This is a genomic window from Variovorax sp. J22G73 (assembly GCF_030317035.1).
Classification (GTDB): domain Bacteria; phylum Pseudomonadota; class Gammaproteobacteria; order Burkholderiales; family Burkholderiaceae_C; genus Variovorax.
The window spans coordinates 337,420-394,341 of the sequence record NZ_JASZYK010000005.1 but is presented as its reverse complement, the minus strand read 5'-3'; the positions used below and the strand labels follow the sequence as shown (position 1 = coordinate 394,341).

Below are 56,922 nucleotides of genomic sequence, written 5' to 3'. Positions count from 1 at the left end.
ACCAGGACCCGCGACAGCGCCAGCTCTTCAAGAACATCGTGTACGTGGGGGCGCTGGCCATCCTGCTGGGCATCGAGCCGGAGGTGGTCGAGAAGCTGTTCGGCGAGCAATACAAGGGCAAGGAAAAGCTGTTGGCCTCCAACGTGCGCGCGCTGCACCTGGGCTGCGACTTCGCGCGCGAGAACCTGCGAGAGCCGGTGGGGCTGCGGGTGCGCCGCGCCGACCGCGTGGGCGAGCGCATCTTCGTGGACGGCAACAGCGCCGCGGCGCTGGGCTGCGTGTATGGCGGCGCCACGGTGGCGGCGTGGTACCCGATCACGCCGTCGTCTTCTGTGGCCGAGGCCTTCCAGAAGTACTGCACGCAATTTCGCGTGGACCCGGCCACGGGCCAGCACCGCTTTGCCATCGTGCAGGCCGAAGACGAGCTCGCCTCCATCGGCATGGTGGTGGGCGCGGGCTGGAACGGCGCGCGCGCGTTCACCGCCACGTCGGGGCCGGGCATTTCGCTGATGGCGGAGTTCATCGGGCTGGCCTACTTCGCGGAGATTCCCATCACGCTGATCAACGTGCAGCGCGGCGGGCCCTCCACCGGCATGCCGACGCGCACGCAGCAGGCCGACATCCTGGCGTGCGCGTATGCGTCGCATGGCGACACCAAGCACGTGCTGCTGTTTCCGCAGGACCCGCACGAATGCTTCGAGCACGCGGCCGCGTCGCTGGACCTGGCCGACCGGCTGCAGACGCCCGTCTTCCTGATGACCGACCTGGACATCGGCATGAACCAGCGCCTGTGCGAGCCCTTCGCGTGGGACGACAGCCAGGCCTACGACCGCGGCAAGGTCATGAGCGCCGACGAGCTGGAGGCGGGCCGCGACTTCGGCCGCTACAAGGACGTTGACGGCGACGGCGTTCCGTGGCGCACGCTGCCGGGCACGCACCCGAGCAAGGGCAGCTACTTCACGCGCGGCACCACGCGCGACGCCTATGCCCGGTATTCGGAGCGCGGGCCCGACTACATCTACAACATGGAGCGGCTGCTGAAAAAGTTCGAGACCGCCGCCACGCTGGTGCCGCAACCGGTGCTGCGGCCCGCACCCGGGAAAACCACGCTGGGCGTGATCTATTTCGGCTCGACCAGCCCGTCGATGCACGAGGCGCTGCAGGCGCTGGAAGCACGCGGCATCCACCTCGACGCGCTGCGGCTGCGTGCCTTTCCGTTCCCCAAGAGCGTGGCGCAGTTCCTGGCGGCGCACGAGAAGGTGTTTGTGGTCGAGCAGAACCGCGACGCGCAGATGCGCAGCCTGCTGGTCAACGAGCTGGACGTGGACCCGGCGCGGCTGGTGCGGGTGCTGCACTTCGACGGCACGCCCATCACGGCGCGCTTCATCGTGCAGGCGATCAGCGCGAACCTGCAGTCCAGCCCCCAGGCGCATGCCGATGCGAAGGAGCCCGCATGACCTACCTCGCCAAGCCGCGCCTGCGCCACCCGACGCTGAGCACCAACAAGGTCGGCTACACGCGGCGCGACTACGAAGGCAAGATTTCCACGCTGTGCGCCGGCTGCGGGCACGACTCCATTTCCGCGGCCATCATCGAGGCCTGCTGGGAGCTGGACATCGAGCCGCACCGCGTGGCCAAGCTGTCGGGCATCGGCTGCAGCTCGAAGACGCCCGACTACTTCCTGGGCGCGTCGCACGGCTTCAACACCGTGCACGGCCGCATGCCCAGCGTGCTCACGGGCGCCAACCTGGCCAACCGCGACCTGCTGTACCTGGGCGTCTCGGGCGACGGCGACTCGGCCTCCATCGGCCTGGGCCAGTTCGCCCACGCCATGCGCCGCGGCGTGCGCATGGCCTACATCGTGGAGAACAACGGGGTGTACGGCCTCACCAAGGGCCAGTTCTCGGCCACGGCCGACCAGGGCTCCAAGAGCAAGAAGGGCGTGGTCAACACCGACAGCCCGGTCGACCTGGTGGCCATGGCGCTGCAGCTGGGCGCGAGCTACGTGGGCCGGGGCTTTTCGGGCAACAAGGCGCAGCTGGTGCCGCTCATCAAGGGCGCCATCAGCCACGGCGGGGCGGCCTTCATCGACGTGATCAGCCCTTGCGTGGCCTTCAACAACCACCCCGGCAGCACCAAGAGCTACGACTACATCCGCGAGCACAACGAGGCGGTGAGCCGCATCGACTTCATCGGCGGGCGCGACGAGATCGCGGTGGACATCGAGCCGGGCGAGGTGATGGACGTGCGCCAGCACGACGGCACGCTGCTGCGCCTGCGCAGCCTGCACCCCGACTACAACCCCGGCGACCGCTATGCCGCCATGGCCTACATGCAGCGGCACCACGAAATGGGCGAGGTGGTGACGGGCCTGCTCTACGTCGACCCGCTGGCCACCGACCTGCACACCGCGCTGAACACCTGCGACAAGCCGCTCAACGCGCTCGACGCCGCCCAGCTCTGCCCGGGCGCGAAGGCGCTCGAACGGCTCAACACCGCCTTGCGCTGAACGCCGGGCGGCGGCACCATTCACGCTACTTTCCGGAGGGCGCACCATGGCCGAGCGCACCGTATTCCAGTCCGTCTCGCGGGCCCACGTGGTCAGCCTGGGCCCGCAGGCCAGCGTGCGCGACGCCGCCTGCGTGATGACGCGCGCCAACTGCGGCAGCGTGCTCGTCATGGAACTGCCCGACACGCTGCTGGGCATCCTGACCGAGCGCGACCTCATGACCCGCGTGCTGGCGCGGGGCCTGGACCCCGACCGCACGCCGGTGAGCGAGGTGATGACGCCCAACCCGATCTGCGTGCCGCCCGAAACGCTGGTGTCCGACGCGGTGGCGCTGATGCTGGAGCGGGGCTTCAGGCATTTGCCGCTCACGGCGGGAACGAAGATATTGGGCGTGTTCTCGGTGCGCGACGCGCTGCCGCGCGAGATCGGCGCGGCGGTGAGCCTGAGCGAGTTTCGCGAGCAGGTGAACGACGCGCTGGGGTAGGGCGGCAAGGCGATTCTTCAGGCGCTGGAAGCAGGCACTGCGGTGGCGTCGGGCCATCTATGCCTGTTCTCCTACTCGGCGATCCTGCGCGGCGGCGCACGATCGTTTCATTGCAACGATTTCAGTGCGGAAAAGAACATGCTGACTTTGGAAGCCGAGCGGGTTCTCGCCTATTTCCGGCAGGAGTACTGGCCCAACGAAGAGCGGTCGGCCAACGCGCTGCAACTCCACAGGAGCGTGGTGGCCTGCCGCGACGGCATCCAGGAGCTGATGGCGGCCGGCATGCTGACCGAGTCGCTGGACAAGTCGTTCTTCCGGCTCACGGACAAGGGCGTGGACGCATTGGCGCTGTCCGATGCGAAGCTCTGAACGAGCCTGAAACCTTCAAGGGCGGAGCGACCCGATGGCGTCGTGCAGCGCGCGGTAGGCGCTTGCCAATTCGTCGAGCGAGAACGAGCGATTGAGCCCGCTCGGGTTGGGCAGGATCCACGTCTCGATGCCCGCGAAGCGTTCCTGCTGCAGGCCCCACGCGACCTGCTTGTAGCCCATCATGCCTGCGTAGGCCGCTTTGCCGAGAAACGCGAGGCGGCGCGGTTTGAACGCCATCATCTTTTGAATGAACTCGCTGGCTGCGGCGGCGAATTCGTGCGGTGCCACTTGGCTTGCGCGCGCGGTGCCACGAGCGACCACGGTCGTCAGTCCGCATCCCTGGGCCAGCAGAAGACTGCCCTGCTCGGGTGTCATCGGTTGCGAAGTGAAGCCAGCGAGGTGCAGCACGCGCCAGAAACGATTGCCCCGCCCATCGAAATGGTGGCCTGAAGCGGCCGCGCGCTGGCCGGGGTTGATGCCGCAGAACACGACCTCCAGGCCGGGCGCGAGAAGGTCGGGCAAGCCACCCGGGGTGGCGTTGGAAAGGGTGGCGTCGTGCGGCATGCGAATGGAGTGTGCAGCGGGTGCGCTGCACGGCCGCGCAAGTTTCGGCCTGCGCGACGCTGCGCGCGCAGCCGGGATGGTGCGTTCGCGGCCAGGTTGCAGCGGTTTCAGGCCACCGCGGCGTGTGCAGGCAACAGGTCACGGGCGACGAAAACGGCCAGTCCTAGAATGTCCGGCCGCTCCGATCAATCCTCAAGCACGGTCTTCGCCGCAACGAAAAAAGCTGGAAACATGAAGCTCGTGATCGTCGTGTTCGACGGGGTGCAGGCACTGGACATCGCCGGCCCGATGGACGTGTTCGCCGAGGCCAACAACTACCTGGCGCCGCACCAGCAGTACGAGATCACGCTCGTCGGCCTGCACGCCGGCAACGTGCGCTGTGCCAACGGCATGGAGCTCAAGGTCGACACCGACTACCTGCACTACGAAGAACAGCCCGACCTGTTGCTGGTGGCAGGTGGCCCCAGGCTGCCGGAGGTGCAGGCCTACGCGCCGCGCTTTCTGGAATGGCTGGGCGCGAAGGCGATGCTCTCGCAGCGCTTCGGCTCCGTGTGCAACGGCGCGTTCACCCTCGGCCACGCGGGCTTGCTGAACGGCAAGGAGGTGACGGCGCATTGGCACGATGTGGACCGGCTGGTTGCGCAGTTTCCGCGGGCGCGTGTGCGGCCCGACAAGATCTTCGTGCGCGACGGCAAGCTGTTCACCTCGGCCGGTGTCGCCGCCGGCATGGACCTGTGCCTGGCGCTGGTGACCGAAGACTGGGGCCACGAGATGGCGCTGCGCATCGCGAAGCGGTTGATCGTGTACATCCGCCGCGACGGCGGGCAGTCGCAATACAGCCCCTACCTGGCGGTGGGCCCGAAGGAAGAGACCATCGTGGCCAAGGTGCTGCGCCACGTGACGGACCACATCGACGAGCAGCTCTCCATCGACCAGCTGGCCGACGCCGTGGGCGTGAGCCGTCGCACCTTTTCGCGCGTGTTCGCCAAGCACGCGAACATGACGCCTTCGGCCTTCGTGGACCAGGTGCGGCTGGAGTTCTGCCGCAAGCTGCTGGAAGAAACCGACCTGCCGTTGAAGACGGTGGCGTTTCGCTGCGGGTTTCACAGTGCGAGCCACATGCGGACCATCTTCGCGAAACGGCTCGACACGAGTCCGCGGGAGTACCGGGCGCGTTTCAAGGGAGCGCAGCCCGTGGCGCAGGCACATGATGCGGCGCTGGAACTGGCCTGAAAGCGGTGGTGATTGGCGCAAACGCCGCCGCTTTGCAAGCGGCTGAACGCGCCCCCGAACCTAGACTTTGAACGTCGCTCCCGCTAACGAAAAGAGCGGCGCAACGACGGAATTTCTCCAATGACGCGAGCGCTGCATTCGCAGCGCGTTGGCGGAGCTTTTCCTCCAACCAGGAGCACGTATCAACACCACGCAAACGCTGAGCCCGGCGGGTCACCCGCGGCAGGCATCCATCCAGTACCTTCCCGTCAACCTGTTCGCTTCGGTCATGGGCATCTCGGGCCTGGCCACGGCGTGGCGACAAGCCAGCCACCAGTTCGGCGCGAGCCCGCTCATCGACGCCGCGATCGGCTGCGTTGCGGTAGCGCTCTTCGCGTTGCTCTGCGTGGCCTATGCCGCGAAGGCGGTGCGCTACCCGCAGGCCGTGCGCAACGAGTTCATGCACCCCATTGCAGGCAACTTCTTCGGCACCGCGACCATCGCGACGCTGCTGGTGTCGTCAGTGGTGGCGCCGGTGAGCGCGCGGGCGTCGGAGCTGCTCTGGAGCGTGGGCGCGGCGGCGACGATTGCGCTGGCCTTCACGATCGTCAGCCGCCTGTTGCGCGGCAAGGTCGATGCGGGCCATGCGGTGCCGGCCTGGCTCATTCCGGGCGTGGCCACGCTGGACATCACGGTGGCCGGCAGCACGATGCCGATGGCCTGGGCCAGGGAACTCAACCTGTTCTCGATGGCGGTCGGCACGATGGTGGCGCTGGTGTTCTTCACGATGATCGTGTCGCGCCTCATCCATCACCACGAAAAGCTCGCGAACGAGATGGTGCCGTCGCTGATGATCTTGATGGCGCCGTTCGAAGTCGGCTTTCTCGCGTACACGAGCTTCTTCCAGCGCGTCGACGCCTTCGCGGCGATGCTTTTCTACTTCGGGCTCTTCGTTTTCCTGGCGCTGGTCTTCAAGGTGTTCAAGCGCAGCGTGCCCTTCGCGGCCGGGTGGTGGGCGCTGAGCTTTCCGATTGCGGCGCTCGCCAATGCCGCATTGCGCTATTCGGAGCACGCTGGCAGCGCGGTGGTGACTGCGCTGGCGGTGGCGTTGCTGGCGTTCCTGAGCGGGCTGATCGCGGTGCTGCTGTTTCGCACGTTGCGGCTTTTTGCGAGCGGCAAGCTGCTTGCGCCGCGGTGAGTTCGCTTCGCTTTTTTACACGCGATAAGTTGATGAACATGTCTGAAGAACTGTCCGCGAATTCCGCTGAGGCCGACGCACTCGCCCAGGAACACGCTGCCGCGTTGATCGCGCAATGGGAACAGGTCGGCAACTGCAGTTGCCTGGACCAGGTCGAAGCCGCCGGGGCGAGTCGCCCAGTGGAGGCCGTTGCCGAATGAAAGGGCCTGCGAAGTTGATGGCCTTTCATTAACAAATGAGAAGCAATCTCATTTGATGTAAGATTCGCTCATCGAAAGGCGCAGCGGTTTTCCTTGCTCCTTTCATCGATTTCATCGTGGGGCGACCCGAGACCTTCAAACGTCTCCAAGGTCGTTTTTTGCTAGCCATCGGTTCTCCGGCCAGCCATGCATTTTTTCCACGAGCCTCCCCCGGCTTTCTCTCGTCCCTCTTTTTTCTTCTGCCTCCCCGACGCATGGAGCACGCCGACAAACTCAAGCACACGGGCCTGAAGGCCACGCTTCCGCGGATGAAGGTGCTGGAGCTGTTCGAGCACAGCGACCGGCGCCACCTCTCGGCCGAAGACGTGTACCGGCAGTTGCTGACGCTGGACCTCGACATGGGGCTGGCCACCGTCTACCGCGTGCTGGCGCAGTTCGAGCAAGCGGGGCTGCTGAAGAAGAGCCAGCTCGGCGCGGGCAGGGCGGTGTACGAGCTTAACGACGGAGAACAGCACCACGGCCACCTGGTCTCGCTGGTCGACGGTGCGGTGCACGAGTTCTTCGATCCGCGCATCGAGGAGCGCCTTGCGGCCATCGCGATAGAGAAGGGCTTCGACCTCGACGACTACGTGGTGACGGTGTTCGGCCGGCCACGGCGCTGAAGAGCGCGCGACCCTCTCGTCTTTCAGCGCTTCAGCGCTTCATCCGGGCAATGACCCGGCGTGGATGCGCGGCGGCAACTGCACCACCAGGTAGTCGATCAGGCTGCGCACCGCCGGCAGCATGCCCCTGGGCGGCGGATACACCAGGTGCAGCATGTGCCCCTCGGCGGCCCACTCGGGCAGCACCTGCTCGAGCCGCCCGTCTTGCAGCGCAGCCGCGACGACGGGTTCGGGCAAGAAGGCAACGCCAATGCCGTGCACCGCGGCCTCGAACAGCACGCTGAAATCGCTGGTCACCAAACGAGGGTGCACCTTGGCGGTGTCCGCCTGCCCCGCGCGGCGCTTCAGATGCCAGTGCGCGCTGCCGTCCTGCCGGTCATGCATGTCGTGCACGTGGCTGATCACGTCGATGTCGCCCAGCGCTGCCAGTTGCTGCGGCCGGCCGTGCGCGGCCACGAAGGCGGGGCTCGCGACCAGGATGAGCCGCGCCGTGCCCAGCGACTGCGCGACCATGCCCGGCTCGGGATCGTTGCGCGGGCGGCCCCGCAGCGCGAGGTCGAAGCGCTCCTCGATCAGGTTGACCGTGCGGTCGGTCGCTTCCACCAGCACCTTCACCTTGGGGTGGCGCGCCAGGTAGCCCGGCAGCACGGGCGCGAGGTAGCTCTGCGCCATCACCACGGGGCACGACAGGCGCACGGTGCCCGAGGGCTCCTTCTGCAGTTCGGCGACGCTGTCGTAGGCGGCCTCCGCGCTTTCGACCGCCGCGAGGCAGCGCGCGTAGAAGCGCTCGCCCGCCTCGGTCAGCGCGATGGACCGGGTGGAGCGCTGCAGCAGCCGCAGCCCCACGCGCTGCTCCAACTCGGCCACGCGCCGGCTCAGCCGGGTCTTCTCGACGCCGGTGGCGCGCGCCGCCGCGGTGAAGCCGTTGTTCTGGACCACGGAGGCGAAGAAGTAGAGATCGTTGAGGTCGTGCATTGCGGGTGATTGGTGCTCTACAGCACCAGTCCTTGGCGATTCGGCCATCTTATCAATCAATTGGTGCGGCTATAGAGTCCTGCTACAGCACGGAGACCGCCATGAACTCGCCCCATTCGCCACCCGCAAAACCTGCATCGCCCGACCCGGCGCTGCTGCTCATCATCTTCCTGCTGACCTTCCTGGAGTTCCTGCAGACCGGAATGATCGCTTTCGGCGCGGGCCCGATCATGGGAGAAATCGGCGCCTCGCCCGAGGAGTTCAGCCTCGCCACGGTGGTCTATGCGTGCGTGGCGGTGTCGACCATTTCCAAGCAGCGCTGGCTGGTGGAGCGCCTGGGCTGGCGCAACTTCGTGCTCCTGTCTTTGGGGCTGTTCGTGCTGGGCGGCGCCATCTGCGGCACCAGCGGCTCGTACCCGCAGTTCCTGGCCGGCCGCGCCGTGATGGGGCTGGGCGGTGCTGCCTTCATGACGACGGGCCGCGTACTGGTGAACCTGATTGCGCCGGGCCCGAAGCGCTTCACTGGCATCCGCTACTTCGCGACGGGGCTTGCCGCGGGCATTGCGTTTGCGCCGGCGCTGGCGTCGTTCGCGGTGTCGCACGGCCATTGGCACGGCATCTTCGCGATGTTGATCGTCGCGGCCCTGGTCGCGGCGGTGCTGGCGGCGCTGTGCCTGCCCACCGAACTGGTGCCGGCGCAGTTGCGCAGCCAGAGCCATCCCTTGGTCTTCATGGGCCTGGCCAGCGGCAGCTTCCTGCTGCTCTATGTGCTGCAGCGCAGCCAGTACGACTTTTTCAGCGACGCGACGATGCTCACCGCCGGGCTCGGCTGCGGCGCGCTCGCGCTGTATTACTTCTTCAGATCGCTGCGCCGGCATGAGCGGCCGCTACTCGCGCTGAAGGCGCTTCGGCATCCGCGCTACATCGGCGGCGTGGCGGTGTTCACGCTGTGCTACGTGCTGTTGGGCGCCAACAACTTCATGCTGCCGGTGCTGATGCAACGCACGCTCGGCTATTCATGGGAAACGGTGGGGCAGGTCCAGTCGCTCGGCCTGTCCTCGGCGCTCGCGGCGTGGATGCTGATGTCGTGGGCGATGCCGCGCTGGCCGGGCGCGAAGAAGTTCCTGGTGTCGGGTTTCGTGGCGCTGGCGATGTTCGGCGTGCAGCTCTCGCGCATCGACGCGGACGTGTCGCTGTGGGCCAGCGTGCTGCCCGCGCTGGCCTGCAACGGCGTCTTCCTGATCTTCGTGATGGCGACCACGGCGATGCATGCCTTTCGCGATGTGCAGCAGGACGAGTCGGTGCTCTCGCACGCGCAGCAACTGAAGAACATGACCGCGCAGTTCGGCACGGCGCTGGGCACCGCGGCCGCCACCTTGCTGCTGCAGTGGCGCAGCACGGCGCACTACAGCGTGCTCAACAACCGCTTCGCGACGGGGGATTCGGTGTACACGCAGACGCTGCACGACCTGAGCCAGTTGCTGGCATCGCGCGGCGCAGGTCCGCAGTCGGACGCGATGGCCGCGGCGTCGCTGGCGCAGGTGCTGGGGCAGAACGCGACGCTGCTTGCGTGCCTGGATTACTTCGCGGTCATTGCCGTGGTGGGGGTGCTGGGTGCGCTGGCGATGGGTTCGCAGCGGTTGATGAAGTAGGGCCAGAAAAAGGGCGGAAGCAAGGACGTGTCGAAGGGGCATTGGCACGACACAGTTAGGCAACAATTATGATGAGAATGCTTGTTATTAACATTCTCGTCCGAAGTGGGCGCCATGGGGAATGCGCGCCGAACACGGTGCGCTTCCCGGCCGCCGCACTCCGTATTTCTCACCCGGCTCACCTAGCTCAGCCGGGTTTTGTTTGCCTTTTTCTGTTCGCCTTTCCCCACCCATGCCTTCGTCGACTGCATTTTCGTCCCGCGCAGAATTCCGTTTCACGCCCACCCCGCTCGCACGCCTCGCGCGCCAATGCCTGGGGGCCTCGCTCGTCCTCGCCGCCGCCGGTGCGGCTGCGCAAACCGCCTCTGCGCCAGGCCAGCTGCAGGAAGTCACCGTGTCCGACCAGGCCGAGGCCATCGGCGGGTTGCAGAAGACGTATTCGGGCGGGCAGTTCGCGCGCGGCGGCAGCCTCGGCATCCTGGGCATCACCGACCTGATGAACGTGCCCTTCAGCACGACCAACTACACCTCCGAGCTCATCGACAACCAGCAGGCGCTGAGCGTGGCCGACGTGGTGATGAACGACGCGTCGGTGCGCCCGCTGACCTCGCGCGGCGGCTTCGGCGACGACTTCCAGATCCGCGGCTTCACCGTGCCCAACTCCGACATCGGCATGAACGGCCTGTTCGGCCTGTCGCCCACCACGCGCATTCCGCTGGAGATGATCGAGCGCGTCGAAGTGCTCAAGGGCCCGGGCGCGCTGGCCAACGGCGTCGGTCCCACGGGCAGCGTGGGCGGCAGCATCAACGTGGTGACCAAGCGCGCGGCCGACGTGCCGCTCACGCGCCTGACCACCACCTACATGAGCCGCGCCCAGTTCGGTACGCACCTGGACGTGGGCCGGCGCTTCGGCAAGGAGAACGAGTGGGGCGTGCGCGTGAACGGCGTGCTGCGCAACGGCGAAGGCAACATCGACAACGGCAAGCAGAAGCTCGGGCTGGCCACCCTGGGGCTCGACTACCTGGGCACGCGCCTGCGCTGGTCGCTGGACGCCTTCGCCAGCAAGGGCGACACACGCGAGTTCCGTCCGCAGACCAGCTTTGCCGCGGGCATCACGGAAATTCCGGAGCCGCCTTCGGCACGGCTGAACTTCTATCCGGGCACGCAGCTGAAGGACAACGTCAAGACGACCATCTCGCGCGTCGAGTACGACATCAGCGACACCACCATGGCATACGGCAGCGTGGGCTACACCGACCAGGACTACCAGCAGACCTTCCCGAGCGGCCGGCCGAACTCGCTGGGCAACTTCAACGTGTCGAACGCCTACTACGACTACTACGGCAAGACCACCGCTGCAGACGCCGGCCTGCGCACCCGCTTCAAGACCGGCAGCGTGGGCCACACGCTGGCGCTGGGCGTGAACCTGCTGAGCCAGGAGACGGGCTTCTTCTACGCGACCTCGCCGCGCACCAACCCGTCCAGCCTGTACAACCCTGCGCCGCTGCCGGCGGTGACGGCGCTTCGCACGCCCGCGACCAAGGCCGGCGAGCTCAGGCAGACCAGCGTGGTGCTGGCCGACACGCTGTCTTTCGCCAACGACCGGCTGCTGGTCACGCTGGGCCTGCGCGACCAGACCATGGAGCAGGAGGCGTTCTCGCAGACCACCGGCGCATCGACCAGCCGCTACAAGGCCAGCGCCGTCACGCCGCTGGCGGGGGTGGTGTTCAAGGTGGCGAACAACGTCTCGCTGTACGGCAACTACACCGCCGGCCTCACGCGCGGCGGCACGGCCGGCCCGGGCACGGCCAACGTCGGCGAGACCTTCGCGCCGCAGAAGTCGAAGCAGTACGAAGCGGGCGTGAAGGTCGACTGGGGCCAGCTCACCACGCAGGCCGCCGTGTACCAGATCACCCGGCCCAACAGCCTCACCGACCCGGCCACGCTGGTCTACAGCTTCGGTGGCGAGCAGCGCAACCGAGGGCTCGAGCTGACGGCCTACGGCGAAATCCACAAGGGCCTGCGCCTGATGGCCAGCGCCGCCTTCAACGACGCCACGCTCACCCGCACCGCCGGCGGCGTGAACCAGGGCAACGACGCCACCGGCGTGCCCAAGCGCACCTTCAACCTCGGGCTCGACTGGGACACGCCCTGGGTGCCGGGCCTGAGCCTGAACGGCCGCGTGATCAACACCTCGTCGGTGTACGCCGACGCCGCCAACCGGCTGAGCGTGCCTTCGTGGACGCGCCTGGACATCGGCGCGCGCTATGCCACCAAGGTGGCGAACAAGGCCGTGACCTTCCGCGCCAACCTGGAGAACGTGTTCGACAAGAACTACTGGGTGACCAGCACCTACGTCACCGTGGGCGCGCCGCGCACGCTGATGCTCTCGGCCTCGATCGACTTCTGAAACCCTTCCGACACAAGAGAATCCGCATGACCCGAACGTTTTCCATCGCCAGCGCCGCCCTTGCCCTGCTGGGCCTTGCCAACGCCGCGCAGGCGCACCAGATCTGGATCGAGCAGCCCGCCGGGCAAAAGACCGCCACCGTCCGCTTCGGCGAATTCGGCGACAACCTGCGCGAGGCATCGCCCGGCCTGCTCGACAAGTTCGGCAAGCCCACGGCCACGCTGCTGTCCGCCAAGGGCGAGCAAGCCGTGGCACCGCAAAAGACCGCCACCGGCTTCGCCTTGCCCTTCGGCGCGGCGGCGGGCGACAGCATCGTGGCCGAAGACGCGGGCTACCCGCTGTACACCCGTAAGCAGGGCGACACCGAAACGCGCAACCGCTACTACCCGGCCGCGCGCCTGGTCACCAGCCTGGCCGCGCAGCAACCCAAGCTGGCGCTCGACCTGGTGCCCTCGGGCCAGGCGGGCGAGTTCAAGCTGTTCTTCAAGGGCGAGCCCAAGGCCAAGACCAAGGTGGCGCTGGTCACCCAGTCGGGCTGGAGCAAGGAAGGGCACACCGACGAGCAGGGCGTCGTGAAGTTCGACATGCCCTGGCAGGGCATCTACGTGGCAGAAGTCAGCGTGAACGAGCGTGCGCCCGGTGAGCGCCAGGGGGCGGAAGGCGTCGAGAAGTTCGAGTCCGTGAGCTATGTCACGTCGTTGACCTATGTGAAGAGCGACGGCCTGGCGCCGCTGCCGGCCGGGCCTGTGGCCGCGCCCAACAAGTAAGCGAAGGAGGCCTGCCGGGCCTCATTGACTGCGTGGCGGGTGAAAAGGGGCTGAATCCAGATGTGAACTTTGGTCGTACTGGTGAAAACCCTGATCACCACGCCATGCCACACCTTGAAGAAGCCACATTCGCCACCGACCGTTTCGACGTGCTCGACGCCCAGGGGCGCAGCGAGACGGTCGTCGAATACACGACCTACCTGACCAGCTCCAGCGCAACCACGCACTTCAGGCCCATCTTTGCGGGCGTGCGGTATGGGCTGGAAGACGGAACGGCCGTGCGCCGCACCGGCGAAAGGCGCTTCGAGGCGTTGGGCGGACGGTGCATGCGCGCCATCGAGCGACAAGGCCAGCGCGGTCAATGCCAGCGCGCGCGGGCATCGCATGCGCGTTGCGGCGCTGAGGGAGCCGGCGCCTGACGCTGCCCAGCCGTGGGATGGTCGTTTACTGAAGCTCGTCGAGCTTCTTGGCGGTCACGAAACCCGAAACGACGACGGCGGCCACAGCGACGAGGCAAAGCAAAAGCGTGGACATTTGCAAACTCCAGAATGTGAATGGTTTTCTGGAGTATAGGGTAAACCCTAATAACCTGTGGCGCTCGGGCCATCGCCGCGCGGGCTGACCTGTGGAGCGCGGGCTGCTCAGCGGCTGTCGCGCTTTCCTTGCGCATACCGGTTCTGCGAACCGGCGTGTGCGTGCAGCGCGATGTTCTCCGCGCGCTCCTTCAACGGGTTCAACCGGGCCGCGCGCGGGTTGATGTCCAGCGGTGCCGTGACGAGCGGCGCGCCCGCCGCGGCAGCACCCAACGGCGAAAGCGTCGCGGGTGCCTTCGACGAATGCTCCTGCACAGGCACGGCCGCCAGGGCCGCGTGCTTGAGTTCCAGCGCATGCTTGACCGCGGTCTTCAGGCTCATCGGCTTCGCAGCCGGCTTGCGGCTCTTCCTGGTCGGCGCTTTCTTCGTGGCGGCGGCCGGTGCGGGCTCGGCCTTGGCGGCAGTCTTGCGCGCCGCTGGCTTCGTCACCTTCGTGGTGTTCTTCGTTTTTGCTGGCGCCGCCTTCACCGTTCGCGCCTTCGGAGCAACGCCGCTTTCCTTCGCTTCCTTCGCATCGAGCTGCGCAAGCCGAGCTTCGAAGCGCTCCAGCACCTCCTCGAACACCGTCGCCTTCTTCGACGTGCGCTCGTTGTCGCCACCGGCGGCCGCGCGCTTGCCTGCCGCGGCCTTGCGCGTCGCGACGCTCTGGCGCCGGTAGAGGTCGCGGTACTTGTCGCGCAGCGCGCGTGCGCGTGTCACCTTGCCGCGCAGACGCGCCGCGGTCAGTTCCTTGACCGGGCCGGCCCGGCTCTGGTCGAAGACCGCGAGTTCCGCGGCGGTCAACAGCACTCGCGCCTGAGTAAGGGTGTAAGCCATGCGATGTCTCTCCTTCATGTGATTGAGGGCAGGCGTCCACCTTAGTGGCTGGCTCTCGATGGCCATGTGGGACGGGGTCGACGATTGGCCCTTGCGTGAGCGTGGCAAAAACAGGCAATCCAGAGGCAACTCAGGCCCTCACCAGGGCGAAGCGCCGTCAATCGCGCCTTCGCGCCGCGCTTCGAAAGCTTCGTGCAGAAACTCCACCAGCGCCCGCGTCTTCGCCGACATGTGGGCCTTGGTCGGAAAAACCATGAAGATGTCCGCCGGCGGCGGCGACCAGCTGCCCAGCACCCGCCGCAGCCGCCCCGAACGCAGGTAGGGCGCCGCGTCCCACTGCGAGCGCATCAGGATGCCGTGCCCGTCGAGCGCCCAGGCCAGCGCGCATTCGCCGTCGTTGCTGCTCAGCGCGCCGCGCACCTTCACCGTTTCCTGCCGGCCGCCCGAGCGCAGGTGCCAAGAGCCGAAGGCCTCGTCGCCCTCGCGGATGAACAGGCAGCTGTGCTGCGGCAACTCGCGCGGGTGCGCGGGCTCGCCCGCTTTCGCCAGATAACGTGGAGAGGCGCACAGCACGCGCGCGTTCGAGCCGAGCTTGCGCGCCGTCAGCCGCGCATCGGGCAGGGTGCCGATGCGCACCGACAGGTCGAAGCCCTGCTCGACCAGGTTCACCGGCCGGTCCGTGAGGTGCAGCTGCACCTCCACATCGGGAAAGGCACGCGCGAACTTCGACAGCGCCGGCGCGATGAAGCGCCGGCCGAACCCCATCGTGGCGCTGACCTTCAGCAGTCCGCGCGGCGCCACTTTGGCGCCCGAGACGGCGCGCTCCACCGCGTCGAGCGCATCGAGCACGCGCGCGCCTTCGGTGAGGTAGGTCTCGCCTTCGGGCGTGAGGCTGATGCGCCGCGTGGTGCGGTTGAGCAGCCGCACCCCCAGGCGCGCCTCCAGCGCGGCGAGGCGCTTGCTGACCGAAGGCGGCGTAAGGCCCAGCTCTTGCGCGGCGGCGCTGAGGCTGCCCTGCTTCATGAGCACGGCGAAGAAAGACAGGTCGGAGAGGGAATCCATGCGCCGAATACTAAGTCGCCACAAGAAAGAATCAATTGTCTGAGACGACTTTGTGGCATGCAAAGAACTAACTACGATTTGCCCCAGTGGCCCGAAGACGCAAGGCCAGAGCCCACGCAGACACCGAAGGACACCCCATGAGCGACCTCTTTCCCGGCTTCGAAAAACACCACGTCGACGTGGGCGACGGCATCGCCATCTCGGCGGTGGTCGGCGGCCGCGGCGCCCCGTTGCTGCTGCTGCACGGCCACCCGCAGACGCATGCCATCTGGCACCGCGTCGCGCCCGTGCTGGCCGAGGATTTCACCGTGGTGGCGGCCGACCTGCGCGGCTACGGCGATGCGTCGAAACCGCGCGGCGATGCGGACCACGCCAACTACGCCAAGCGCGCGCTGGCCGCCGACCAGGTCGCGCTGATGCGCCACTTCGGCCACAGCCGCTTCAGCGTGCTGGCCCACGACCGCGGCGCGCGCGTGGCGCACCGTCTGGCCATGGACCACCCCGAGGCCGTGCGCCGCCTGGTGCTGCTCGACATCGCACCCACGCTGGCCATGTACGCGCAGACCACCGATGCCTTCGCGCGCGCCTACTGGCACTGGTTCTTCCTGATCCAGCCCGCGCCGCTGCCCGAGCGCCTCATCGAGGCCGACCCCGCCGCCTACGTGCGCGAAGTGATGGGCCGGCGCAGCGCGGGGCTCACGCCCTTCGACCCGCGCGCGCTTGCCGAATACCAGCGCTGCCTGGCCTTGCCGGGCGCCGCGCACGGGCTGTGCGAGGACTACCGCGCGTCCGCCGGCATCGACCTCGTGCACGACCAGGCCGACCGCGACGCCGGCCGCCTGCTGCAGCCGCCGCTGCTGGCGCTGTGGGGCGCGCAAGGCGTCGTGCATCGCTGCTTCGATCCGCTAGCCGAGTGGCGGCGCGTGGCGCTGCAGGTCGAGGGCGAGGCCTTGCCCTGCGGCCACTACATCGCCGAAGAGGCGCCGCAGGCGCTGCTGGACAGGGCCTTGCCCTTCCTGAAGCAAGGAACCCACGTGAACCACGGGGACCACAAAGATCACGGAGCCCACGCATGACCGCGCCCACCACCCTCTACCGCAAGCTGGTCGATTCGCACACCGTGACGCAGCTCGACGCGCAGAACGTGCTCCTCTTCTGCGACCTGCACCTGATGAACGAATACACCAGCCCGCAAGCCTTCGCCGGCCTGCACGAGCAGGGCCGCGGCGTGGCGATGCCGGGGCAGAACGTGTCGACCGTGAGCCACATCATTCCCACGCATGCGGTGCGCCACCGCGTCATCCAGGACCCGGCCTCCGCGCTGCAGGCGAGCAACCTGAAGCGCAACTGCGAGCGCCACGGCATCGCGCTGTTCGACACCAACGACGCGCTGCAGGGCATCGAGCACATCATCGCGCCGGAGCACGGCATGATCCGCCCCGGCATGGTCGTGATCTGCGGCGACAGCCACACCACCACCTACGGCGCGCTCGGCGCACTGGGCTTCGGCATCGGCACATCGGAGGTCGAGCACGTGCTGGCCACGCAGACGCTGGTGTACCGGCTCGCGCAGGACATGCGCATCCGCGTCGACGGCCGCCTGCCGACCGGCACCACCGCGAAAGACCTGGTGCTGAAGATCATCAGCCGCATCGGCGCGCAGGGCGCGCGCGGCTTCGCGGTGGAGTTCTGCGGCGAGGCCATCGAGGCGCTGTCGGTCGAGGCACGCTTCACGCTGTGCAACATGGCGGTGGAGGCCGGCGCGCGCGGCGCGTTGATTGCGCCCGACCAGGCCGCCATCGACTACGTGCTGGCGCGCGCACCCGACATCGACGACGCGCAGCGCGCGCTCGCGTTGGCGCACTGGGCCACGCTGCGCAGCGACGAGGGCGCGCGCTTCGACGTGGAACACCGCTTCGACGCGGCGCAGGTCGCGCCCTGCGTCACCTGGGGCACCAGCCCCGACCAGGCCGTGGCCATCGATGACGTGGTGCCTGCGGCCGAAGGCGCCCAGGGCGCCAGCATCGCGCAGGCGCAGCGCTACACCGGGCTGGCGGCGGGCGCGCCGCTCGAAGGGCTGGCCGTGCAGCACGTGTTCATCGGCTCGTGCACCAACGCCCGCATCGAAGACCTGCGCGCCGTCGCGCAGGTGGTGCAGGGCCGGCGCGTGGCGCCCGGTATTCGCGCGATGGTGGTGCCGGGCTCCGGCGCGGTGCGCGCGCAGGCCGAGGCCGAGGGCATCGCGGCATTGCTGGTGCGCGCGGGTTTCGAATGGCGCCAGCCCGGCTGCTCCATGTGCCTGGCGATGAACGACGACGTGCTCGCGCCCGGCGCGCGCTGCGCATCGACCACCAACCGCAACTTCGAGGGGCGGCAGGGCCGCGGCGCCATCACCCACCTCATGAGCCCCGCCATGGCCGCGGCCGCCGCCGTCACCGGCCACATCACCGACGTTCGCAAGCTGGAGCCTCTGCAATGACCCCGACCCCCACGCAAGATAGCGCGCAGGAGCACGACCGCATCGAAGGCATCGCCGCGCCCATTCCCATCGCCAACCTCGACACCGACCAGATCATGCCCAAGCAGTTCCTGCGCGGCATCGACAAGGCGGGGCTCGCGCAGGGCCTGCTGTGGGACCTGCGCTTTCATGGCGACGGCAGCCCGCGCGAAGAGTTCGTGCTCAACCGCGGCGCCTATGCGGGCACGCGCATCCTCGTGGCCGATGCCAACTTCGGTTGCGGCTCCAGCCGCGAGCACGCGGTGTGGGGGCTGCAGCAGTACGGCATCGAGGCGGTGATTGCGCCCAGCTTCGGCGAGATCTTCTATTCGAACGCCATGAACAACCGCCTGCTCGCGGTGATGCTGCCCGAGGCCGACGTGCAGGCGCTGCTCGGCCTTGCCGCCTCGCCGGCATTCGAAGCATCGCCGCTGCGCCTGGAAATCGATGTGCGCCGCCTCGAGGTGCGCTCGCCGCTGGGCACGCACGGCTTCACGCTGTCGCCGCGCCACCGCGCCATGTTCCTCGAGGGCCTCGACCTGATCGGTGCGTCGCTGGCGCACCGTGCCGCCATCGATGCCTTCGCGCAGCGCCACTGGGCCGCCCAACCCTGGACGCGCGACGTGGCGCGCCGCACCAAGGCGCGGCTCGACGGCCTCGCGTAAGCGGACACGCACGCGCGGCGTCAGCCGGCATCGAAGTTTGCTTCGCGCAGTCTCCCGGCCGCCACGCCGGCGTTCCCGAAATGCGGGCAATTTGGGATAGTCGGCGGATGCGCAATTCCCCCGCCTTGCAAGCCGCTTCCACAGGCCGCGCGTTCCTCCAGAACGCCGGCGAACTGGGCGGGCTCATCGATCGCTTCGACTGGGGCGCGACCGCCATCGGCGCCATCGACGGCTGGCCGGCGGAGATGAAGTCCGTCCTGGCCTTCGTGCTGCGCAGCCCCACGCCCATCGTGACGCTCTGGGGCGAGAAGGGCGTCATGATCTACAACGACGCCTACGGCCCGTTCGCCGGCAACAGGCATCCCGAGCTGCTGGGCTCCAACGTGCTCGAAGGCTGGCACGAGGTGGCCGACTTCAACGCCAACGTGCTGCAGAAGGTCTACCACGAGGGCGGCACGCTCTCGTACAAGGACCAGGAGCTCACGCTGGTGCGCGACGGCACGCCGCGCATGCTGTGGGCCGACCTCGAATACTCCCCGGCGCTGGACGCGGAGGGCACCGTCCTCGGCGTGGTGGCCATCGTCGTGGAGACCACCGACCGCGTGCTGGCCGAGCGGCGTGCCGCGACCGAGCACGAGCGCGCCCGGGTGAACGCCGAGCGGGTGCAGCTCGCGCTCAGCGCGGGCGCCATCATCGGCGCCTGGTTCTGGGACCTTCCTACCGACCGCTTCACCATCGACGAGGGGTTCGCCGCCAGCTTCGGCATCGACCCGGCGATGGGGCGCAGCGGCATTCCGCTGGAGCAGATCATCGCCACGGTGCACCCCGACGACCGCGACGGGCTGCTCGCGGCCATCAACGCGGCCATCGGGCGCGGCGGTGCCTACGCGCACCAGTACCGCGTAAGGCGGGCAGACGGCAAGTACTACTGGATCGAGGCGAACGGGCGCGTCGACCACACCGCCGACGGCACGCCCATCAGCTTTCCGGGGGTGCTGATCGACGTCGAGGAGCGCCGCGCGGTGGAGGCCGAGCGCGACCGCGCCATCGCCATGCTGCGCACCCTGAACGACCAGCTGGAGCAGCGCGTGACCGAGCGCACCTCCGAGCTGCTGAAGACCGAGGAGGCGCTGCGCCAGGCGCAGAAGATGGAGGCGGTTGGCCAGCTCACCGGCGGCCTGGCGCACGACTTCAACAACCTGCTGGCCGGCATTTCGGGCGCGCTGCAGCTCATCGGCATTCGCCTGGCGCAGGGCCGGCACAACGACCTGGAGCGCTACATGGGCGCGGCGCAGGGGGCGGTGAAGCGTGCGGCGGCGCTCACGCACCGGCTGCTGGCGTTTTCGCGCCGGCAGACGCTCGACCCGAAGCCGACCAACATCAACCGCCTCGTCGCCGGCATGGAAGAACTGGTGCGCCGCACCGTCGGCCCCTCGGTGGAGCTGGAGGTGGTGGGCGCTGGCGGGCTGTGGCCGGCGCTGGTGGACCCGTCGCAGCTCGAAAACGCCTTGCTGAACCTGTGCATCAACGCGCGCGACGCCATGCCCGACGGCGGCCGCATCACCATCGAGACCGCCAACAAATGGCTGGACCGCCACGGCGCGCGCACCCACGACCTGCCCGAAGGCCAGTACCTGTCTCTGTGCGTGACCGACACCGGCACCGGCATGTCGCCCGACGTGAAGGACAGGGCCTTCGAGCCCTTCTTCACCACCAAGCCGCTGGGGCAGGGCACCGGGCTCGGCCTGTCGATGATCTACGGCTTCGCCAAGCAGTCGGGCGGGCAGGTGCGCATCTACTCCGAGCTCGGCAAGGGCACCACCGTGTGCATCTACCTGCCGCGCCACCACGCCGGCGGCGACATCGACGAAGACGGCGTCGAGGTGCGCCCGCCGCCGCGCTCCGAGCAGGGCGAGACGGTGCTGGTGGTCGACGACGAACCCACCGTGCGCATGCTGGTAACGGACGTGCTGCAGGAGCTCGGCTACAGCGCCATCGAGGCGGCAGACAGCGTGGCGGGTTTGAAGATCCTTCAGTCCGACGTGCGCATCGACCTGTTGATCAGCGACGTGGGGCTGCCTGGCGGCATGAACGGGCGGCAGATGGCCGACGCGGCGCGTCAATCACGGCCGGAGCTGAAGGTGCTGTTCATCACCGGCTACGCGGAAAACGCGGCGGTGGGCAACGGTCACCTGGAGCGCGGCATGGCGGTGATGACGAAGCCGTTCCAGCTGGAGGCCCTGGCGGCCCGCGTGCAGGAAATGATTTCGCAGGGCTGAGCGGGCGAGTTCACGCGCGTACAAATGCCGACGGGCTCGCGGCCAGCTTCGATGCCCGGCGCCAGACGATCTCGGCCTGCAGCGCCACCATCACGCCGATGAGCAGCAGCACCTCGCCGAAGCCGCCGTGCGCGGCGGCCTGGTGCGTTTCGGCCTCCCAGGCGCCGATGCCCACCTTGAGCGCGATCAGCAGCAGGAACAACGCGATCGTCAGCGGCGTGCCGCGCGCCATGGGCTGGCCGTTCGCGTCCAGCCACAGCCGGCTCCACCGGCCCCTTGCGACACCGGTGACGGCGCTGAGCAGCAGGCCGCCCAGCAGCACCATCCACGCAAGCTCGCTCGGCGGCCACTGGAAGCCGCCCGCCACCAACCCGACGCCGCAGTAGATGAGCGCCAGCTTGAAGCGCGTGCGGCCCACCACGCGGTGCGCCACGGATTGCTTGTAGAGCGCGTAGGCGGTCAGCGCGAGGATCGCCAACGCTTCATGCAGCGGCATGGCGCGGCCTTCAGTAGCGCACGCCGCGGTGGTATTCGTCGGCGATGGCGACTTCGTCCTGCGCCTGGCGAATCAGCTCGATCGCGCGGCCCGCATGGCCGCCGAAGGTGGGCCCGTTCACCTGCTGCGCCCCCTGGATATGGTTGATGGCCACCTGCAGCGCCTGCTCGGCGTTCTGGAAGTTGGGGTGCGACAGCGGGAAGGCGGAAGCACAGGCGGTGAGTGTCGCCGTGGCGGCAACGCCGCCGATGAATGCAGTCAAGGTTTTCATGATGGTTCGAGATCGGAAGGATGTGGATGACGAGCGGGCGCGCACGGTGCGCGCCCTGGCGCCGGTGGCACTCGACAAACAACGTGTGGTCCCGGCAGCCATGACTGTCGCCGTTGCGCGGGCGGCGTGGTGTGCTGCGCGTCCGATCTATTGCACGGGCGTCCCGCGGCCTCGTTGCTTCACTGCCTCGCCTCGGGTGGCGGCGCGTCGGTGCGGCACAGGCTCGCCGCTTGCGCCTGCGCGAAGAGTTCCTCGCGCCGCGCGCGCGCGGCGGCCAGGGCGTCTTCGCCGGTGAGCCAGCGCTGGACAATGCCGCGCGCCGCGGCCAGCACCGACTCGCGCGCCACGGGCGTCATGAGCGCCGTGGGCGTTTCAGTGCGCGCCTTGGCGCGCGCCAGGTCCGGCCAGCCCGGCACCACCTCGGCGACGGCCATCATTCCGCCGTCCTCGTGCTCGAGGATGTGGCAGTGAAAGACGAACTTGCCGATCGCGATCGGGTCGCGAAAGTCGATCAGCAGCTTCACCTGCCCCGGCGGCGACCCGCTGTCGGGCTGGAACGAGACGTTCACGTTGTCCTGGTGGCCCACGAAGTCGCGCGCGGCGCCGTCGACCTCCACCACCTGGAAGTCGGTCTGGTGGATGTGGAACACGTGCCACTCGCCCGTGGGGTTGAGCACGGTCCATTCCTCGACCGTGCCCGACTGGATGGTCGCGTCGACCCGCGCGGGGTCGAACTGCCGCGGGCCGTTGCCCGAGTCGATGTAGAAAGTGTTGCCGTCGGCCGACTCCTGGAAGGTGATGGTGCGCCGCCGCGCCACGGGCAGGGTGCGCAGGTCTTCCACGGGCGGCAAGGCGGCGGGCAGCACGCGTGGTTGCTGCGGCTCGCCTTGCGAGACCAGCGTGAGCAGCGTGGCCTCGGGCGCGGTGTCGCCCTGCGGGCCGGTGTCGATGGGCAGCGACTTCAGCGCGTAGGTGCCCGCCGCCGCACCCTGGATGAGCACCTCGCTGCGCGAGGCCGGCGGCAGCAGCAGCTCGCTGAAGGGCACCAGCCGGTTGTGGCGGATGCCGTCGCGCGCCAGCTCGTACAGCGTGTGGCCCGCCAGCGTGAGGCGGTAGTACATGTTCGCGCTGATGTTGCCGATGCGCAGCAGCTGGGTTTCGCCGGGCGCGATGGTCATCACCGGGTTGGCCTGGCCGTTCACGGTGCGGTGCGTGGGCGCGCTGCTGTCGATGTCGGCCGGCACCTTGCCGTCGGGGCCGATCTGTATGTCCTTCAGCAGCACCATGCGCTCCCTGATGCCCGCCAGCTCCGGCACGGGCGCCAGAAGCCCCTCGATCACCAGGCCGCCCGAGAGCCCGCCCATCACCTGTTGCTCCGAGCTGCCGTGCTGGTGGCTGTGGTACCAGTACAGGCCCGGGTGGTGCGACGCCGGAATGGCCACGCGGTAGTCGGTGGTCGTGCCCGGCGGCACGTGCAGGAACACGTTGTCGGACACGGTGGCGTCGGGGTTGATGCGCGGCGACACGTTCAGCCCGTGGTAGTGCTCGTTGGTCGGCGCGGCCGAGTTGTTGACCAGCCGCAGCGCCAGCGTGTCGCCCGGCTTCAGGCGCAGCACCGGCGGCATGTACGCGCCGTTGTAGACCGTGGTCGTCACGGGCAGGCCGTCGACCTCGACCGTGCGCGTGGACACCTCCAGCGTGGTGCTGAGCACGCCGTCCTTGCTCGTCACCTCGGGCGGGTTGCGGAAGGTCTCGGTGACGAGCCCTGTGCCGTTGTTGCCAGGAATGAACGGGGCGCCACCCCCACCGCCGCCCCCGTCCCCGCAGCCGGTGGCCAGCAGCGTGGCCGCAAGGCAGGGCGCCAGCACGAAGAAAAGCCTGCGGCGCGCGGCATGGCCGTCACGAGGCTGTGGCTTGCAGGCGTGCATGTGCTTCTCCGGCTGGCGGTGATCGCTGCAAATCTAGACGCGGGCGCGGGGCGTGGCTTGCCTGTCGATCCCAAATCTTTGCTGTTCGGATCAACCCGCAGGTCTCGCAACGCACTGCAACAAATGTGCGCGGCCCTTGGCACCGGCCCGCAAATGCATACAAAACCTTGTCGAGGGCAGACAATCTTTCGATCCGCCGATGAGGAAAGGTATGCGAATGCCGACGATTTCCGAGCATGGGCTTGTCTTCACCCAATTCGACGCGAGCGCGCTGGCGCCCGCCGAACGCTTCGACTGCTGGCAGCACCGGCTCACGGATGCGTTTCGCCTGTCGATGCCCGACGGCACGGCGGCCGACCAACTGGAAGCGCGGACTTCGGTATGGACGCTCGGGGGCCTCATGCTGAGCCCGCGAACCTGCGGCGGCCACATCCTCACGCGCGACGCGCACACCGTGCGCACCACGCACCTCGACCACTACAAGCTGCATGTGCGCCTGGGCGACGGCGTTACCCGCGTGCAGGCGGGCGAGACTCGGCGGCTGCTGCGCCGCGGCGAATTCGCCATCACCGACATGGCGCGCCCCGAATGCATGGACGTCGACGCCGGGGCGAGCGTGGCCGTGTTCGTGCCGCGCGAGGCGCTCGACAGCCTGTTGCCTCAGCCGCTGGACCTGCACGGCGTGGTGCCCGCGGGCGCCTGCGCGGGCATGTTCGTGGACCACGTGGCCGAGCTGTCCCGGCAGATGCCGCGCATGCGCCCGGAAGAAGTGGTGGGTGCGCGCTTGGCCACCCTGCACCTGCTGGCGGCCAGCCTGGCGCCCACGGCGGCCCTGCTGCCGGCCGCGCGCCCGGCGGTCGAAGACGCGCTGCGGCGCCAGGTGTGCCGCTACATAGAGCACAACCTCACCGACGAGGCGCTGCATGCGCAGGCGCTGTGCGAGCGTTTTCGCGTGTCGCGCTCGATGCTGTACCGCCTGTTCGAACCGCTGGGCGGGGTGGCCAACCACATCAAGGAGCGCCGGCTGGCGCGCGTGCGCACGGTGCTGGCGTCGGCTTCGCGCTGGCAGTCGGTGTCGCGCATCGCGGAGAGCCACGGCTTCAAGAGCGCCACGCATTTCAGCCGCGCGTTTCGTGAACGCTTCGGGTGCAGCCCGCGCGATGTGCAGGCTGCGTGGCCGGCAGGCCGCGAACGCAGTACGTGTGAGGGCATGGGTGGGGGCAGGGCGGGTGGGGTCGGCGTTACAACCGCCATGCCGGTCTTCGGCCAGTGGCTGCATGCGCTGCATGACTGAGGTCGCCACTTCCGGCCCGGCGGGTGGCGCTGCTGCTCCTGCTGCTGCGCAGCCGGTGTCGCCCTTCGTGCTCGACACCTCGGCCCTGTCGCTGGCCGACCGCATCGAGCACTGGCGTGTGCAGATGGCGCCTATCGGCATCGTCGAGATCGACCCGGTGGCCGCGCGCCCCTGGAACGTGCGCACCCAGGCGTGGAACCTGGCGGGCATGCTGGTGTCGGCGGGCGAGTACGGCGCGCAGCGCATGGTGCGCACGCCGGCACTGGTGCGCAAGGAGCCCGTCGACCACTACACGCTGCAGCTGGCCCACGACGGCACCGGCCTGCGCATGCGGCACGGCGAGCGCGAGCTGGCGTCGCCTCCCGGCCAGCCGCTGCTCAGCGACCTGGCGCAGCCGAAGGCGCTGTCGCACGGGGCGGGGCGCATCACCTCGCTGTTCATTCCGCGCAACGCGCTCGACCGGCTGCTGCCGCGGCAGTTCGACCTGCATGGCGTGGTGCCGCAGGGCGCGTGCGGGGCGATGCTGGTCGCGCACCTGCAATCGCTGGTGCTGCGGCTGCCCGACATGACGCAGGGCGAAGTGGCCGGCGCCTTCGAGGCCACCCTGCACCTGCTTGCCGCGAGCCTGGCGCCGTCGGCAGCCACGCTCGACCTGGCACGCCCCGCGCTCACGCAGACGCTCATGCGCCAGGTGCTGCGCCACATCGACGACCACCTGCTGCGCGCGGACCTGTCCAGCGAAGGGGTGTGCAGCGCCTTCGGCCTCTCACGCGCCACGCTGTACCGGATGTTCGAGCCGCTGGGCGGCGTGGCGCACCACATCCGCTCGCAACGGCTGGAGCGCATCCATTCGGTGCTGCGCGCGCCTTCGGGCAGGGTGTACCTGTCGCGGCTGGCGGAGCAGCACGGGTTCAAGAACGCGGCGCACTTCAGCCGCGCCTTCCGGGCGCACTTCGGCTACGCGCCGACTGAGGTGCAGGCGGCGGATGGGCATGCCGCCATCGCCATCGACCCCGCGGCCACCACGCCGGCCAAATGGTGGCGCACCGTGCTGGCCTAGCCTGCGATGAGACACCCGACACAGATTTGGGATGGCCAGCGCACCCGGCCACGCGCCCGGTTCCTAGAATTTCCGTCGCAGGGAGCGCAAGCACAAGAAGACCGCCGGAGGACCCCGTGACGCCCCCGACCGAAGCCCCGACCGAACCCCCGGCGATCCAGCAGATCGTCTTCAGAAGCGACGAACTGCCCGCCGCGCAACTGAAGGACCACCTGCGCGAGCGCTTCTCGGCCAACTTCGAGCTCGACTTTCCTCGCGGTCCGCTGGACCCACATGATCCGCACGCTTCGCCTAATTCGCAGGGTGGCGGCAGCGTGGAACACCGCGGCTTCATGCTCGGCGAGCTCGCGATGATGCAGCGCTCGTTCTTCTTCTCGCACAGCGTGCTGCGCACCAGCGCCTCCATTCGCAGCAGCCAGGTCGATCACTACTGCCTGAACCTGCCGCTGCGCCAGGCCAGCCCGTTCGCGCTGCGCGACCTGTCGGGCGAAGCGCGCGGCGTGAAGCTGCGCACACCGCTCTTCCTGGACATGTCGCGCCCCTACCGCATGGACTTTGTCGCGGGTGAAGACATTTCGGTGTTCATTCCGCGCGACGCGCTCGATGCCTTGCTGCCCAAGAAGGTGGACCTGCACGGCTTTTCGCCACAGGGTATCTCGGGCCGGCTGCTGGGCGAGCACCTGTGCGCGCTGGCGTCCGCCGCGCCCGTCATGACGCAGCCGGAGGTGCAGGCCGCGGCCAGGGCCACGTTCTGCATGATGGCCGCCAGCGTGGCCCCCACGGTGGAATCGATGGCGCTCGCGCGGCCGCAGTTCGAGCAGCTGTTCATCCGCCAGATCAAGCGCTACGTGGACGCGAACCTGGGCGACAGCACGCTCGGCGTAGAGCGGCTGTGCGCGCAGTTCGGCATGTCGCGCAGCGCGCTGTACCGGCTGCTGGAGCCCGTGGGCGGGGTGAACACCTTCGTGCGCGAGCGCCGGCTCGGCGCGGTGCACGCGCTGCTGGCGGCGCCGCAGAAGCGCATTTACCTGGCGCGCGTGGCGGACGACTTCGGCTTCAAGAGCGCCGCGCATTTCAGCCGCGCGTTTCGCCAGCAGTTCGGCTACAGCCCGAGCGAGGTGGGCAGCCAGGCCATGCCGGCGATGGCACCCGCGACGAAGGCGCAGGCGGCGGGGCAGGGCTTTGCCGGCTGGCTCAACCAGCTGCAGAAGCACTAGCGGCATGGTGCATCGGTGCGGCCAAGGGCCGACGAGGCGTTTCCTTTTTGCGCGTGCTGAATGCGTGCGATGTGTTCAATTCGTCCGGCACGTTTGACGCGCGAGGTCCTCGCGCCGCTGCGCGACATGGCGCTCGGCCTGCGCGACGAGTGGCAAAGCCGCGCGTGGCGACACCCGCGCAACGTGCACGCGTTGCGGCAGGTCGCGTCGGTGGCACTCGCCGTGCTGGCCTGCCACGCGCTCGGCCTGGCCGACAGCTGGTGGGCGGCCATCAGCGCGTTCACCGTGATGCAGGCCGGCTGGCGCACGACGCTGGCGCGCGCGGGCCTGCGCGGGCTCGGCACGCTGGCGGGCGCCTTGCTCGGCTGGTTGCTCGGGCCTTGGCTGGCGCCGCACGCGGCGGCCTTCGTGCTCGCCGTGGGCTTGATCGCGTGGCTCTGCCTGTATGGCGCGCTGGCCTTCGCGCAGGGCTACGCCTGGGTGCTCGGGCTCGTGACCTTCGTGATGGTCGTGTGCGAGGCGCGCACGGTCAGCGCGGCCACGGTCGGCATGGCGGGCGCAGCCGCGCTGGCCGAATTCGCGCGCGTGCGTGTCTTCGATGTCGCCATCGGCAGCCTGGCCTGCGTCTGCGTGGCGGTTGCCGCCGACGCCCTCGGCGCGCGGCTGGGTCGCCGCGGCGGGCAGGCCGGCGTGGCGTTGCCGATCAGCGCGGTATCGGGTTCGGCATCGGGCGCGGACGTTGCCGTGCTCCGCCGCAATGCCGCGCACCTGGCCTTGCACTGCGCATTCGCCGTCGCCGCGCTGGCGCTGGCGTGCACGCTGACCGAGCTGCGCCATCTCACGCAGGCCATGGTCACCACCATCGCGGTGCTCGTGGTGCCTGTCGAGGGCCTGGTGGCCGCCACGCGCCGGCGCGTGGCGCAGCGCATGGCGCAGCGGGCGGCCGGTTGCCTGCTGGCCATCGCGCTCGCCGCCGCCGTGCTGCCCTGGGTCGAAGGCCGGCCGCTGGCCGCCCACGTCGCGCTGGCCGCGGGCGTGTGGTGCGCGGCGTGGCTGCAGGAGGGCGCGGCGTCGGTGCGCTACATGGCCTTGCAGTTCGGCGTGGCCTTCATCATGGTCTTCGTGCAAGACCCCGGCACGCTATTGGGCGAGGCGCCGGCCTTGCAGCGCATGGCGGGCATCGGGGTGGGCATCGCCGTGCTGGCGCTGTCGATGGGCCTGGCCGCCGTGGGGCGCGCCGCCTGGCTCGGGCGAGGCCGTGCAACGGGTTGACCGACGCCAGGAGTGCACGAGTGGGCCGGCGTGGCGCGCCCGCGTCAGAAGCTGGCCTGCACCGATTCGCCCCCCGCCAGCTGGCACTCGCCGGTGCCGCCGCCGGACATGCCCGCGTCGGGCCGCGTCATCTGGAAGCGGCAGCGCATCAGCTTGCCGCCGGGGCTCTTCAGGTTGGCGACGACCTTGCCGCTGTAGACGGTGCTGAACTGCACGGCGTCCATGGGGAGCATCGGAGCCATCGGAGCCACCGCCCAGCCGGGGCCGTAGCCCGGCCAGTCCGACCAGCCCATGGGCCAGCCGGCCCACATGGGCGCGAGCGTGTCGCTGTCGACCTGGCGCGTGATCTGCATGAAGCGGCCCTGGTACGTGGCGTCGGGCAGCGTCGCGGTCATGGTGCCGTCGATGGCGCCGTCGTTGCTTTTCCAGGCGATGAGCACGGGGTCGACGGCGCGGCCGTTCTTGACCAGGTCGGCGCCGATGATGCCGCTGGAGGCGCAGCCGCCGAGCACGGCGGCGGCGGTGGTCGCCGCGAAGAGCGATGCGAAACGAAGGGAAGGCATGGGTGAGTCCTGACAGTGTGGTTGCGTGAAGGCACCGATGCTCGCGCGCCGCGGCCGCGCGCAATTTCTTGGCGGTCCCGTTTGTTGCCGCGCCGTCCCGCTGCTTCAAGACGCATGCGCGCCGGTGGGACGAAACCGCATGAACTGGGATCGGCAGGACACATGCCGCGGGCCTCGTTTTCTACGATCGCCTCACTCTTTCAACACACGAGGAATCACCATGGCAACGTGGAAAAAACTGCTGCTCTGCGCGGCGATGCTGGGCGGCGCGGCCGGCCCCGCGGTGAACGCGTTCGCGGGCACCGACATCAACACCCGCGGCGACACCGCCGTCGTCCATATCGACAGCGCGATGGTCGTGCCCGTTTCCGGTGGCTGCGGCCCCAGCGGCTGGCGTGGCCCGTGGGGCGGCTGCCGCTACACGCCTTACTACGGCCCGCTGCCCGGCGGCTACTACCAGGAGTACCCACGCGTGCGCTACAGCTGCCCGCCGGGCTACTGGCGCGGCCCGTGGGGCCACTGCCGCAACACGCCGTACCACGGCCGCCTGCCCGACGGCAGCTGGAAGTGACCGGCGCGCCGCCGGGCCTGAGCACCGCGCGCCCCGCACGCGCCGAGCCGATCATCCGCATTCCCTCGATCGGCATGGGCGTGCGCGTGCGCATCGCCGCGGCATGGGGCGCCGACCTGCCGGTGGTGGTGGAGACCACCAACGCCGCCGGCTTCGGCCCGCCGCTGCACCGGTGGGAGCGCAGCGAGATCTTCGAGGTCGTGACCGGCCGCTTCCTGTTCGAGGTGGACGGGCGGCGCTTCATCGCGCGGCGCGGCGACCTTGTCAGCGTGCCGGGCGGCGCGGCGCGGGCCTTCGTCAACGTGACGGGCACGGGCGCGCGGCAGAAGGTGATCATCCAGCCGGGCACCGACGCGGCGGCGTTCTTTCGCGAGCTGGCGGCGGCCATGGCGGCCGAGCCGCCACGGCGGTGCGCCATGCTGCGCCTGTTCGGCCGGCGCTGGGGCGTGGACTACCTGGGCGCGCCGCTGGACGCCGGCGAGGGAGCGTCGCAAGATGGCGGGCCATGACTGAAACCGGACTGGTCGAACTGCGCTTCTGGGCGCTCATCGCGCTGTCGCTGGCGGTGCCGGTGGGCCTGTATGCGCTGCTGCGAAAGCGCCGCGCCATCTCCACGCGCACCACGCTGCTGCTGGGCGTGACGTTGGTGACGGTGGCCGCGGTCGACACCGGGCTGCTGCACAGCCTGGCCTCGGGGGCGGCGCAGACCGTCACCAAGCTCGACGACGTCTTCGCCTCCGAGATGGCGATCGGCCTCTACCTGGTGCCGGCGCTGTTCGGCGGGGTCGGCATCGACCTGATTTCCACCGTGCTTCGCAACCACCTGCAGGCGGCCGAGCACCGGCACCGGTCGGGGCACAAGGGCGGGGGCTGAGCCCCAGGCCTCATGTCAAAGGCCGCAAGCCGCAGACCTCACTGCAGGCTGCTCAGCCAATCGTCGAAGCGCACCGAGGCGCGCGGGCGGGCGCCGCGCTGCGCGATGTTGAAAGGCACCTCGCGCGCGCTGTAGCCGAACTGTTCGCGAAAGGCCTTGCTGAAATGCGCCGCGCTCTTGAACCCGTGCGACTCGGCCAGCCGCGCGATGTGCGGCCGCTCCGACGACCGGCTCAAGATCTCGTGCACCCGCGCGAGCCGCCGCTCCTTGATGTACTGCGCCACGCCGCCCAGCGGCTCGAACAGCCGGTAGAGCGTGGAGCGCGACACCTTCAGCTGCACGCACAGCTGCGCGGCGCTCAGCTCGTCTTGCGTCAGGTGCTGCTCCACATGCTTGCGCGCCCGGCGCAGCAGCACGTTGTCGATGGCGGGCCGGGCGAGCGCCTGGTTCTCGGCGCTGGAGGCCAGGCTGGCGGCAATCAGGTTGACCGTGGCCTGCGTCAAGAAGGGCAGCTCCTCGGGCGTGGCCGAAGGCAGGCCCAGCAGCAGCGCGGAAAGGTGTTCGCCCAGCAGTCCGGCGCATGCATTGCGCGGCGACACGCCGTGCAGCGGCATGGGCCGTGGCAGCGCGTTGTCGAGCATGTCGCGCGGCACGTAGGCCACCGCGCTCGCGCACGCCGATTCGCTGCGCTCGGGCAGCGCCATGTCGGTCACCACGAACTGGCCCGGCGCCAGCGACACCTGCGAGCCGTCGGCATCGCAGTGGAACTCGCCCGAGCGCATCAGCAGCACGCGGTAGTGGTCGAGCTGGTCGGCGCGAATGTTCTTCTCGCGGCGCATGCGGGTCTGCGTGGGGCCGAAGTTGGCGTTGCCCACGAGCAGCCCGTCCATGCGCCACATCGACACGTCGGCGTGAAAGTGCGGCGCGGCCGCCTCGTCGACCAGCGACATGTCCCAGCTCTGCGACAGGTTGGAGCGCCAGCGGTCCAGCGCAGTGCCCGCCGGCAGGCTGCTGGAGTCGAAGCGGATCTGCGGAACGGGCGAGGATGCGACGGCGAACATGGCGGCTTCCAGGACGATGTGGGGGGCTGATTACTTTCGATGTTAAGTAAATGACGGCCCCGCCAGTGAACGCAGCGTCCCAGATGTTTGCATTCCGTCTCAGGCACCTTGTTGCAGTGCCCCGCCGCAGTCGCTGGGCGCGGGCCGCCCGGCAAAGCGGTCGGCCATCCACGCCACGGCGGGCGCGGCGCCGTCGCGGCCCGCAAAGCCGTGGTTCACGCCCGGCAGCATCAGCAGCCGCACGCTGCCGCCGGCGGCGCACTGGCGCGCGGCATAGGCGCGCGTCACGTCGGGGCGCACCAGCCCGTCGGCCTCGCCCTGCGCAATGAACAGCGGCACGCCGCGCGGCAGCGGGCCCGGCGAGTTCAGCGCCAGCATCGAGCGCCAGGGCTCCAGCTTGCTGAAATTGCCCACGCTCAGGAAGGTGTGCGCCAGGCTGCGGCCCGAGACCATGCGGCGCACGATGTCGAAGGCCGACTCGATGCATTCATTGGCCAGCGCGTCCACCGCCGGCATGGCCTGCGGCAGCACCAGCTTGTCGATGGGCAGGCCGTACACGCGCGACCACGACCACAAGGTCATGGCCGACAGGTTGCGCCCGCCGATGCTGTCGAAGTCGTCGTCCAGCAGCGCGAGCAGGTCGGTGGCGGGGGCCGCGGCGGCCACGCCTTCGAGCGTGAGTTCGGGCGCGTACTGCCGGGCCATCAACCCGGTGAAGAGCGCCGCCTGGCCGCCCTGCGAATGGCCCCAGACCGCGAAGCGCGAACCCGCGTGCGCATTCGGCAGCGCACGCGCCGCGCGCAGCGAATCGAGCACCGAGCGCGCCTCGCTGCCGCCCACCAGGTAGGGGTGCGGTCCGGCGGTGCCCAGCCCGGGGTAGTCGGTGGCCACCACCACCCAGCCGTGCGCCAGCATCTCCGGCAGGCCCGGAATGCGGCGGATCACCTGCAGCGCGAGCGAGGGCGCGCAGGCCGGCACGATGCCCGTGGTCGGATGGGCCCAGGCCACCATGGGGCGGCCGCCCGGCGGCACCGGCCCATCGGGCACCACGACGATGCCCGAGACCACGATGGGCTCGCCGCGCTCGCCGAGCGATGTGTAGAGGATGCGGCTGGCGCTGGCGCCCATCGGCGCGCCCGACATGGGAACCGCGCGCAACAGCACGCCGGGCGCGGCATGGACGAAGCCGCAGAACGCCGCGGCCAGGAGCGCGAGCAGCGCGCGAAGAAACTGCGATGTCATGGGAGCTGTCAGTTGGTGGCCGTCGCGGCCCGTCCGCAAGCCCTTTCTTCGGGGCTCATTGCCGCGGCACGACGCGCGCGCCCATGCCGCTGCCCTCTAGGTACACGCGCATGCCAGGGTACAGCGCCGGGTCGATCGGCTGCGTCACCGCGACGATCACGCCGCTGTCGGTGCGCACCACGACCTGCTGGCCGGGCAGGGGCTGCTCGTAGTCGTTCTGCTGGATCTGGTTGCCCAGCATGCCGCCGCCGATGGCGCCCAGCAGCGTGGCAACGTCACGCCCCGTGCCGCGGCCCAACAGGTTGCCCAGCCCCGCGCCGGCGATGCCGCCGACGACGGCGCCGATGCCCTGGTGCTGCACGCTCTGCAGCTGGGTGGGGTTGATCTGCTCGACCACGCCCTGGCGCACCTCGACGGCGCCGGGCGGCGCGCCGGTGTAGGTCGCGCAGGCGCCGAGGCTCAGCACCAGCGCGAGCGAGGCAGCAATGTTGAAGAGGCGCGAGGGCGCGGAGAACAGCGATTTCATGGCGGGGCAGTCGAAGAATGAAGGGTGCGGCCATCGTAGGAATGCCGTGCCCCGCGCAGTTGTCGCTGCGTCCCGTTTCATGCCCTGCCGTGTCGCTCCCCCTGCGCTCGGCAGCGCTCGGCAGCCGCCCGTGCCTTGCGCTACGGCGTGCCGTCGCCTCGCAGCGGCAGCAGCTCCTGCAGCAGCTGCTCCAGCCGCGCCACATCGACCGGCTTCACCAGGTGGCTGTGAAAGCCGGCGTCCAGGCTGTTGCCCCGGTCGCTGGCCTGGCCGTAGCCGGTCACGGCGATGAGCGTGGGCGGGTCGACCAGCTCGGCGCGCAGCTGCTTCGCGACCTGGTAACCGTCCATGCCGGGCAGCCCGATGTCGAGCAGCACCAGGTCGGGGCGCTTCGCCTTGACGGCCGCGATGGCCGAGAAGCCGTCGTGCGCGACGGCGGTGGCATAGCCCAGCACGTCCAGCAGCAGCGCCATGGTGTCGGCGGCGTCCTGGTTGTCGTCGACGATCAGCACGAGCCGCTCGCCGGGGGCTCGGCCGGTGCCGTCGGGCTCGGCCTGCGGGGCCGACGCCAGCGGCAGGTGCACGACGAACTCGCTGCCTTCGCCCGCGCGGCCGGTGCTGAAAGCGCTCACGGAGCCCTGGTGCAGGCTCACCACCTGCTGCACCAGGCTCAAGCCCAGGCCCAGGCCGCCCTTGGAACGCGCCGCGTCCTGCTCTTCCTGCACGAAGATGTCGAAGACCTTCTGCAGGTTGTGCGGCGCAATGCCGGGGCCGTTGTCTTTCACGGTGATCTCGGCTTGCGCGCCTGCAACGGCCAGCACCACCGAGATGCGGCCCATGCTCCCGGTGAACTTCGAGGCGTTGTGCAGCAGGTTGCTCACCACCTGCACCAGCCGGGCGCTGTCGCCCGTTACCCACGGGTCGACGGCGTTCACCTGCACGTCGAGCGTCTGCGAGCGCGGCGCCGCCAGCGGCGCGATGGTTTCCACGGCGTCGATGACCACGTCGCGCAGCCGCACCGGCTTGGCTTCCATGTGGATCTTGCCGCTGGTGATGCGGCCCACGTCGAGCAGGTCGTCGATGAGCCGTGTCATCTGCTTGAGCTGCCGCTCCAGGATGTCGCGCGTGCGCTCAAGCACCTTGGAGCCGTTCTGCTCGCGCTTGAGCAATTCGAGCGCATTCGAAATGGGGGCCAGCGGGTTGCGCAGCTCATGGCCCAGCATGGCCAGGAAGGTGGTCAGGCGGCGCCCCTCGTCTTCGAGCGCGCTGATGCGCATGCGGTCGGTCAGGTCGCGGGTCACCTTGGCAAAGCCCTTGTGCTGGCCGGCCGCGTCGTACAGGGTGGTGATGACCACGCTGGCCCAGAAGCGCGTGCCGTCCTTGCGCACGCGCCAGCCTTCGTCCTCGAAGCGCCCGTCCTTCACGGCGTTGCGCAGCTCCTGCGCCGGCCAGCCGCGCGCAATGGCCTCTTCGGGATAGAACTTCGAAAAATGCTGGCCGATGATTTCGGAGGCGGTGTAGCCCTTGTTCTTCTGCGCGCCCAGGTTCCAGCTGGCCACGCGGCCCTGCGGGTCGAGCATGAAGATGGCGTAGTCCTTCACACCTTCCACCAGCAGCCTGAAGCGCTCCTCGCTGGCGCGCAGCATGTCTTCCTGCTGGCGCCGTTCGCTCAGGTCGCGCGTGATCTTCGAGAAGCCGCGCACCGTGCCGTCGGGCGCTCTCAGGCGGGTGAGGACGATGTTGGCCCAGAAGCGGGTGCCGTCCTTGCGAAGGCGCCAGCCTTCGTCCTCGAAGCGGCCCAGCGCGCGCGCCTGTTCGAGCTCGTGGGCGGGCCAGCCCCTGTCGAGCGCCTCGGTCGGATAGAACACCGAGAAGTGGCGCCCGATGATGTCCTCGTTGGCGTAGCCGGTGGTCCGGCGCGCGCCAGCGTTCCAGCTGATGACGAGGCCTTCGGGGTCGAGGAAGAAGATGGCGTAGTCGGTGACGGCCTCGACCATCTGGAGATAGTCGGCTTCGGAAAGCGTTGCCGCGGACAGCCGCGTCGTGTTGACTGAATCTCGCATGGCTGTCACCTCGGTTCGATCGTGGGGCGTCCCGGAGGCGCCCGTGTTTGTTGTTCGCTGCCTCTTTTGATCGTACCGGAGGGGGTCGTGGGATGCCGCCTACAAACCACTTGAAAAGGCGCTTGAACAGCCACCTGCGAAGGCGACTGTTCGGCGGCCCGCAGCCGCTCAGACCGCGCTGATGTTCTTGTCCTTGGCCACCTTGGTCCACCGCGCGGCATCCGCCGACAGTCGCTTGCGCATGGCCTCCGCCGGCTGGTAGGCGGCGATGGCGCCGGCGTGCACCAGCTTGTCCTGCACGTCCTTGTCCTTGGCGAGGATGTCGGAGAGCTCCTTGTTGATGCGCGTGACCACCGACGCGGGCGTGCCCAGCGGCGCGATCAGACCCCCCCACGAATCGAAGTCGAAGTTGGGAAAGCCCTGGGCCGACACCGTCTTCACGCCCGGCAGCAGCACGTTGCCGCGCGGCGAGCTGACGGCAATGGCGCGCAGCTTGCCCGACTTGATGTGCGGCAGCGCCGCGACCACGTCCGCGAACATCACGCCCAGCTGGCCGCCCAGCAGGTCGGTGACGGCCGGCGCGCTGCCGCGGTAGGGTACGTGCTGCATGTCGAAGCCGCCCAGGTCCTTCAGCTGCTCCATGGCCAGGTGGCCGAAGCTGCCCGCGCCCGAGCTGGTGTAGTTCAGCGGCGTCTTCGCGGCCTTGGCCTGGGCGATGAGGCTCTGCAGCGAATCGACGCCCGGCATCAGCGTCGGGTTGACGACGATGGCCATGGGCAGGTCGTACACGGTGGCCACGCACATGAAGTCTTTCTCCACGTCGTAGGCGCCGTTCTTGTACAGCAGCGGCGCCAGCAGCGCGGGCATGCCGAACATCGACAGCGTGTTGCCGTCGGCCGGCGACTTGATGAACTGCGCCGTGCCGATGGAGCCCGACGCGCCGGGCCGGTTGTCGACCATGATCGACGTGCCCAGGCGCTCGCCCAGCTTCTGCGACGCGATGCGCGCGGCCGTGTCGGTCGGGCCGCCGGCCGGGAAGGCCACGACCATCTTGACGATCTTGGCCGGCCAGGCGGCGTCGGCTGCGAAGGCCGGCAGGCCGAGGGTGGAGAGTGCGCCTGCGGCGCCCGTGGCCAGCAGGTGCCGGCGGCTGATGTGAGCTTGGTTCATGTCTGTTTTTCTGAAAGAAGAATGTGGAGTGGCGCAGCGGTTCCCGCTGGTCCCGCTGTTCCCGCTGCTGGGGTTCAGATCGCCTGCTGCGCGCGCGCCACGGCGATGGCCTGGTCGTCCATGGCCAGCACTTCGCGCAGCACCTCGTCGGTGTGCTGCCCCAGGTGCGGCGGCGGGCGGCGCACGGGCGTGCGTTCGCCGTCCATCACGTAGGGCGGCGCGAGCACGGTCTGCTGCCCGGCCTCGGTGTCGTCGAAGTGGTGCAGCAGCCTGGCCTGCGCGGTGCGTTGCGAGGTCAGCGCCTCGTGCATGCCGAGCACCTCGCCGCAAGGAATGCTGGCTTGCGCGAGGCTGTCGAGCAGCGCGCGGCGGCTCATGCCGCGCAAGGCTTCGCGCACCAGCGGCAGCAGCACCTCGCGGTTGGCCGAGCGCGCGGTGTTGGTGGCAAAGCGTGGGTCGGTGGCCCATTCGGGCCGGCCGACCACCTGCTCGCAGAAGCGCACGAACTGGCCGTTGTTGCCCACGGTGATGACCACCGGGCCGTCCGCGGCGTCGAACACGCCGTAGGGAACGATCGACGGGTGCGCGTTGCCGAACTTGGGCGGGTCGCCCGCCTTCAGCAGCGCTTCCATGCCGTAGTAGGAGGTGATCATCAGCCCGCAGTCGTACAGCGCCATCTGCACGTGGCGCCCGCGCCCGGTGGTATGGCGCTCGTACAGCGCGGCAAGAATGGCCTGGCCCGCGTACATGCCGGTGAACATGTCGACCGCCGCCACGCCGAACTTCAGCGGGCCCTGGCCGGCCTCGCCGTTCATGGCCATGATGCCGGCCTCGCCCTGCACCAGCAGGTCGTAGCCCGGGCGCTGCGCCTCCGGCGTGCTGCGCGCATAGCCGGAGATGGAGCAATACACCAGCCGCGGGTTCGACGCGCTCAGCGCCTCGTAGCCCAGGCCCAGCTTGTCGGCGCCGCCGACCTTGAAGTTCTCGATGACCACGTCCGACTTGTCGGCGAGCTCGCGCGCAATCTGCACGCCCGCGTCCGATTGCAGGTCGATGGTGACGGAGCGCTTGTTGCGATTGGCGCTGTTGAAGTACGAGGTGTTGCGCGTGCCCACGCGCACGCCCCAGTCGCGCGTGTCGTCGCCGCGGCTGGGGTGCTCGACCTTGATGACGTCGGCGCCCAGGTCGGCCAGCGCCATGGCGCACATCGGGCCCGCGAGCACGCGGGACAGGTCGAGAACACGGAGGCCGGCCAGGGGCTGGACAGGAGCGGTCAGAGGCATGGGGGGATCGGGCGAACGAACTGGAACGAGCAAAAACGAGCGAGGCAAGCCAAGGCAAGCAGCGACCGCAGGAGAGGACCTTGCGGTGCGTACTGAAGGCTGGCAGGGGGCCGGGGGATGCCCGAATTATTCGTCGGCACGCAAGAATTGACAATCGTGCGACATTTATGACGTTTGTGTAAATCTGGAATTGACAATGGATGTTCAAGCCTTGGGCCTGCTGGTCGACATCATCGAAGCGGGCAACCTCAGCAAGGCCGCCGCCATGCTGGGCATGAGCCGCGCCAACGTGAGCCAGCGCATCAACCGCTTCGAGCGCGAGCTGGGTGCGCAGCTGCTGCGGCGTACCACGCGCCAGCTGGAGCCCACCGAGCTGGGCATGAAGCTCTACGCGCACGGGCGTGCCGTGCGGCACGAGGTGAAGGCCGCGGCCGAGGCCGTGAGCAGCCTGGGCAAGGGCCTGCAGGGAATGATCCGCCTGAGCGTGCCCAGCGGCTACGGGCAGCTGCGCATGTCGGGCTGGCTGGCGGAGTTCATGGAGCGGCACCCGGAGATCACGCTGCACGTGATCTTCGACAACGACATCGAGGAGCTGGTGAAGGGCTCGGTCGATTTCGCGGTGCGCGTCATGGCCGAGCCGCCGGCGCACCTGGTGGCGCGCGAGCTGGGGCCGGTGCACTACGTGGCCTGCGCGACCGCCTCGTTCATCGCGCGGCACGGCATGCCGACGAGCCTCGAAGCGCTGAAGCAGCTGCCGCTCATCACCTCGCAGCAGACCGGCGAGCGCTTGAGCATGGCCGGCGTGCAGGCGGGCGGGCCCGGCTCGTTGCGCACGCGGCCCCGGCTGATTTCGGCGAACTTTCACTTTCTGTGCGATGCGATCGCGCAGGGGCTGGGCGTCGGGCTGGTGCCCGACTACATGGTGCAGGCGCCGATGGCGCGCGGGGAGATGCAGGCCGTGCCGCTGAAGGACGGGGACCTGGACTTCCTGGCGACGCAGAAGTTCTTGCTGTACGTGCCGAGCAGGTACCAGACGCAGGCGGTGCGCACGCTCATCGATTTCCTGGTGGCGAAGGAGCGCGCGTAGCGCAGCAAGGCGGGCGGTGCGGCAAGCCTGGGCGCGCCCAGCACAGGAACGTGGAGGAAATTGGGAGCTGTTGTTTGTTGCCGACTGACAACTGATCAATGCCTAAGAACAATTATCAAATGCGTATCATTCTTATTTGATGACTGGGTTCAAGTAATCCGCGGCGCCGATATCGCAAAGAAGCGCAGGCCGGACGGGCTGGACTCCAGAGTTTCCACAGCGTTTTTTCCAGCAGGACACCAGATGACGAGGGTCATGAAATCAAGGCATTCCAAGGCACGCGGCGGCCAACTCAACCGGCTCGCGCTGTGCATCGCGATGGCCATTCCCGCGCTGGCGGCGGCGCAGGAGTCCAAGGACTCGCTGCCCGCGGTCACCGTCGAGGCCACGGGCCAGAGCGAAACCACCGAGGGCACCGGCTCCTACACCACCGGCGCCTCCAGGACGGCCACGCCGCTGAGCATGAGCGTGCGCGAAACGCCGCAGTCGGTCACGGTGGTGACCAAGCAGCGCATCGAGGACCAGGGCCTGAAGACCATCACCGACGTCATCAACAACACCACCGGCGTGTCCGTCAACCAGTACGAGACCAGCCGCGGCCAGTTCACCGCGCGCGGCTTCGACATCAACACGCTGCTGATCGACGGCGTGCCCACCACCTGGGAGCAGCCGTGGAGCTCGGGCGAGGTCTTCACCAGCCTCGCCACCTATGACCGTGTGGAAGTGGTGCGCGGCGCCACCGGCCTCACCACCGGTGCCGGCGACCCCTCCGCGGCCATCAACCTGGTGCGCAAGCGCGCCAGCAGCAACGTGTTCACCGGCAGCGTCGAGCTGGAGGCCGGCAGCTGGAACCAGCGCCGCGCGCTGGTCGACCTGTCGACGCCGCTGAACGAAGCCAAGACCGTGCGCGCGCGCATCGTCGGCGAAACCGACGACAAGGACAGCTACATCCGCGGCCTGAGCACCCGCAACAGCACCCTGTTCGCCACAGTGGAGGCCGACCTGGGGCCGCGCACGCTGCTCACCGCCGGGCTGAGCCGCCAGAAGTTCGACACCAAGGGCCCGATGTGGGGCGGCCTGCCGGTCTGGTACAGCGAGGGCATCCGCACCAACTGGGACACCTCCAAGACCAGCGCCGCCGACTGGACGCGCTGGAACACCGACTACGACACCTACTTCGCCTCGCTGGAGCACCGCTTCTCCAACGACTGGAAGCTCAAGCTCAGCTACAACCACGGCGAGCGCAAGGCCGACTCCTACCTGCTGTACCTGTCGGGCGCGCCCAGCGTCTTCACCGGCCTGGGCATGTCCGCGTTCGCGGCTTCGTACAACGTGAAGACCAAGCAGGACGACTTCAGCGCGGCCGCCAGCGGCACCGTGAAGCTGCTCGGGCGCGACCACGAACTGGCCTTCGGCTACACCAGCTCCACGCAGAAGTTCATCGCCAACAGCCGCTCGGCCACGCCGTCGTTCGGCATGGCGAGCGACTTCAACAACTGGAGCGGCGCCTACCCCGAGCCGGCGTGGGGCGCGCTGAGCTACTACGGCAAGAGCGAGACCAGGCAGGACGCCCTGTACGGCGCCGCGCGACTGAACCTCGCCGACCCGCTCAAGCTGATCGTCGGCGCGCGCGTCACCAACTACGAGAAGACCGGCGACGACATCTACAGCAACCCCTACCGCCTGAAGTTCAACAGCGAAGTCACGCCCTACGCGGGCATCGTCTTCGACATGAGCAAGGAACTCTCGCTGTACGCGAGCTACACCGACATCTTCCAGCCGCAGAACGCGCGCGACATCAACGGCACCTACCTCGACCCCATCAAGGGCAAGAGCTTCGAGACCGGCGTGAAGGGCGAATTTCTCGACGGGCGCGTGAACGCCTCGGCCGCCGTGTTCCACATCAAGCAGAAGAACCTGGCCGTCGCCACCACCGACCGGCTCACCGGCCTGGGCGGCCTGCCCGAAACGGTGTACCGCGCCTCCGACGGCGCCACCAGCAACGGCTTCGAGCTGGAGCTCACGGGCGAGCTCGCGCGCGGCTGGAACGTCAGCGCCGGCTACACGCAGTACCGCCTGAAGGACGAGGACGGGCAGGACGTGAACAGCATCTACCCGCGCAAGCTGGTGCGGCTGTTCACCACCTACCGCCTGCCCGGCGCATGGAGCGCGCTCACGCTCGGTGGCGGCGTGAGCTGGCAGGGCAAGACCTACACCAACGCCGTCAACCCGCTGGGCGAAACGCAGCGCATCGACCAGGGCGCCTATGCGCTGGTCAACCTGATGGCGCGCTACGAGTTCACGCCCCGGCTGTCGGCCCAGCTCAACATCAACAACGCGACGAACAGGAAGTACTACGGCATGTTCGACGCGTACAGCCAGCTCACCTACCTGGCCCCGCGCAACGCCACGCTCTCGGTGAAATACAAGTTCTGAGGCTGGCCGGCATCCGGCACGACCGATCGAGCGCACATGGCGACCATGGCCGCACACCTTTGCCCCGAGCCCCAGGACATCAGGGGCATCGCGGACTTCGCGGACATCACCGACCTCTACACCAGCCACCACGGCTGGCTGCAGGGCCGGCTGCGCCACAAGCTGGGCAACGCGGCCGACGCGGCCGACCTGGCGCACGACACCTTCGTGCGGCTGATGGTCAAGCCCGCCTCGCGCGGGTTCAACAGCTTCGCCGAGGCACGGGGCTACCTTCGCGCCACCGCCAACGGGCTGTGCATCGACCTGTGGCGGCGCCGCGAGATCGAGCAGGCCTGGCTGCAGACGCTGGCCGCGCGGCCCGACTGCCACGAGCCTTCGCCCGAGCACCGTGCCATCGTCATCGAGACCTTGCTGGAGATCGGCACCATGCTCAGCCGGCTGTCGCACAAAGCGGCCACCGCCTTCGTCATGGCGCAGATCGACGGCGTGCCGTACCGCGACATCGCCCGCGAGCTCGGCGTGTCCGAGCGCATGGTGCAGAAGTACATCGCGCAAGGCATGTTGCAGTGCGCGCTGATCGATGCCGGCTTTCATGCGGCGTAGCGGTGGCACGCATTGACTGACGGCACCGCGGTGCAGGCCGACTTCGACAGCCTCGAGCAGGCGGCCGAGTGGTACGCCGTGCTTCGCGGCGACAGCGCGACGGCGCGAGACAGCCAGCTCTGGCAGGCGTGGCTGGCCGGGCGGCCCGAGAACGCCAGGGCGTGGCTGCACATCGAGGCGGTCAGCAGCAAGTTCGAGCCCTTGCGTCCCGGTGGCCGCCACGCGGCGATCGCGGGCGCCACGGTGGCGCGCAAGGTCACGCGGAAGGGCGTTCGGAAAGGCGTGCTCGATGGCGCATCGACTCGCAGGCAGGCAGTCAACGGCCTGGCCGGCGTGCTGGCCGCGGGCCTGGCGGGGTGGATCGGCTGGCGCTGCACGCCCTTGCCCGGCCTGTTGCTGGCGCTGCGGTCCGACCACCACACCGGCACGGGCGAGCGAAGCGACCTGCGGCTGGCCGACGGCTCGAAGGTCTGGCTGAACACCGACACCGCGCTCGATGTCGACTACCAGCCCGACGCGCGGCGGCTGTCGCTGCGCGCCGGCGAGATCCTGGTCGACACCGCCAAGGACGGCGCGCGGCGGCCGTTCTTCGTCGACACGCCCAACGGGCGCATGCAGGCGCTCGGAACGCGCTTCACCGTGCGCCTGAGCGACGCGGCCACCCGCCTCGATGTCTTCGAAGGCGCGGTCGCGGTGCGCACGGCCACGGGCGCTGCCCTGCGGGTGGAGGCGGGGCAGCGCGCGAGCTTCGATGCCGGATCGATTTCTTCCGTCGAGCCCGCGGACCGGGCGCGCGAGGCCTGGAGCCGCGGCGTGGTGCTGGCCGACAACGTGCCGCTGGCGGTGCTGGTGGAAGAACTGGGGCGCTACCGGCACGGACACATCGGCGTGGCACCGGAGGTTGAGGGGCTGTTGGTGATGGGCGTTTTCCCGGCGCACGACCCGGAGCGCGCCCTGGCGATGCTGGAGCGCAACCTGCCCGTTCGCGTCCAGCGCACCCTGCCTTGGTGGACGACGATCGTGGCCCGGTAGAGGCCGGGCGGCACGGTGTCCGGCATGACGAAAAAAAACCTGAAGTTTTTTCGTTGAAGCGGTTCGGGTTTTTCCATCTCGTCCGATCTGGCAGGTGAGAGAGAGAAGTTCGAACGAACGGCAGCCGGCCAGCGGGTGGCCTCCGCGCGGTGCGCGGCAGGGCACTGCACCGCAGCGCACCGCGCCGCACCGCACCGCACCGTGGCTGTTCATGCGGCCGGTCGCTCCGTCGACGAACCCTCTCGCCTTGCAATCTTTCCAGTCAGAGGGAACCCCTTCCATGCCTTGCAACCCCCCAAGCCGCGGCGCCGATGCCGCGTTCGCGCGCGCCGAGCTGCCCATGCCGTTCCCGCGCCGCAATTCATCGCCGGCCGTGCATTCCCCGGTGCGGCCCATCGTGCGCGCGGTGCACCTGGCTGTTGCCGGGCTGGTCGCGGCGGCGGGCGGATGGTCCGGCGATGCGCGGGCGCAGGCCAACACCACTGCTTCCACCGTCCCCGTTGTCCCCGTTGCCTCCGGTGCCTCCGGTGCCTCGCAAGCCCGCCCCTACGACATTCCCGCCGGCCCGCTGGCCGGCACGCTGAACCGCTTCGCCGAGGAGGCCGGCATCTTCCTCACCGCCTCGGGCGACCTCACGAGCGGCAAGGCCAGCCCCGGCCTGAAGGGCAGCTACGCCTTGCCAGCCGCGTTCGGCGCCTTGCTGGCAGGCACGGGGCTGCAGGCCATCCGGCAGCCGGACGGCACCTATTCGGTGAGGCCCTTTTCGTCGAATGCGTCGGCCGGGGCATCTGCGGCATCCGCGGCAGCGCCCGCATCCGAGTCGTCGCTGCCCGCGGTGATGGTCACCGCCGACGCCGAACGCATCGGCACGACCGAAGGCACGCAGAGCTACACCACCGCGGCGACATCGACCGCGACCAAGCTCGACCTGTCGCTGCGCGAAACGCCGCAGTCGGCCACCGTCATCACCCGCCAGCGCATGGACGACCAGGCGATGACCAGCATCGTGGACGTGGTGCGCAACACGCCGGGCCTGTTCGTCAGCAACTCCGACGGCACCGGCCGCCCCAACTTCACCGCGCGCGGCTTCAACGCCAACGTGATGTACGAAGGCTTCACCAGCACCTGGAGCAGCTACATCCCGACCTCGCAGGCCAGCCTGGCGCTGTTCGACCGCGTCGAGGTGGTGCGCGGCGCCACCGGCCTGGCGCAGGGCGCGGGCAGCCCCTCGGCCGCCATCAACATGGTGCACAAGCGGCCCACGCGGGAGTTCCAGGGCTCGGTGAGCATCGACACCGGCAGCTGGGACGACTATGGCGCCAGCGCCGACATCGGCGGCCCGCTGAACGCCGCGGGCACGCTGCGCGGGCGCGTGGTGGCCGCCGGCCAGGACACGGGCACTTTCCGCGACGGTGAAAAGCAGAAGCACGGCCTTTTCTACGGCGTGCTGGAAGCCGACCTGGGCGAGCGCACCACGCTGACCGTGGGCGCGCACCGGCAGACCGACTACGCCAACCACTGGTGGTACGACATGCCGCTGTCGGGCCTGGGCTCGCACCTTAACCTGCCGCGCTCTACCCTGATCGGCAACGACTGGGAGTATTCGAAGAACCGCGTCACCACCGCCTTCGCCACTCTCGAGCATGGCTTCGGCGAGGACTGGAAGCTGCGCCTGGCCACCCTGCAGCGCTGGCGCGACCTCGACCTGCTGGGCTCGGCCACGTACCGACGCTCGTCCAGCGACGTCGGCAACAACTTCTACCAGTCGCTGTGGGGCGGCAAGTACAACTATCGCGACGAGAACTACGACGCGTCCGTCGCCGGGCCGTTCAGCCTGCTGGGGCGCAAGCACCAGGTGGTCGCGGGCGTGACGCACCAGTCGATGGAGTCGACCTCGTACGGCAAGAAGCTGACGCCTTCCACCATCGAAGGCGTCAACGTGTTCACCTGGAACCCGTGGCTCACGACCGCGCCGCTGGAGCAGTTCACGGGCACGCCGTCGGCCTCCGTCGTCAAGCAGGACAGCGCCTATGCGGCCGCGCACTTCGAGCTGACCGACCGCTGGAAGCTGCTGCTGGGCGGGCGGCTGGACTGGTACGAGTACGAGAACCTCAGCGGCTCGGGCAGCTACAAGGTCGACCGCAACGTCACGCGCTACGCGGGCGTCACCTACGACCTGGACCGCAACCACACGGTGTACGCGAGCTACACGGACATCTTCAGTCCGCAGACGTCCAAGGGCATCGACGGCAACATCCTCAAGCCCGTCGTGGGCGAGAACTACGAGGTGGGCGTGAAGGGCGAATACCTCGGCGGCACGCTGAACGCGAGCCTCGCGTATTTCCAGATCGACCAGAAGAACCGCTCGCGCGTGCTGGACGACCAGAGCGCCTGCCCGAGCTACCCCGAGACCTCGTGCTCCGAAGCCACCGGGCTGGTGCGCACCAAGGGCATCGACCTGGAAGTGCAGGGAGCGCTCACGCCGCAATGGCAGATTGGCGCCGGCTACACCTACAGCGACACGCGCTATGTGAGGGACGCCACCGCCTCGCGCATCGGCCAGCGCTTTTCCACGGCAACGCCGCAGAACATGCTGAAGTTCTCCACCATGTACCGCTTCAGCGGCGAGTGGAGCCGCTGGCGCGTGGGCGGCAGCGTCAACTGGCAAAGCCGTGCCTACAACGACGGCACCACCGCCGGCTACGCGTGGCGCAACCAGCAGGGCAGCTACGCGGTGACGGAGGTGGTGGTCGGCTACCGCGCCACGCCGAAGCTGGACATCCAGCTGAACGTGAGCAACCTCTTCGACAAGAGGTACTACCAGGCGATCGGCTATTCGACCCAGTGGGGCACCGACGTGTATGGCGAGCCGCGCAAGCTCAAGCTGACGGCCAAGTACACCTTCTAGGTCGGACGCCGACCGTGCCGGCCCGGCGCCGTCAGCCGGTGCGTCCGCTGGCCTGCAGCCAGTCGCAGAACGCCAGCGCGTCGGCGTCCTGCGCCGAGCGCTCCGGAAGAATCCAGTAGAACTCCTTCTCGTGCGTGGTCCAGGCGCTGAACGGCATGGCCAGCAGGCCGCCGGCCACGCTGTCCGCCACCAGGTCGGGGTTGCCCAGCGCAAAGCCCATGCCCTGCACGGCCGCCTGCACCGCGAGGTGCGCGTGGTCGAACCCCAGTTCGGCCGCCGGGCGCAACTTGCCCACGCCCGCGGCCGCCAGCCAGTCGCGCCACACCAGCGGTGTCGAGCGGCTGTGCAGCAAGGTGTGGCGGGCCAGGTCGGCGGGCTTGCGCAGCGCGGGTGAGCGGGCGAGCAGCGCGGGGCTGCACACCGGCGTCAGCGCATCGGGCAGGAAGGCTCCGAAGCGCACGCCGCGCCATCCGGGGCGCGCCTGCAGCATGGCCAGCTCGTCCGCGGAGAGGCAGCGAATCGACACGTCGAACGCCGCGGGCACGAAGTCCAGCACGCTCACGGTGGTGGCCAGTTGCACGTCGGCGTCCTGCACCTGGGCGCAGAAGCCGGCCAGGCGCGGAATGAGCCATTGCGCGGCCAGCGTCGGCAGCGCATTGACCGTGAGCGTGCGGCGCCGCGTGGTGCGGCCGATGCGCTCGGTCGCGTCCGCCAGCAGGTCGAAGGCGCTGCTCAGGCTCGGCAGGTAGGCGGCGCCTTCGGGCGTGAGCGCGAGCTGCCGGCCTTCGCGCGCGACGAGCGCCACGCCCAGCCATTCCTCCAGCCCCTTGATCTGGTGGCTGACCGCGCTTTGGGTCACGCTCAGTTCGTGGGCCGCGCGCGTCACGCTGCGCAGCCGCGCCGCCGCCTCGAAGGCGCGCAGCATGTTGAGCGACGGCAGCCGCCGCACGTTGGCATGAGGTGAGCTCATGGGTCCAGCCATAAAAGTCGATAGTCGCACAGCTTACCGCTCCCTAGCATTCCGGCATGCGTCCCTTCGATCTTCTAGAAAATCTCATTCATTGCCGGAGCTTGAACGGCCAGCCTGGGCTTCCGCTGAAGCGGCGTGAAAAGACGTCCTCGCCTTCCGATGACGCTGCGGCGCGGGTGGGCACCCGCCTCTCGTTTCTGGTAGCGGGCTTCGGCATCGCCTGCTGGGCGCCGCTCGTGCCGTTCGCCAGGCAGCGGCTGGCCATCGACGAGGCCATGCTCGGCTTGCTGCTTTTGTGCCTCGGTGTCGGCTCGCTCGTCGCGATGCTGGCGTCCGGCCCGTTGAGCGCGCGCTTCGGCAGCAAGCCGGTCATCCTGGCCGGCGGCTTCGGCCTTGTGCTGGTGCTGCCCACGCTGTCGGTCGCCGCGACGCCCCTGGCGCTGGCCGCCGCGCTGTTCGCCTTCGGCGCCGCGCTCGGGTCGATCGACGTGGCGATGAACGTGCACGCGGTGGAGGTGGAGCGGGCCGCGGGCAGGCCGTTGATGTCGGGCTTTCATGCGCTCTTCAGCATCGGCGGCTTCGCTGGCGCGGCCACGATGACCGCGCTGCTGTCCTGGGGCGTCGCGCCGCTGGCGGGCACGCTGGCCTGCGCCGCGGCCATGGCGACGGCCATGGCCTGTGCGTGGCCGCGCCTGCTCGCGGGCGCGCAGGGCCGGGTCGAAGGGCCGCTCTTCGTGCGGCCGCGTGGCATCGTGCTGTTGCTCGCAGGGCTGGCCGCGGCTGCCTTCCTGGCCGAAGGCGCGATGTTGGACTGGAGCGCGCTTCTGATCACCGACGCCGGCCTCGTCGCCTCCAGCCATGGCGGCGTCGGCTACATGCTGTTCGCCGTCGCCATGACGGCCGGCCGGCTCGCGGGCGACAAGGCCGCCGCGGCCTTCGGCGACCTGCGCATGCTTCGCGGGAGCGGCGTGCTGGCCGTGATCGGCTTCGTCGTGCTGCTGGCGGCGCCGGGCGCGGTGGCCAGGATGGCGGGCTTTCTTCTCATCGGGCTGGGCGCGTCCAACGTCGTGCCGGTGCTGTTCCGCAGGGCGGGGACGCAAGCCGCCATGCCACCGGCCCTGGCCGTGGGGGTCATCACCACCGCGGGCTACGCCGGCATCCTGGTGGGGCCCGCGGGCATCGGTTTGGTGGCGCATGCGGTCGGTTTGCCGGCCGCTTTCTGGGTGGTGGCCGGGTTGATGTGCCTTGTTCCCCTGACCGCCGGCACCGTGGCGCGCCCCGGTTAATACCCCAGTTATTGCCCGGTTTGCTTGCTCCGGGAAATTGTAAGAAGGCAGGGAACTTACCTAGTTTTAGGTATAGCGACAAAAAGCAACAGAACCTTACACTTCGCCCGCAATTCCGTCAGGCGCCGTTCAGCTTCGCGCCTTTTGCCCCGTTTCTGGGGCCGAGAAGACCAGGGGGAGACAAGATGAACACGAATTTCCGCAGCGTGTGGAACACATCCACGGGCGCTTGGGTGGCCGTTTCCGAAACCGCCAAGGCGCGAGGCAAGCGCAGCGGCTCCAGCGTGACCACGCGGGTCGGCGCGTCCGGCGTGCTGCTGGCGGCCGCGCTGTTCGGGTCGGCGGGGCCCGCGTTTGCAAACTGCGTGTTGACCGGCAACGTCAACCTGTGTACGGGCACGACCGGCAACAGCAACTTCGTCGCGGCCGGCACCGAATTGCGCAACGAAGGCGTGATTGGGACCGCAGGACTTTCGGGGTTGGGGGTCGTTTCGACTGAGGACGACGTGACAGTGACCAACGCTTCCGGTGCCACCATCCAGGGCGGCGGCATCGCGCTTTTGACCGGCGCCAACAGCGTCTTCCGGAATCTTGGCGGCCAGGCGATCGGCGACAACCTTGGCGTCGTTCTCGCGAAATCGACAAGCACTGTCATCAATTCGAACGGCGGCACGATCAGCAGCACGAACAGCTACGGCATCGAGCTGCAGAACGGCGGCGAGATCCTGAACACCGGCAAAAGCCAGATCCTGGGCCAAGGCCTCAACGCGATCATTTCGAAGGTCGGCGCCACCAAGATCACCAACGAGCTGGGATCGGTCATCGGCGCCGACAACAACGCCATCAACACCGGCCCCGCCACGACGCTGATCAACGCAGCCCAGATCAACGGCCACGTGGTCCTCGGCGGCGCCGGCGGCCACAAGGTGAGCCTGTTCACCGAAGGCCAGATCAAGGGCAACCTCAACATCGCGGGCAAGGACTCGGTGCTCACGCTCGACGGCGCGGCCGGCACCACCGGCGTGTATTCCAACGCGGTGACCGGAGAGACCACGTTCGAAGGCAGTGTCGTGAAAGTCGGCGACGGCCGCTGGGAGCTCGATCGCACGTCTTCGCAGCTCAATTCGCCGTTCAAGCCGGGCAGCGTGCAGGTCGCGCAGGGCACGCTCAGCGTCGGCGCGGGGGCTCGCCTCGACGCCGCTGCCACCGTTCAGGTCGACAAGGGCAGCACGCTGGAGCTGAACGGCGCCAAGCTTGCGAACACCATCAGCGGCGCGGGCTCGCTCGTGGTCAACGGCGCCACTGCCAGCGGCCTCTCGGGCAACAACACTGGCTTCACGGGCGGCGTCACGCTGGCCTCCAGCGCCCTGCTGCTCGGCCATGAATCCGGGCTGGGCAGCGGGGCGTTGACGGTGACAGGCTCCAGCGGCCTCGACTGGACGTCGGTCGTCGGAACACTGAACAACAACGTGAACATCGCCACCGGCGGCAAGCTCGCGCTGCAAGGCAAAGACACGCTGGTGATACAAGGCGCGTTCTCGGGCGGCGGCTCGCTGACGAAGGACGGCATCGGCACGCTGGTGCTGAACACCGCCAGCACCAACACCGGCCCGGTCGTCGTCAACGCCGGCACGCTGTCCATCCACAACGCGAGCGGCAGCGCGACCGGCACGGGCAACGTGCAGGTCAACGCCGGCGCCACGCTCACGGGCGGCGGCACCATCTCCGGCCAGGTCGAAATCGTCGGCGGCCGCCTGTCCGTGGGCAACGGCATCGGCCCGATGAGCGTCGGCACCCTCGTGCTCGACGGTGCTTCCTCGCTCGACTTCGACCTGGGCGACGCCGGCGTCTGGGGTGGCGCGAACAACGACCTGCTCAACGTCAACGGCGACCTCACGCTGGCGGGCAAGCTCAACATCGTCAAGGCGCCGGGCGGACAGTTCGGCGCGGGGCTGTACCGCCTCATCAACTACACCGGCACGCTGACCGACGCCGGCATGACGATCAACACCGCGCCGGGGGCCCTCAGCGACCTCTCGCTGCAGACCAGCATCTCGAAGCAGGTCAACCTGGTCAACACCCAGGGCCTGTCGCTCGGCCTGTGGGACGGCGGCAACAACGGCGACTACAACGACGGCAAGGTCAGCGGCGGCAGCGGCACCTGGCGCGCCGGCTCGCCGGCCGAAGGCTGGACCGACACGACCGGCAGCGTCAACACCACGTGGATGCAGGACAGCGTGGCCATCTTCGGCGCGACCGCGGGCACCGTCACCGTCGACAACACGGGCGTGGGAGGCGCGGTGCGCGTGGGCGGCGTGCAGTTCATGACCGACGGCTACGTGATCAACGGCGACGCGCTCACCATCACCGCCCCCAACACCAACTTCCGCGTGGGCGACGGCACGGGCATCAAGATCGGCATGACGGCCACCATCGACTCGGTGATCGTGGGCGCTGGCGGCCTGCAGAAAGACGACGTCGACACGCTGGTGCTGACGGGGGCCAACACCTACACCGGCGGCACCACCCTCAAGGCCGGCACGCTGTCGGTCGCGAACGATGCGGCGCTGGGCGATCCAGCGGGCGCGCTCACCTTCGACGGCGGCGCGCTCAAGGTGACCGGCTCGGCGTTCAGCACCCTGTCGCGCGGCATCACGTTGGGCAGCGGTGGCGGCACCCTCGATGTCGCGGATCCGTTCAATACCCTGGCAGTGACTTCCACCGTGGGTGGCCCTGGCCGCCTGGTCAAGACCGGGGTCGGCACGTTGACGCTGGCGTCTGCCAACACGTATGCGGGCGGTACATCGATCAACGGCGGCACGGTGAACGCAATGGTCAGCGGTGCGCTGGGCACGGGCGACGTGGCGGTGAACGGCGGTGGCGGCCTGGTTTTCCGCGGCACCGCGGATGCCGGCAACCTGAGCATTGCCATGGCTGCGCGCGACGGGCTGATCAATGGCGGCTATGTGGAGTTCAAGGACAAGAGTTCGGCTGGGAGCGCGACCTTGGTTACCGCCGCGGGCGGTAACGTGACGTTTGCCGACAACTCCACGGCCGGCAACGCTTCCATCGAGAATCGCGGCGGTGGCACCACGGTGTGGGACAACGCCACCGCGGGCAAGGCGCACATCACCAATTTCGCAGGCGGGCATACCGATTTCCTGAACACTGGCTCCGCCGGGCAAGCCACGCTGGTCAACGAAACTGGCGGCCTGGTCGACTTCTTCGACACCGCCACGGCCGACCAGGCCACGGTGATCAACAACGCGGGCGGCCGCGTGCGCATCAGCCTGCTCGGGGCGAACGGCGTATCCATCGGCTCGCTGTCGGGCGCTGGCAACGTGCTCCTCGGCACCAAAGCACTGACCACCGGTGGCCTGAACACCGACACCGAAGTTTCCGGCGTCATCTCCGGCAACGGCGGCTCGCTCGTCAAGGTCGGCACCGGTGCGCTCACGCTCTCGGGCGCCAACACCTACACCGGCGGCACGTCGCTGCGCCAGGGCCGGCTGAACGTCGGCCACAGCCAGGCGCTGGGCACCGGCGCGCTGTCGATGGACGACGACACCACGCTGGGCTTCAGCGCCGACGGCGTGGTGCTCGCCAACGCCGTGAAGCTCACGGGCCAGAACGATCCGGTCATCGACACCGGTGCCTTCAGCGCCACGATCGCGGGCGCGATCAGCGGCGGCGGCTTCATCACCAAGCAGGGCACGGGCACGCTGACGCTGTCGGGCGCCAACACCTACACGGGTGCGACCAACGTTGCGCAGGGCACGCTGAAGGCGGGTGCGGCCAACACGTTCAGCGCGGCATCGGCGCACAGCGTGGCCGCCGGCGCCACGCTCGACCTCGCGGGCTTCAACCAGAGCGTGGCCTCGCTCGCCAACAGCGGCACCGTGTCGCTGGTGGGCGCAGTGACGGGCACCACGCTCACCGTCAACGGCAACTACGTCGGCAACAACGGCGTCTTGAAGCTCGGCACCGCGCTCAGCGGCACCGGCCCTTCGGACCGCCTGGTGATCAACGGCGGCACCGCCAGCGGCAAGACCAGCGTGCAGGTGACCAACCTCGGCGGCCTGGGCGCGCTCACCGCGGGCAACGGCATCGAGGTGGTCACCGCGCAAGGCGGCGCGACCACCACCGCGCAGACCACGAAGGACGCCTTCTCGCTGGCCGGCGGCCATGTCGATGCGGGTGCCTACGAGTACCGGCTGTACGCGGCGGACGCGAGCGGCGCGGGCGAGAACTGGTTCCTGCGCTCCAGCATTCCCGCGGCGACATCGCCGACCAGCCCGGGCGCACCCGGCGTGCCGATCGTCACCTACCGGCCCGAAGCCTCGCTGTTCGCCTCGCTGCCCAGCCAGCTGCGCCAGGGCAACCTCGCGATGCTGGGCGACCTGCGCAAGCGCGTGGGCGACGACGATGTGAAGGGCACGGCGACAGCCCCGACGGGTTCGGACCGCCGCGCCTGGGCCCGCATGCTCTCCATCGACATCGACATCCAGCAAGGCGGCGCCGTGTCGCCGAACAGCAAGGGCCGCCTCACCGGCTTCCAGGCCGGCACCGACCTGCTGGCCACATCGAACTGGCGCGCCGGCCTGTACGTCGGCCAGCTCGACGGCGATGCGCGCGTGAGGGGCTTCGCCAGCGGCATCCAGAACCTGGCCGTGGGCCGCAACGACCTGCGCAGCCAGTACGTGGGCGTCTACGGCACCTACACCGGCGACAGCGGCTTCTACGCCGACGCCGTGGTGCAGTCGGGCCGCCACCGCTACACGGTGGAGCCGCTGCTGAGCTTCGGCACCGGCGGCAAGGGCAACAGCCTGCTGGGCTCCATCGAAGTGGGCCAGGCCTTTGCACTGGGCGGCAGCGGCTGGAGCGTCGAGCCGCAGCTGCAGCTGATTCACCAGCACATGGACCTGGGCAACTCGGTCATCACGGGCGCGGTGGTGCAGCCGCAGGCCGACAACGGCTGGATCGCGCGGGCGGGCGTGCGGCTGAAGGGCCAGCTCGATACCGGCGTGGGCACGCTGCAGCCGTATGGCCGCTTCAACGTCTACAAGACGTCGAGCGGCGCGGACATCGCGCGCTTCGTCAACGGCGCCACCACCACGGACATCGCGGCGCCCACGGGCGGCACGAGTTCCGAGCTGGCGGGGGGCTTCACGCTGGCGTTGAGCCCGTCGACGAGCCTGTACGGCGAGCTGGGCAAGCTGTGGGCATCGGGGGGCAATGCGAAGGTGAAGAGCTCGGTGAACGGCTCGCTGGGCGTGCGGGTGAAGTGGTGAAGCGCTTGAAGCGCCGCAGCTGCAGCCATCGCTAGAGAAAATTCCTACACCTGAAAACGCGCATGGCCGATGAGGGGCCGTGCGCGCGGGAGCGACACCAGCGGCCTGGGCTTTGCAGCATCGCCGGCGTCGCCTAGATGCGCCGGCAAGGAGACAGTGATGACCAGCACGTCGAACGTCATTTCGTCGGACCGGGTAGAGGGCACGAGCGTCTACGGCACGTCGGGTGACAAGCTCGGCACCATCGACGACCTCATGATCGACAAGTTGTCGGGGCAGGTGCGCTACGCGGTTTTGGAGTTCGGTGGCTTCCTGGGCATGGGGACCGACCGTTATCCCATTCCGTGGAGCATGTTGAAGTACGACACGTCGCAGGACGGCTACGTCGTGCCGCTCGACAAGGCGGTGCTCGACGGCGCGCCGCGCTATGCCGATGCCAGCGTGCCGGAGTACGACGACATGTACACCGGCAGCATCAACAAGTACTACGGACTCTGAGGGTCTGCACCGCGGCGCTTCGTCTTCTGGCAGGCCAGGCGCGCCATGCTTGCAGCTACCAGGTCGCCGACGCCACGCACCGAACCGGCAAGCCGTAAGACGTGGTGCGCGTCGCGACGGAGCCATCGGTCCTCGTGTGTGTCCATGCCAGGCCCGGGCTGGCCTGCGTGGAGCTCCAGCGTTCGATGTCGGTTCCGGCGAACTGGCCCAGCCCGAGGTCGACGGCGTTCTTCTGGACGCTTGCCGTGCTCGCGCTGCAAACGCCGCTCGAGCCGAGCTGGCACACCGCCGGCACATACCAGGTGAGGCCGGCCTGCCCGCTGGCGCGACAGGCTCCCGCGACCGAGACGAACGGCGAGTTGCTCATTGCGCCCAGCATGGCCTGCGTATTGGCTTCGCCGTCGGTCAATGACATCGCGCCCGGAACCGCAACGGGGAGCCCCCAGTTGTAGTACGGCCCCGGAATCACGCTGAGGTCTGCGCTGTCCACCACCGTGGCATTGCCGGCCGACGGTATGTCGAACACCAGGAAGTTGTGCAGCGAGAAGCCGATCACCGCGCTCACCGAAGGCGTGTTGTCGCCTTGCACGCTCACCGCGTTACTGGCCACGTAGGGCGCCGTCGCCGTGAACGACAAGGTGCAGGTGGCGCCCGGCGCAAGCACTGCGCAGGCGCTGTTGTCCACGGTGAGCGCGCTCCAGCCGCCGGGCCGCGTCACCGTGATGTGGGTGGCGGTGTTCGAGCCGGTGTTGGTCACGTTCAGTGTGCGCGCCGCGCCGTTCACGGGAACGACCACGGCCGGTGCGTTGAGCGACAGCGTCGTGCTGTTCGTGGCGCAGGTGACGCTCGCGTTCGTCACATTGGCGCCGGCCAGCGTGCCCGAGCCGTTGAGGACGGTGCAGGTCTGCGCCGCGGGCTGGCTCAGCACCGTGATGTCGTAGCTGCCGCCGCTGGCCACCGGCGTGGCGAAGGCGAAGGCACCGTCGGCGTTCAACGAGGTGTTGTCGGCGCCGTTGTTCTGCAGCACCACGGTGCCGCTCAGGCCCGAGAGCGTGCCGCCCACCGTGTAGGCGTTGGTGGCGCACACCACGCCGACGCCGGTGACGTTGCTCGCACCCATCGTGGCGCTGCCGTTGGACACGGTGCAGGTCTGCGCGGCCGGCTGCTTGAGCACCGTCACGTCGTAGGTGGCGCCATGGGCCACGGGCGCGGCGAAGGTGAAGCTACCGTCGGTACCCAGCGTGAGCGCATCGCCGGCGTTGTTCCGCAGCACGAGTGTGCCGGCCAGCCCGGTGAGCGTTCCGCCCACGGTGTAGGCGTTGGTGGAACAGACTACAGCCACGTCGTTGACCGGATGGGTGCCGACCGTGCCCGCGCCATGGCCGACGCTGCATGTCTGGCCCACGGGTTGCGTCGCCACCGTCACCGCGTACGCGCCGCCATACGGCACGGCCGTGGCAAACGCGAAGCTGCCGTCGGTGCTGGACGTAAGCGTTTCGCCCGCGTTGTTCTGCAGCACCACGGTACCCGCCAGGCCGCTGATGGTGCCGCCGATCTTCAAGGGACCGGGCACGACCTCTGGCGCAGGTGTCTGCGCGGGCGGCAGGAACGGCACGAAGCCCGACGAGTTGCCGCTGCCGCCCCCGCAACTCGAAAGCAGCAGGGCCATCGCGGCGATTCCACACAGTTCGAGGACGGGTCGAAGTTGGAGGGGCAGGAGCATCGTGGTCGCCAGCGGGTGTCGGAGCGAAAAATGCTAGCACCGGCGATGGCGGCTGCTTATCCCTGAAACCGGTAGGAATGCGAAGGTCCAGGCGGCCGGCAAGGCCGATGCCCAGACGTCTGCGTCAACACCGCGAGGCGGCGTCTGGCGCGCGACGCTTGCTCGTCACCGATGCTGGAGCCTGGCGCTAGCGCTCTCGATTCGTTGCGCTTGCGCACGCTGCCAGTCTGCCCTCGCGCCGAGGTCTGCCCGCGAGGCATTCAACATTCGATTCACTTCTTCAGCCTGTGGCCCGCCACGACCCCGGCGTCGAGCGATCATCAAGTCCGCGTCGAAGCATTCCGCGCACTCCCGTTCGCTCAGTGGAAACGGCTTCGCGTACGTTTCCATGTAGAGCGACGCGATTCTTGGCTGCCCGAAGTCCTTGAGCGTCGCGCCTTCGCGTCGCGCCAGTTCCGCGAGGTTCGAGCTGAACTCGTGGCCTGCGCGAAACGGAACCTTCCCGATCTGGTACAGCCGGTCTGCAAGTTCCGTCAGTGTCGAGAACTCGCCGTCGATCTCCAGGCGTGCCGCGTGCGCATCGACGCGCAAGCCCTGCACGACCTGCGTCAGCAGACGGAACAGGTCCTCCTGGCGGCGCCGCGCCAGAGGGTCGTAGGCCCGGTAGTCGAACATGCCCGTTCGCACGTTGTGCGCGAGGTAGTACGGCGCCTGGCTTTCGGAAAGCAGCAACGCGCTTTGCGCCCGCAATTGCTCCAGCGCCGCGGGATTGCGCTTCTGCGGCATCAGGCTGCTGCGCCCCACGAGGCTGGCGCCCTCGAGCGAAATCCAGGGGCGTGCGGCCGAGCAGATCGCATGCAGGTCTTGCGCGAACTGACTGATCTGCACCGCGCATCCCGCCATCGCGGCAGCCAGTTCGAGGCAGCTGTCCACCGAACCGATGTGGTTCGCGTCGTAGGCGTTCTCGATCAGGCCGTCGAAGCCGAGCAGGTCGGCCAGCAACGCCCTGTCGACCGGAAAGCTGCTGGTCGTGACCGCGGCTGCGCCCAGCGGGCATCGGTTGATGGTGTCGTAGGCCCGCTCGATGCGCAGGAGCTGGCGGCCGAACGCGTCGGCGAACGCCAGCAGGTAGTGCGCGAAGGTGGTCGGCTGCGCCTGCATGCCGTGCGTGAACGTGGGCACGGGCGTGTGCACATGCCGCGCCGCGAGCGCGACGAATTCGCCTCGGGCCTCCAGCAACAAGCGATGGGCAGACAGCGCATCGAGCCTGAGGTTCATTCGCG

General features: G+C 68.9%; 48 protein-coding genes (2 of these 48 cut by a window edge). 31 read left to right on the top strand and 17 right to left on the bottom strand.

Going from position 1 to position 56,922, the window contains the following annotated elements; translation table 11 throughout:
- The 4 genes from QTI51_RS21240 to QTI51_RS21225 form a co-directional block, all read left to right on the top strand.
- Nucleotides 1-1,457 carry the 3' portion of a 2-oxoacid:acceptor oxidoreductase subunit alpha gene (locus tag QTI51_RS21240; protein ID WP_286515602.1) on the top strand. The gene continues 391 nt to the left of window position 1, outside the view, so only the last 1,457 of its 1,848 coding nucleotides appear in the window; its start codon lies beyond the left edge, outside the window; its stop codon occupies nt 1,455-1,457.
- A complete protein-coding gene (locus tag QTI51_RS21235; RefSeq protein WP_116913634.1) occupies nt 1,454-2,509 on the top strand; it encodes a 2-oxoacid:ferredoxin oxidoreductase subunit beta in 1,056 nt (351 codons plus the stop codon). The genes QTI51_RS21240 and QTI51_RS21235 overlap by 4 nt, the downstream gene beginning before the upstream one ends.
- 46 nt (nt 2,510-2,555) lie before the next feature.
- Nucleotides 2,556-2,993: a CBS domain-containing protein gene (locus QTI51_RS21230; RefSeq protein ID WP_116913635.1), complete on the top strand. Its 438-nt coding sequence runs from the start codon at nt 2,556-2,558 to the stop codon at nt 2,991-2,993.
- 138 nt (nt 2,994-3,131) lie between these two features.
- Nucleotides 3,132-3,362 carry a hypothetical protein gene (locus QTI51_RS21225; RefSeq protein ID WP_286515600.1) on the top strand — a complete coding sequence of 77 codons (231 nt, stop codon included), beginning with the start codon at nt 3,132-3,134 and terminating at the stop codon, nt 3,360-3,362.
- A 15-nt stretch (nt 3,363-3,377) separates the two neighbouring features.
- On the opposite strand, the gene mug is transcribed toward QTI51_RS21225, so the two are convergent.
- A complete protein-coding gene (gene mug / locus QTI51_RS21220; protein WP_286515598.1) occupies nt 3,378-3,926 on the bottom strand; it encodes a G/U mismatch-specific DNA glycosylase in 549 nt (182 codons plus the stop codon).
- A 231-nt stretch (nt 3,927-4,157) separates the two neighbouring features.
- On the opposite strand from mug, the gene QTI51_RS21215 reads away from it, so the two are divergent.
- From QTI51_RS21215 to QTI51_RS21200, 4 genes are all read left to right on the top strand, one after another.
- Nucleotides 4,158-5,159, top strand: coding sequence for a GlxA family transcriptional regulator (locus tag QTI51_RS21215; protein WP_286515596.1), 1,002 nt, complete (start codon nt 4,158-4,160; stop codon nt 5,157-5,159).
- A 181-nt stretch (nt 5,160-5,340) separates the two neighbouring features.
- Nucleotides 5,341-6,336 (top strand): SLAC1 anion channel family protein, encoded by a 996-nt coding sequence (locus QTI51_RS21210; protein ID WP_286515742.1) that lies wholly within the window; start codon nt 5,341-5,343, stop codon nt 6,334-6,336.
- Between the two features lie 38 nt (nt 6,337-6,374).
- The gene (locus QTI51_RS21205; RefSeq protein WP_286515592.1) at nt 6,375-6,536 is read left to right on the top strand and encodes a hypothetical protein; all 162 of its coding nucleotides are present in this window, start codon (nt 6,375-6,377) and stop codon (nt 6,534-6,536) included.
- A gap of 254 nt (nt 6,537-6,790) precedes the next feature.
- Nucleotides 6,791-7,198, top strand: a complete 408-nt coding sequence (locus QTI51_RS21200; RefSeq protein WP_116913639.1) for a ferric uptake regulation protein — start codon at nt 6,791-6,793, stop codon at nt 7,196-7,198.
- Nucleotides 7,199-7,237: 39 nt separating this feature from the next.
- On the opposite strand, the gene QTI51_RS21195 is transcribed toward QTI51_RS21200, so the two are convergent.
- Nucleotides 7,238-8,173 (bottom strand): LysR family transcriptional regulator, encoded by a 936-nt coding sequence (locus tag QTI51_RS21195; RefSeq protein ID WP_286515591.1) that lies wholly within the window; start codon nt 8,171-8,173, stop codon nt 7,238-7,240.
- A gap of 101 nt (nt 8,174-8,274) precedes the next feature.
- On the opposite strand from QTI51_RS21195, the gene QTI51_RS21190 reads away from it, so the two are divergent.
- The 4 genes from QTI51_RS21190 (at nt 8,275) to QTI51_RS21175 (ending at nt 13,421) form a co-directional block, all read left to right on the top strand.
- A complete protein-coding gene (locus tag QTI51_RS21190; RefSeq protein WP_286515590.1) occupies nt 8,275-9,825 on the top strand; it encodes an MFS transporter in 1,551 nt (516 codons plus the stop codon).
- A gap of 232 nt (nt 9,826-10,057) precedes the next feature.
- Entirely contained in the window at nt 10,058-12,235 is a 2,178-nt protein-coding gene (locus QTI51_RS21185; RefSeq protein WP_503011530.1) for a TonB-dependent receptor, read from the top strand.
- Nucleotides 12,236-12,261: 26 nt separating this feature from the next.
- On the top strand, nt 12,262-13,002 hold the full coding sequence (locus QTI51_RS21180) for a cobalt ABC transporter substrate-binding protein (protein ID WP_286515588.1): 741 nt from the start codon (nt 12,262-12,264) through the stop codon (nt 13,000-13,002).
- A 104-nt stretch (nt 13,003-13,106) separates the two neighbouring features.
- Nucleotides 13,107-13,421, top strand: a complete 315-nt coding sequence (locus tag QTI51_RS21175) for a hypothetical protein (RefSeq protein ID WP_286515587.1) — start codon at nt 13,107-13,109, stop codon at nt 13,419-13,421.
- A 222-nt stretch (nt 13,422-13,643) separates the two neighbouring features.
- Here the strand turns inward: QTI51_RS21175 and QTI51_RS21170 are convergent, their stop codons facing one another.
- Together QTI51_RS21170 and QTI51_RS21165 are read right to left on the bottom strand one after the other, a co-directional pair.
- Complete coding sequence (locus QTI51_RS21170; RefSeq protein ID WP_286515585.1) at nt 13,644-14,411, bottom strand: hypothetical protein; 768 nt, start codon at nt 14,409-14,411, stop codon at nt 13,644-13,646.
- A 138-nt stretch (nt 14,412-14,549) separates the two neighbouring features.
- Nucleotides 14,550-15,473, bottom strand: coding sequence for a LysR family transcriptional regulator (locus tag QTI51_RS21165; RefSeq protein WP_286515584.1), 924 nt, complete (start codon nt 15,471-15,473; stop codon nt 14,550-14,552).
- Between the two features lie 137 nt (nt 15,474-15,610).
- On the opposite strand from QTI51_RS21165, the gene QTI51_RS21160 reads away from it, so the two are divergent.
- The 4 genes from QTI51_RS21160 (at nt 15,611) to QTI51_RS21145 (ending at nt 20,914) form a co-directional block, all read left to right on the top strand.
- Complete coding sequence (locus QTI51_RS21160; protein WP_286515583.1) at nt 15,611-16,549, top strand: alpha/beta fold hydrolase; 939 nt, start codon at nt 15,611-15,613, stop codon at nt 16,547-16,549.
- Entirely contained in the window at nt 16,546-17,952 is a 1,407-nt protein-coding gene (gene leuC / locus QTI51_RS21155) for a 3-isopropylmalate dehydratase large subunit (RefSeq protein WP_286515582.1), read from the top strand. The genes QTI51_RS21160 and leuC overlap by 4 nt, the downstream gene beginning before the upstream one ends.
- Nucleotides 17,949-18,635 carry a 3-isopropylmalate dehydratase small subunit gene (gene leuD / locus QTI51_RS21150; RefSeq protein WP_286515581.1) on the top strand — a complete coding sequence of 229 codons (687 nt, stop codon included), beginning with the start codon at nt 17,949-17,951 and terminating at the stop codon, nt 18,633-18,635. Before leuC ends, leuD begins: the two co-directional genes overlap by 4 nt.
- A 125-nt stretch (nt 18,636-18,760) precedes the next feature.
- Nucleotides 18,761-20,914, top strand: a complete 2,154-nt coding sequence (locus tag QTI51_RS21145) for an ATP-binding protein (protein ID WP_286515580.1) — start codon at nt 18,761-18,763, stop codon at nt 20,912-20,914.
- A 10-nt stretch (nt 20,915-20,924) separates the two neighbouring features.
- Here QTI51_RS21145 and QTI51_RS21140 read toward each other — a convergent pair whose 3' ends face one another.
- From QTI51_RS21140 to QTI51_RS21130, 3 genes are all read right to left on the bottom strand, one after another.
- A complete protein-coding gene (locus QTI51_RS21140; RefSeq protein WP_286515578.1) occupies nt 20,925-21,410 on the bottom strand; it encodes a hypothetical protein in 486 nt (161 codons plus the stop codon).
- A 10-nt stretch (nt 21,411-21,420) separates the two neighbouring features.
- Nucleotides 21,421-21,681 carry a hypothetical protein gene (locus QTI51_RS21135; protein WP_286515577.1) on the bottom strand — a complete coding sequence of 87 codons (261 nt, stop codon included), beginning with the start codon at nt 21,679-21,681 and terminating at the stop codon, nt 21,421-21,423.
- A gap of 179 nt (nt 21,682-21,860) precedes the next feature.
- On the bottom strand, nt 21,861-23,609 hold the full coding sequence (locus tag QTI51_RS21130) for a multicopper oxidase family protein (RefSeq protein WP_286515576.1): 1,749 nt from the start codon (nt 23,607-23,609) through the stop codon (nt 21,861-21,863).
- Between the two features lie 217 nt (nt 23,610-23,826).
- Between QTI51_RS21130 and QTI51_RS21125 the strand changes: the two genes are divergently transcribed.
- From QTI51_RS21125 to QTI51_RS21110, 4 genes are all read left to right on the top strand, one after another.
- Entirely contained in the window at nt 23,827-24,903 is a 1,077-nt protein-coding gene (locus QTI51_RS21125; protein ID WP_286515575.1) for a helix-turn-helix domain-containing protein, read from the top strand.
- A complete protein-coding gene (locus QTI51_RS21120; RefSeq protein WP_286515574.1) occupies nt 24,896-25,963 on the top strand; it encodes a helix-turn-helix domain-containing protein in 1,068 nt (355 codons plus the stop codon). Before QTI51_RS21125 ends, QTI51_RS21120 begins: the two co-directional genes overlap by 8 nt.
- Before the next feature lie 116 nt (nt 25,964-26,079).
- A complete protein-coding gene (locus QTI51_RS21115; RefSeq protein WP_286515572.1) occupies nt 26,080-27,180 on the top strand; it encodes a helix-turn-helix domain-containing protein in 1,101 nt (366 codons plus the stop codon).
- A 93-nt stretch (nt 27,181-27,273) separates the two neighbouring features.
- The gene (locus QTI51_RS21110) at nt 27,274-28,452 is read left to right on the top strand and encodes an FUSC family protein (protein ID WP_286515571.1); all 1,179 of its coding nucleotides are present in this window, start codon (nt 27,274-27,276) and stop codon (nt 28,450-28,452) included.
- Nucleotides 28,453-28,496: 44 nt separating this feature from the next.
- Here the strand turns inward: QTI51_RS21110 and QTI51_RS21105 are convergent, their stop codons facing one another.
- A complete protein-coding gene (locus QTI51_RS21105) occupies nt 28,497-29,015 on the bottom strand; it encodes a hypothetical protein (protein ID WP_286515570.1) in 519 nt (172 codons plus the stop codon).
- 220 nt (nt 29,016-29,235) lie between these two features.
- Between QTI51_RS21105 and QTI51_RS21100 the strand changes: the two genes are divergently transcribed.
- The 3 genes from QTI51_RS21100 to QTI51_RS21090 are packed head-to-tail and all read left to right on the top strand — an operon-like array spanning nt 29,236 to nt 30,460.
- Nucleotides 29,236-29,586: a GCG_CRPN prefix-to-repeats domain-containing protein gene (locus QTI51_RS21100; protein ID WP_286515569.1), complete on the top strand. Its 351-nt coding sequence runs from the start codon at nt 29,236-29,238 to the stop codon at nt 29,584-29,586.
- On the top strand, nt 29,583-30,095 hold the full coding sequence (locus QTI51_RS21095) for a cupin domain-containing protein (RefSeq protein WP_286515568.1): 513 nt from the start codon (nt 29,583-29,585) through the stop codon (nt 30,093-30,095). Before QTI51_RS21100 ends, QTI51_RS21095 begins: the two co-directional genes overlap by 4 nt.
- Complete coding sequence (locus QTI51_RS21090; RefSeq protein ID WP_116913655.1) at nt 30,092-30,460, top strand: hypothetical protein; 369 nt, start codon at nt 30,092-30,094, stop codon at nt 30,458-30,460. The genes QTI51_RS21095 and QTI51_RS21090 overlap by 4 nt, the downstream gene beginning before the upstream one ends.
- Before the next feature lie 38 nt (nt 30,461-30,498).
- On the opposite strand, the gene QTI51_RS21085 is transcribed toward QTI51_RS21090, so the two are convergent.
- The 6 genes from QTI51_RS21085 to QTI51_RS21060 form a co-directional block, all read right to left on the bottom strand.
- A complete protein-coding gene (locus tag QTI51_RS21085; RefSeq protein ID WP_286515566.1) occupies nt 30,499-31,521 on the bottom strand; it encodes a helix-turn-helix domain-containing protein in 1,023 nt (340 codons plus the stop codon).
- Between the two features lie 99 nt (nt 31,522-31,620).
- Nucleotides 31,621-32,763: a lipase family protein gene (locus QTI51_RS21080; RefSeq protein WP_286515565.1), complete on the bottom strand. Its 1,143-nt coding sequence runs from the start codon at nt 32,761-32,763 to the stop codon at nt 31,621-31,623.
- Nucleotides 32,764-32,818: 55 nt separating this feature from the next.
- Nucleotides 32,819-33,289 carry an outer membrane lipoprotein gene (locus tag QTI51_RS21075; RefSeq protein ID WP_286515564.1) on the bottom strand — a complete coding sequence of 157 codons (471 nt, stop codon included), beginning with the start codon at nt 33,287-33,289 and terminating at the stop codon, nt 32,819-32,821.
- A 140-nt stretch (nt 33,290-33,429) separates the two neighbouring features.
- A complete protein-coding gene (locus QTI51_RS21070) occupies nt 33,430-35,352 on the bottom strand; it encodes a PAS domain-containing hybrid sensor histidine kinase/response regulator (RefSeq protein WP_286515563.1) in 1,923 nt (640 codons plus the stop codon).
- Nucleotides 35,353-35,520: 168 nt separating this feature from the next.
- Nucleotides 35,521-36,522 carry a Bug family tripartite tricarboxylate transporter substrate binding protein gene (locus tag QTI51_RS21065; RefSeq protein WP_286515562.1) on the bottom strand — a complete coding sequence of 334 codons (1,002 nt, stop codon included), beginning with the start codon at nt 36,520-36,522 and terminating at the stop codon, nt 35,521-35,523.
- Between the two features lie 74 nt (nt 36,523-36,596).
- Complete coding sequence (locus QTI51_RS21060) at nt 36,597-37,805, bottom strand: CaiB/BaiF CoA transferase family protein (RefSeq protein ID WP_286515561.1); 1,209 nt, start codon at nt 37,803-37,805, stop codon at nt 36,597-36,599.
- A gap of 196 nt (nt 37,806-38,001) precedes the next feature.
- Here QTI51_RS21060 and QTI51_RS21055 point away from each other — a divergent pair, with 196 nt between their 5' ends.
- The 5 genes from QTI51_RS21055 to QTI51_RS21035 all read left to right on the top strand — a co-directional run bounded on the left by QTI51_RS21055 (nt 38,002) and on the right by QTI51_RS21035 (nt 45,871).
- A complete protein-coding gene (locus tag QTI51_RS21055) occupies nt 38,002-38,892 on the top strand; it encodes a LysR family transcriptional regulator (protein WP_286515560.1) in 891 nt (296 codons plus the stop codon).
- Nucleotides 38,893-39,147: 255 nt separating this feature from the next.
- On the top strand, nt 39,148-41,328 hold the full coding sequence (locus QTI51_RS21050) for a TonB-dependent siderophore receptor (protein ID WP_286515559.1): 2,181 nt from the start codon (nt 39,148-39,150) through the stop codon (nt 41,326-41,328).
- Nucleotides 41,329-41,373: 45 nt separating this feature from the next.
- Nucleotides 41,374-41,931 carry a sigma-70 family RNA polymerase sigma factor gene (locus QTI51_RS21045; protein WP_286515558.1) on the top strand — a complete coding sequence of 186 codons (558 nt, stop codon included), beginning with the start codon at nt 41,374-41,376 and terminating at the stop codon, nt 41,929-41,931.
- Nucleotides 41,932-41,943: 12 nt separating this feature from the next.
- Nucleotides 41,944-42,963: a FecR domain-containing protein gene (locus QTI51_RS21040; protein WP_286515557.1), complete on the top strand. Its 1,020-nt coding sequence runs from the start codon at nt 41,944-41,946 to the stop codon at nt 42,961-42,963.
- Nucleotides 42,964-43,243: 280 nt separating this feature from the next.
- Nucleotides 43,244-45,871, top strand: coding sequence for a TonB-dependent siderophore receptor (locus QTI51_RS21035; protein ID WP_286515556.1), 2,628 nt, complete (start codon nt 43,244-43,246; stop codon nt 45,869-45,871).
- 31 nt (nt 45,872-45,902) lie between these two features.
- On the opposite strand, the gene gcvA is transcribed toward QTI51_RS21035, so the two are convergent.
- Nucleotides 45,903-46,841 carry a transcriptional regulator GcvA gene (gene gcvA / locus QTI51_RS21030; RefSeq protein ID WP_286515555.1) on the bottom strand — a complete coding sequence of 313 codons (939 nt, stop codon included), beginning with the start codon at nt 46,839-46,841 and terminating at the stop codon, nt 45,903-45,905.
- Between the two features lie 176 nt (nt 46,842-47,017).
- Between gcvA and QTI51_RS21025 the strand changes: the two genes are divergently transcribed.
- From QTI51_RS21025 to QTI51_RS21015, 3 genes are all read left to right on the top strand, one after another.
- Nucleotides 47,018-48,127, top strand: a complete 1,110-nt coding sequence (locus tag QTI51_RS21025; protein ID WP_286515554.1) for an MFS transporter — start codon at nt 47,018-47,020, stop codon at nt 48,125-48,127.
- Between the two features lie 185 nt (nt 48,128-48,312).
- Nucleotides 48,313-53,418, top strand: a complete 5,106-nt coding sequence (locus tag QTI51_RS21020; protein ID WP_286515553.1) for an autotransporter outer membrane beta-barrel domain-containing protein — start codon at nt 48,313-48,315, stop codon at nt 53,416-53,418.
- Nucleotides 53,419-53,577: 159 nt separating this feature from the next.
- A complete protein-coding gene (locus tag QTI51_RS21015) occupies nt 53,578-53,916 on the top strand; it encodes a PRC-barrel domain-containing protein (RefSeq protein ID WP_286515552.1) in 339 nt (112 codons plus the stop codon).
- Nucleotides 53,917-53,971: 55 nt separating this feature from the next.
- On the opposite strand, the gene QTI51_RS21010 is transcribed toward QTI51_RS21015, so the two are convergent.
- Together QTI51_RS21010 and QTI51_RS21005 are read right to left on the bottom strand one after the other, a co-directional pair.
- Nucleotides 53,972-55,585: a hypothetical protein gene (locus QTI51_RS21010; RefSeq protein WP_286515551.1), complete on the bottom strand. Its 1,614-nt coding sequence runs from the start codon at nt 55,583-55,585 to the stop codon at nt 53,972-53,974.
- A 219-nt stretch (nt 55,586-55,804) separates the two neighbouring features.
- On the bottom strand, nt 55,805-56,922 hold the 3' portion of the coding sequence (locus tag QTI51_RS21005; RefSeq protein ID WP_286515550.1) for a lyase family protein. The gene runs 340 nt beyond the window's last position; only the last 1,118 of its 1,458 coding nucleotides appear in the window; its start codon lies beyond the right edge, outside the window; it ends in the stop codon at nt 55,805-55,807.

What these genes read in the sequence shown, in the direction of transcription:
- QTI51_RS21235 (WP_116913634.1), top strand. Translation starts at nt 1,454, where the DNA reads ATGACCTACCTCGCCAAGCCGCGCCTGCGCCACCCGACGCTGAGCACC.
- QTI51_RS21230 (WP_116913635.1), top strand. Translation starts at nt 2,556, where the DNA reads ATGGCCGAGCGCACCGTATTCCAGTCCGTCTCGCGGGCCCACGTGGTC.
- QTI51_RS21225 (WP_286515600.1), top strand. Translation starts at nt 3,132, where the DNA reads ATGCTGACTTTGGAAGCCGAGCGGGTTCTCGCCTATTTCCGGCAGGAG.
- mug (WP_286515598.1), bottom strand. Translation starts at nt 3,926, where the DNA reads ATGCCGCACGACGCCACCCTTTCCAACGCCACCCCGGGTGGCTTGCCC.
- QTI51_RS21215 (WP_286515596.1), top strand. Translation starts at nt 4,158, where the DNA reads ATGAAGCTCGTGATCGTCGTGTTCGACGGGGTGCAGGCACTGGACATC.
- QTI51_RS21205 (WP_286515592.1), top strand. Translation starts at nt 6,375, where the DNA reads ATGTCTGAAGAACTGTCCGCGAATTCCGCTGAGGCCGACGCACTCGCC.
- QTI51_RS21200 (WP_116913639.1), top strand. Translation starts at nt 6,791, where the DNA reads ATGGAGCACGCCGACAAACTCAAGCACACGGGCCTGAAGGCCACGCTT.
- QTI51_RS21195 (WP_286515591.1), bottom strand. Translation starts at nt 8,173, where the DNA reads ATGCACGACCTCAACGATCTCTACTTCTTCGCCTCCGTGGTCCAGAAC.
- QTI51_RS21190 (WP_286515590.1), top strand. Translation starts at nt 8,275, where the DNA reads ATGAACTCGCCCCATTCGCCACCCGCAAAACCTGCATCGCCCGACCCG.
- QTI51_RS21185 (WP_503011530.1), top strand. Translation starts at nt 10,058, where the DNA reads ATGCCTTCGTCGACTGCATTTTCGTCCCGCGCAGAATTCCGTTTCACG.
- QTI51_RS21180 (WP_286515588.1), top strand. Translation starts at nt 12,262, where the DNA reads ATGACCCGAACGTTTTCCATCGCCAGCGCCGCCCTTGCCCTGCTGGGC.
- QTI51_RS21175 (WP_286515587.1), top strand. Translation starts at nt 13,107, where the DNA reads ATGCCACACCTTGAAGAAGCCACATTCGCCACCGACCGTTTCGACGTG.
- QTI51_RS21170 (WP_286515585.1), bottom strand. Translation starts at nt 14,411, where the DNA reads ATGGCTTACACCCTTACTCAGGCGCGAGTGCTGTTGACCGCCGCGGAA.
- QTI51_RS21165 (WP_286515584.1), bottom strand. Translation starts at nt 15,473, where the DNA reads ATGGATTCCCTCTCCGACCTGTCTTTCTTCGCCGTGCTCATGAAGCAG.
- QTI51_RS21160 (WP_286515583.1), top strand. Translation starts at nt 15,611, where the DNA reads ATGAGCGACCTCTTTCCCGGCTTCGAAAAACACCACGTCGACGTGGGC.
- leuC (WP_286515582.1), top strand. Translation starts at nt 16,546, where the DNA reads ATGACCGCGCCCACCACCCTCTACCGCAAGCTGGTCGATTCGCACACC.
- leuD (WP_286515581.1), top strand. Translation starts at nt 17,949, where the DNA reads ATGACCCCGACCCCCACGCAAGATAGCGCGCAGGAGCACGACCGCATC.
- QTI51_RS21140 (WP_286515578.1), bottom strand. Translation starts at nt 21,410, where the DNA reads ATGCCGCTGCATGAAGCGTTGGCGATCCTCGCGCTGACCGCCTACGCG.
- QTI51_RS21135 (WP_286515577.1), bottom strand. Translation starts at nt 21,681, where the DNA reads ATGAAAACCTTGACTGCATTCATCGGCGGCGTTGCCGCCACGGCGACA.
- QTI51_RS21130 (WP_286515576.1), bottom strand. Translation starts at nt 23,609, where the DNA reads ATGCACGCCTGCAAGCCACAGCCTCGTGACGGCCATGCCGCGCGCCGC.
- QTI51_RS21125 (WP_286515575.1), top strand. Translation starts at nt 23,827, where the DNA reads ATGCCGACGATTTCCGAGCATGGGCTTGTCTTCACCCAATTCGACGCG.
- QTI51_RS21120 (WP_286515574.1), top strand. Translation starts at nt 24,896, where the DNA reads ATGACTGAGGTCGCCACTTCCGGCCCGGCGGGTGGCGCTGCTGCTCCT.
- QTI51_RS21105 (WP_286515570.1), bottom strand. Translation starts at nt 29,015, where the DNA reads ATGCCTTCCCTTCGTTTCGCATCGCTCTTCGCGGCGACCACCGCCGCC.
- QTI51_RS21100 (WP_286515569.1), top strand. Translation starts at nt 29,236, where the DNA reads ATGGCAACGTGGAAAAAACTGCTGCTCTGCGCGGCGATGCTGGGCGGC.
- QTI51_RS21090 (WP_116913655.1), top strand. Translation starts at nt 30,092, where the DNA reads ATGACTGAAACCGGACTGGTCGAACTGCGCTTCTGGGCGCTCATCGCG.
- QTI51_RS21085 (WP_286515566.1), bottom strand. Translation starts at nt 31,521, where the DNA reads ATGTTCGCCGTCGCATCCTCGCCCGTTCCGCAGATCCGCTTCGACTCC.
- QTI51_RS21080 (WP_286515565.1), bottom strand. Translation starts at nt 32,763, where the DNA reads ATGACATCGCAGTTTCTTCGCGCGCTGCTCGCGCTCCTGGCCGCGGCG.
- QTI51_RS21075 (WP_286515564.1), bottom strand. Translation starts at nt 33,289, where the DNA reads ATGAAATCGCTGTTCTCCGCGCCCTCGCGCCTCTTCAACATTGCTGCC.
- QTI51_RS21070 (WP_286515563.1), bottom strand. Translation starts at nt 35,352, where the DNA reads ATGCGAGATTCAGTCAACACGACGCGGCTGTCCGCGGCAACGCTTTCC.
- QTI51_RS21065 (WP_286515562.1), bottom strand. Translation starts at nt 36,522, where the DNA reads ATGAACCAAGCTCACATCAGCCGCCGGCACCTGCTGGCCACGGGCGCC.
- QTI51_RS21060 (WP_286515561.1), bottom strand. Translation starts at nt 37,805, where the DNA reads ATGCCTCTGACCGCTCCTGTCCAGCCCCTGGCCGGCCTCCGTGTTCTC.
- QTI51_RS21055 (WP_286515560.1), top strand. Translation starts at nt 38,002, where the DNA reads ATGGATGTTCAAGCCTTGGGCCTGCTGGTCGACATCATCGAAGCGGGC.
- QTI51_RS21050 (WP_286515559.1), top strand. Translation starts at nt 39,148, where the DNA reads ATGAAATCAAGGCATTCCAAGGCACGCGGCGGCCAACTCAACCGGCTC.
- QTI51_RS21045 (WP_286515558.1), top strand. Translation starts at nt 41,374, where the DNA reads ATGGCCGCACACCTTTGCCCCGAGCCCCAGGACATCAGGGGCATCGCG.
- QTI51_RS21035 (WP_286515556.1), top strand. Translation starts at nt 43,244, where the DNA reads ATGCCTTGCAACCCCCCAAGCCGCGGCGCCGATGCCGCGTTCGCGCGC.
- gcvA (WP_286515555.1), bottom strand. Translation starts at nt 46,841, where the DNA reads ATGAGCTCACCTCATGCCAACGTGCGGCGGCTGCCGTCGCTCAACATG.
- QTI51_RS21020 (WP_286515553.1), top strand. Translation starts at nt 48,313, where the DNA reads ATGAACACGAATTTCCGCAGCGTGTGGAACACATCCACGGGCGCTTGG.
- QTI51_RS21015 (WP_286515552.1), top strand. Translation starts at nt 53,578, where the DNA reads ATGACCAGCACGTCGAACGTCATTTCGTCGGACCGGGTAGAGGGCACG.
- QTI51_RS21010 (WP_286515551.1), bottom strand. Translation starts at nt 55,585, where the DNA reads ATGGCCCTGCTGCTTTCGAGTTGCGGGGGCGGCAGCGGCAACTCGTCG.